We start from the raw sequence: 56,376 nt of genomic DNA, 5'->3' as shown, positions 1-56,376 counted from the left end.
GTACTGCGTGAAATCGATTCCTAAGCCCAAAGCCAGGTTCGTCGCTGAAGCCACCATCACGTCTGCCACCGTGTAGGTGTCGCCGGTGAGGTATTTGGTGTTCTTTAAACTGTTCTCCAGAACTGCAAAAAGATTCGGAAGCTTTTTCTCGCAACGCTCGATCAATGCGTGATCGCGCTTATCTGCGGGCATGAAAACCTTCTGAATCAGCATATCCACGAGGGGAGGCTGGGCCTCTGTCATCGTCCAGAAAGACCATTGCTGAACAATCGCTTTGTCCTTCACCGAAGTGCCCAGCATTTCAGGCTTATATTTCTGAGCCAAGTATTGAACAATGGCCGCCGACTCCCACAACACAAAGCCGTCGTCGATAATGCACGGGACTTTGCCGTTGGGGTTGAGCTTTAAAAAGCTCTCAGCCTTGTGTTCTTTGTTCCCCATATCCAGGGGCATGACTTGATAGCTTAAACCACATTCCTCTAACATCAAAAAGCAGCGACCAGCGCTGCTTTTTGGAGATCCGTAAATTTGAATCATTAAATCCTCACGCGATGCTTGTTACTGTGGAGCTCCTTGGTCCACCCAAGCACTGATCACATCACGCTGAGCCTGCTGGAGCAAGCCGCCCGTAGGCATAGGATTGTTCGGGTTATTAACGCGGGACTTGATGTTTTGTGCCGCATTCTTCGCATTCGCGTAGACCGATAGATCCAAGCTACCGCTCGCATTGGCGCCTCTATGACAGTTCAGGCAATATGTCGCGAACAGACCGCCATTGGCAACAAGCTGCGTATAAGTCACCGCACCCACAGGAGTCGGTGTTGGAGTCGGAGTCGGCGTCGCCGTACCACCGCCACCAGGGTTCGGAGCCCCTGTCGTAGAACCGAGTTTTTGCCACTCGATCGCAATCATATCGGTCGTTGCCGGAGTCATCACCGCCAAGGCATTGGCCGTACCCGCAGACAAGTTCACATCCGTTGTCGTCGAGATCACCTGATCGATATTTGCATAAGTCGTGACCTCTGATTGCAACGTGCCGTTGATGTAAACGGCGAGGGCGCGAGCCTGATAGTTGCCAGAAGTCGTATTTTTCAAACGCAGAGTCGGATTACGGAACTCATAACCTTGAGTCACACCCGCCAAAACCGCGCGGCGAATATCGATACCTGCAATCAAAGGAACTTTCCCGTTACTTTGAGTTTCAAGGTCCCACTCCATACGAGTGAAGGTCGTCGCAAGGTTTGCTGCGACTTGTTTATCTGTTGATTTCACCACGAAGCTGCCGGTGGCTCCGCCTGCTGCAGAAGTGCAAGACGCATAAGCCGTCTGAGCCGCTGCCCAGTAGGACTTCAGCTCGTTAATGCGAGCCGTGTTTTGTGAGCCTGTATAAGGCGGTTTGTGGGCGTCATTCACAGCTTGGCTGCTGATTTTATCAGCGCCGATAGAGGCGAAAGAATTGTAAGACGTGGCCACGTCGGGGCTTGCGAAAACACCGAGACCAGGACCGTTGATATGGCAGCTATTGCATGTCTGGCTGAGGAAAGGGTGATAAGTGCTGGCATAAACCTTCACTAACGCGTCTTCGCAACTTTCCCCTGGAGCTCTCGAGAACAGCACAGAGCCGCCCGAAATACTTCCGAGATTTGCCGCCACGAATCCTTCGCCGCAGTTATTGAAAGCCACGAGGAGCACAATGGCTCCTGCTGCCCAAAGCATATGGTTAAGCTTAAATATAGATTTCACTCTCATCCCCCAAAAACAAAAACGTACAAGAAAATGCGATGCTATCTATCAAAGACTACGCGATCTTAATAACTTGTGCCAGCTGGTTGGCGTCCAGAATACGGCCCGCCACTCTATCAAACAAGTCGTTACGCTTGTTCGCTTGGCACCAGTTCGCAAACACAGCCGCCGCTGCAAGCTCTGGGTTTGCACCCGTCACAAACGTAGGGTCCGCTGCTTGGTTGTTATTGAACTGACCGATTTGGAAGTCGCTCGTTGCTGGACGGCCACTTGGGCTATAATACAACAAATAAGCCACACCGTTAGAACCACGGTCACCAGCCCATGGAGCGTTTCTCGCTGTAGAGTCAGACGAAGAAACAGAACCATCGGAAACAATGTAGATCATAACAGGTTTTTGCATGACAGCCGCGCTTTGTAAGATACGGCCGACAACAACGCCGGCGTCTTGGTCTTTGGCATCGCCACTTGTGCGAGTGTTGTCATGGTAGTCGTAACCACCGAGCTCGAGATTTGAAACACCGGCTTGACCATTCAAAGTATTGTAGATCATCGCGCCGAAGATCAATTCGCGAGTACCAACGTTTGTATTGGCATTAACGCCCCAAACACCGGCAAAGGCGGTATTCTGACGTGGATCGACGATCGCAGAACCCTTTTGAACTACGTCGACGTTTTTAATGCCGGCGCAATCCAAAACTTTCTTCACACCATCGCCACCTTGAATCGCAGCCAATTTGCGAGTTTGGCTGTCACTCAAGTTACTCATCAATTTTGCTAATGAGTTTTTTTGATTTTGATTTAAAGCGGTTCCCAAGGAAGCGCTATAGCCAATCGAAGTCAGCAATGAGTTGTAATTGTTCACCACCAGAGGGGCAGGCGGAGCCATTACAGCGGCTGCTTGATTGATACCGGTGCGCGTATTCACGCGGCCCATGTTTGGCAAGTTGGATCCCACCAAGCCGGCTTTGGTAATCGCCCCGGAGATATCGAACTTATTCGTGTTCGTATCGTTCTGGGAGTCACAAGGAATCCCGATGAAAGTCGTATTTGCAATTGTCGTCGCCGCTGCTTGAGCGCGCACGCCGACAAGGAATTTACTCACTTGGTTTGCGGCAAAAGTCGCATTCCCGAATTCTCTCTCGAGAGGCACCTGATTGTCGCCGAGGCCTAGTTTACTATAGCTAGAAATAGGTTGTCGACCGGCATCCATCGGTACGAAGTTACTCGCCATCGCCGCACCACCTGAGAGGTTCACGGTCACAAATGGAATGAGTGTCGCAGGAGCAGGGCAGTCCGCAGCCGACGTTTGAGCGAAGGCATTGTTCCCCATCAAAAGGGACATCCAGTTTGGTACAAACATGTTCGCTGCAAACGGAATCAGACCGGCAGAGAGAAAGTCACGACGGGTGACCGGTTTCGCATGACCGGTTTTAGCCCACATAGGAATATCTTTTTTATTTTTACTCATCTTCTCCCCCCAGAGAAAATAACAACAATCTTAGAACCTTAAAAACTTAGTAAGAAATCGCATCCACCGCTGACAGCATTGCTGCACAAGTCGCCAGCATCAAGTTGCTTGAAGAAGCCGCTTGAGTGCGCGCATTGGCCGCCAAAGCATCGTTGAACTCAGTCTTATACTGTTTCAACATTGTCAGCTCATCCATGTTTTCGTTGCGGCCCCAGAACTGGCGAGCCATCCCGCGAACAGCTGCTTCGAAGTTCGCATCAGAAACGCTGGAGATACCGGCGCTAAAGTTGATGCTTCCGAAGAAGTTTCTTTGAGTCACATCCGTGATCGCCTTTTCTTGAGTGAGAACGCTGTTGCAAACCTCACCGGCAAGACTTGTAGAGCCCAACATCAATGGGCCATTCACCATGCTGAGGTCATTTCCCGCAGCAAGGGAGCCATAACGGCTGTTATATTCGTTGATAATCGCTGTGCTGGCCGTTGTGACGTTACCAAGCTTCAGCATCGACGAAAGAGTTTGCTCTGCAGAGAGCAGGGCATAAGGAAGACCCAGCTTCTCAGAGTTGACTTCTTCGTCGGCGGCTCCGCTGCTTCCCAAAGAAGCGCTGTCTGTAGAGCCTGAATCCTGAAGGGCGCCATAGCGTCCGCAGTTATTGAAACCGAAGAGTGCTACTGCCATTGAAGGAACTAGAATCAGCATGATTTTTAAATATTTGTTAGTCATGGTCCCCTCCTTAGTTTAAGCACTCAGTTTTTGAAGCCATGTTTTCAAAGAGCTTCTTCAGTTTGTAACCAGAAGCTTCGAATTCATCGCCCCATTGTTTTAGTTTGTCTTTGTTAGCAACAACATCGAGTTCTTTGCGGCAAACAGCTTTATATACGCGTTTTGCCATACACTGGCTGAAACGACGTGAGTTCGCCACCAAGTTACCGAAAGACTTCACGCCAGAGCCGCCGAGAGTTTCAGCTGACGTAGCGCCACGCCATTCGAAGAACGAGGCATTTGCCGGGCGAATCGCATTGTTCACCCACGTATTGTTCGTCATCACGTAACCAGACGGGAAGATCGTGTTGTTGCGGTTCATTTTAGTAACAACGTTGTTGTTATCTGCCGCAATCACGAAGTCTGCCGCGTTACCCTTTGTATTTACTGTGGCATTCTTCAAGCCCAAGCCGTCGAAGTCCCAGTTCGCAAAGGCACCGCGGAAGCCGTCCATCACTGTGTGGCAACCTTTACAAGAAGTTAAGAACTTCATGTGGTCACCGGCAGGGAAGCGGTCAATATCGCGGCCGATACGCAAGTCAGATGCCCCGGTATCCGCCCATTCGTTCAGTGGTACGCAGGCAAATTCACGGAAAGTATATTCCACCAAGCGGCGGTTCGTACCCATCAAGGCATGTGCGCCCATGAAAGCACGAGACGTCAAAACGCCGGCAGGATCTGGATTGGCGACGTTGGCAGTTGTGCTGGTCGCTATCTTTTGCCCTGAAACACGAACGAGGTTTGTCGCCAAGTTCTGACGAGTCGACTCTAAATCCGCGTAGTGATTATTAGACAGGAGGATGTCTGCATTCAAATCCGAGCGAACACCAGTTCCGCTACCTACATAGTAGAAGTCACCCGTCAAAAGCTCACGGGCATCTGTCTGGTCACGAGTGACCCCGATGATCCCAGCCACCATGTCATTGAGTGGAGTTTTGATCGTCTCATCGCGCGTAGACATTTCTAGCGCCATGAGCTTCACAGTAATGTTTAAGAAATTTGGATCTGCCGTAGCGATTTGAGCTGCTCCCGCAAGATCACCTTTATTCAGCAATGCCACCATTTGAGCGACGACAGGGCTGTCAGCTGGTAATTTCGTACCAGTAAGGCGTTCATAGATCTTACGAGCCTTTAGATCCATTGCAGTCGGATCTGCAGCTGTAATATCTGGCTTCACTTGCGCGTTTGCCATTTCTGTCAACGCACCAGCAATCCCCAAAGTAATGAGTGATAAGACGATGAACTTCATTCCCCCTCCATCCATCTAGACCTACAATCATTGTGCCCCTGTGTTACCCAGATGAGAATAGCCAATTTTTCCCATTCTCAACACGGGACTAGCGACAATGCGTGTGTCGAGCGAACACTGATCAGTCGTCAAATTTCTGATCAATGGACTCTTATTTTTCGGCATTTGGGAGCAAAGCGTGTAGAGCCAAATGAAAATAAATTGCTGTTGGTGTTGTTCACGGAACGTCTCATCGCACTTCAAAATGAGACGGATCTTCAATGTCCGGGAGCGGGTTAGAAGAAATCCGGAAGAAATTCTCACAATGAGGCGTACTTGTTCGCAGGAGGGAGCGCTTTTTTATGCAATAAGAGCGATTTGAGGACCAGCATCATTGGCGAAACACCTCGACAAAGGGAGGTCTGGTCGGTACAAGTGCGCCTCTATGAAAGAAGGAGTATCTATGAAATTGAATCTTTTTGTTGCTGCGGCGGCTGCTTTGTTGCTGGCGTCTTGCGCGCCAAAGAATCAAGCGAATGAAATCGCTTCTGGTGGTGCGGATACAGCTATTTTCGGTGGCGATGATGTGAACGTGAACGACGTTGTTGCAACAACGACGGTCGGTCTTTACAACACAAAAGCCGGCTATCTCTGCACGGGCTCATTGTATGGCAAAAACATGGTGATCACAGCGGCTCACTGCCTTGAAGGCGATGCAAAGAATCTTCAAGTTCGATTCGGCGTTGATATGCGTAAGCCAGCGTTGGTTCGCCAAGTGATCGCGGGTCAAAGAAACACTCGTTACACTGGTAAAATCCAAGCTAATATGGGCGACGTTTCCGTTTTGAAGTACGAAGGCACAATTCCACCGGGCTACACGACAGCTCCTATCCTGACGGACTACTCTGTTTTGTCTAAAGGTTCTAAGATCGTTGCTGCTGGATATGGCATCAGCGCTCCAAGCCGTGGCAAAGGTGAGGGCATTCTTCGCAAAATCACTTTGAAAGTAAAAGATCCAACTTACTCAGCAACTGAAATCGCTGTCGATCAAAGCATGATCAACGGTGTTTGCAGTGGCGATTCTGGTGGTCCTGCTTTTGTTAAAGGCAACGACGGCCGTCTTTACCTCTGGGGTGTGACAAGCAACGGTGCGGGTCTTCCGGTACTTCGTCCCTGCATGTTCTTCGCAGTATTTACTCGCGTCGATACATACTTGCCATGGATCAACGAGACTGCAGGCAAACTGTAGTTCTTGTTATTACAATCTAAAAATAAAAAAAGGCTCTGGGATCACCAGAGCCTTTTTTGTTTTTATCGAAAGCTTACGAACTATTTCGTGGCCGCTGGTGCCGCTGCCGGAGGCGCGACAGGTTCAGGCGCTTTAGCCGGCTCTCGCAAAACGATTCTTGCATAGAGCGGGAAGTGGTCAGAAACGCCTTCTTTTTTCTCAGGCTTAAAGCGTTTTGGATATTGACCCCAAACATGAATCGGATCTTTATTCACGACCGCGATCGTCTCAGGCTCTAACTTATAACTAGCGTTGCCCTGATCGCCCATATTTTTAGAGAACATCAAGACATCTAAGAACGACCATTCTCTGCGGTAGTTATGAGTGCCGTCGCATTTTTTGCAACCGACAAGGTGAGAAACCATCGCTACCTTCGAAAAATCATCATGGAAGAAGCGCGCATCGACTTCTTCGTTGTGTGTGATATTGAGGTCACCGCTCGCAATCACCATGCCTTTTGCTGATTTTTCAGCAATCAGCTTTGATAAGTACTCAACGGCCTGTTCGCGCCAGTAACGTGGATTGGCTTGAGAAGGGAAGTGCGCACCAAGAACGGTTAAAGTTTCGCCGTTAGGAAGTTTCAACTTCACTTCAAGGATACCGCGGGACCTTGCCATCCACTCTTTGTCATGATCGTTCTTAGGAACATAAGGAATTTTGTGAAGTTCCGGAGTGCCTACGGTCGGAAAGCGCGACAACAAAGCAATATCAATACCGCGCTCATCCGGCCCCTCGATCAACACTTGCGTCTGATAGCCGGCCTTTGTGAGATACTCTTTATTAAGCCGGCCCAAAATACGATCGTTTTCGACTTCTTCCATCACCAGGATGTCAGGGCCTTGGCCATCAACACCGAGAATAATTTGGGAAACGTTTTTCAGTTTTGTATTCACAACCTCATCACTCCAGTCGAGGTTCATGCACTCTTCACGGTAGTTGATTTGGTTCATCTTCGCACACAGAGCTTTGTGTTCTGGTGTCTGCTTTTTTGCGAGAGGAAGATAGGTTTGATCTTCACGGTTCTCGTCATGAATATTATCGAAGAGGTTCTCGACGTTGAAGTTCATCACGCTGATTTCATTTGCAGCCTTGGCTTTGCCGCCAAGATCCACCGCGGTGGGAGCCGTGGATTTCGGTGCAGAAGTCGTGCACGCCAGAATGAAAAGAGTGGCTGTTGATGCTATAAAAACGGGCATTTTTGAGAGTAAATTTTTCATAGGCGCCCAGCATGGTGGAGTTTTTAGAGGGGGGCAAGCAGTAGTTCCGTCAGGAATTGGTTATTATGGAAAGTGTTGCATTGTGTCGACTGCCAAAATATGGCATAAGGCCTGAAGATTTTGTACGACGACCGTACAACTCAAGCAGCGGGGGATTCATGGTTTTGTGGCGTTCTCTTCTAGTAACAGCGGCTTTAACTTTGGGTGCCTTTGCCGCCCAAGCCCAAGAGGGTACATCGGGTATCCGTATGGTGGAAGCCGGCCCAGCGCCCGTTTCTCCTTGGGGTGTCAGCTTCTTCAGTTTGGCAACAGCTCCACAAAATCAAATCGGCCAAGGTGCTTCTGTTTTTGCTTACAACTACCTCGCGTTGAACTACAAATTCACTAAAACACAACGCCTGTCGATCCGCCCCGTATTCCAGTACACGTCTCAAGGAACTGACAACCGCGGCAACCAAGTGACTAACGACGGCACGGTTTTGGGTGATGCACACATCGTTTACGCGGATTACGAAATCGCCACTCTCGGTCCTGCGAACGTGTCTACAAGCTTCAAATTCTATGCGCCTACAAGTGACTCTTCTCAGGCGACTGGCATGATCATGAAGTTCCGTCCAGAGACTTTCATTTCAATGAACATCGGCCGCTTCGATTCTTTGACTTACGCAATGAAGCCTGACTTTTACGTTCAATCCCGCTTCTCTAACTTCAATGCTCGCGGCCAAGAAAACACCACAAAGGTTTTCGAGATCGAGCACTACGTGGAATACGGTTTGAGCTTCAATAAGACGTTCACTTTGAAGCCGTCTGTTGGCTTCATCGATACATTCTACAATAAATCACAAAATCCACGCGTTAACTCTCGCGCAACAAATGCCAAGCTGGCTTTGGGCCTGGATATCTATGCAATGAAGGGTTTGAGCTTCACCGTCAGTGCTGAGAACAAGTTCTCAGTGGCGGACCGCCGCGATGACGTTGCTGTCGGCCGTCCAGAAGAGAACAACGTTCTCTTGATCACGAACGCCTCGTTGTAAAACTAAAATCTAAGAATTCAAGAATTTCGGCCTCGAGATCAATCTTCTCGAGGTCGTATTTTTTTGGGGCTCCGTACATCACGTCTCCACAGATCGGAGCGCCCAAAGCCGACAACTGCGCACGGATCTGATGCGTGCGTCCCGTGAGCAACTCAATTGTCACTTCTTGCTCATTCTCTTCTGCAAAGTCAGTCACCGTTAAAATCCGTAACTGGCATTCTTGCCAGGTGGGCTGCGCTTCAGTGCTCACAGTCTTTGGCGCGCGTGGGGAAGGCTCCATGTAGTGCGTGACAAGGCCAGCTTGAAGTTTGCGGCCGTGGACTCGGGCGCGATAGAATTTTTTAACTCCGCGGCTGGCGAGCAGGTGATTAAACAATGATAAGAACTCGCGGTTCCGCGCCAGCACAAGAAGACCGCTGGTGGGCACATCGAGGCGATGGGTGACGAAGACTTCTTGTTGCAAATGTGTTGATAAGTAGACTTGCAAGTTTTCAAGGCAGTTATCAACACTCGGATGCACGGGGAGAGCTGCCGGCTTATTGACGACGACAAAATTTTCGTCGCTAAAAATAATTCGTTCATCCCAGTTGTAGTCATTCGCAGGAAAACGTCGAGGTTTGGTGTGAACGCGAATATAAGCGCCCTCAAGGATTTCCTGATTTTCGCGCGTGCGTTCACCTTCAAGATAAATACTTCCTAATTTTAGAAGCTCTTCAATTTCAGAAAATGAAATTTCAAGGCTGCTTATTAAAATATCATTTAATAAGCCAGACCTTGGACTGAGGATGTGTTTAACACCATACTCAAATCCGTTATTATATTGATTCACAAGTTTGTTATCGCTCTGCATGACCTTTTGTTGTGATAGCACACCGTGACGATTATGTTCAAGTGGTGCAATAAAGGCCATAGTAGAAATCATAGGAGCCCGAAGTTTTGAGCATTTTCCAAGAGCCTATATTCCAGTGGTTATCTCAGTACGCGTATCAGCCAGAACTCGTTTACGCAGCTCTTATTGGCATGATGCTGATGTCGGCGATCGGTCTTCCGCTTCCGGAAGAAGTGACGCTTGTAAGTATTGGCGTACTTGCATTCATGGGTAGCAATCCTCAGCACTTCCCACCGCCCTATGAAGGCGCGCCGGTCGTGAACATGCATACAGCCGCCATTGTTGCGGTGATTGCGGTCTTTGGGGCGGACTTCCTCATCTACATGATAGGCAGGATCTGGGGGCGGAAGGTGCTGCAAAAGCCTTTCATGCAAAAGATTATTTCTCCAGAAATGATGGGCAAGGTTGAAACCTGGACAAAGAAATACGGTTCATGGGCCTGCGGGATTTTCCGTTTTACTCCGGGCATCCGTTTCCCGGGGCACTTAGCTTGCGGTATGATGCATTTCCCGATCTGGAAGTTTGCGCTGATTGACGGTATTGCGGTTCTGATCAGCGTCCCAACGCAAATTTATTTGCTCGCAATCTACGGCGAACCCATCATCAAGCGCCTGCACCAATTCAAGATGGTTCTCGCAGGCATCATCGGAATCCTGCTGATCGCCTTCCTCGCAAAGAAAATCAAAAACTACTTCATCAAAGAAGAACAACAAGAGAGCCACTAAAAGGTACCAGGTCGCTTTTCGGAATTGACTTTGGGAATGAAGACTTAGCTGCAAGTACTGAACAAGTAAGAATGTCTTCGTTACGGGAACCTGACGGCCTGGACGGCCGGCAGGAAGCGGAGCTCGAGGCGGACCCGAAGGGAGGCGAAGCCCACCCTCGATTCTCAGGATGTAGAAAGAAGTGCGGAGCCAGCAAAGCTCACTTAAGCAGCCGAAGTGCCACCGAAGATATCAGAATCATCCACTTCGCAGCAGATGCTCAAATTGCCAGCCTTGAAAGTCGGGCGCTTTTCAAGGTCGTGCCAGAAGATCTTCTCATAGCCATATTCCAAGCCAAAGAGTTCTTCGCGGATCTTAAAGAGGACACCAGCTTCTGAGCCGAGCAACCAGTCAGTTTGTACCATATACAGAGCATCTTCGAGCTCGGAGTGATTTAAAGACGTCAAGAAGCTCTTAGGCAGTTGCTCAACGAGGAAGTAAGCATTGTGAGTGTATTGCTCAAACGCTTTCTGCATTGGTGCAACCAAGAGCTTATCAATGCGGGTGTCGTTCTTCTGCGCCGCAAACGGCTGGCTTAAACGTTTAAAGTTCAAATACAACAAAGCATCGTGAACAACATAGTCAGGCTTGTGAAGATAATCTGAAATCGCATCCACTTTCACGGCTTCAAACGTCGCATCGTGAGTGTGAGCGTTGTAGTCCAAAGCAATCAGTGAGCGCAAATGGAACAAGCAAGAGAAAATCTGCAAAAGCTTTTCGTTCAAGCCTTTAGAGAAGTGCAGACCGAAGTTATAGATCAAATGCGTGCCGGATTTGTTTTCAAAATGAGCAATCGCATCGTTCATTGCAAAAAGCTCTTTCAAATCCAAGCCCCATGGCTTTTGCGCATTCGTGATAATTTCTGTCAAAGAATTTTCCAAAGCAGCCACGAGTTTCGGGTCGGCTTTCGGAGCTTGATCTTTCAGAGAATTCACACGAGCCGTCGTGCGCTGGAAAAGTTCATAATGAGGATCGAGAGCACGCCAAGCTTCGGCACAGAAGTTGTAATTCAACTCTGGGCACATGAGCGGGCTTTTTAGAAAGTCATTCATTTTAAAGAGAGAAAGTCCCACAAGCGCATCCGCCATGTATTTAAACGGTGCTGTCTGTGTCCACTTTTCGTGGCTTGTTGGATTCTTCCAGAACTCGAGTTTTGTCGGCTTCGCGATAGGGCCTTTTTCAACAACGATTTCGTAACCAAGCTGGATTTTGTCTTTTTTCATTTTCTCTCCGTGAAAACAAATACAAAGCTTTCTATTGGAATCTTATCGGTAGCATCAAAGATTGTATGAGTCGGGAATTGTGGTAATTTTTTGAACATGACTAACAACCAGTGGATCGATGCCCATTGCCATTTAGCGGACCCGCGCCTAGAAAACTCGCTGGACGAAGTGATTCGCGAAGCCGAAAGTCTAGGGATTAAATTCTTCATGCAAGGCGGAGTCGGCCCCGAGGACTGGCAACGCCAGCGTGACCTCGCTAAGAAATATCCGAATAAGCTCGGCCTGTGCTTTGGCCTTCACCCTTACTGGGTGGCCGCCCACGATGAAGAGCTTTGCGAGATCGCCCTGGATCAGCTCGCGCCGATCCTACCCGAGGCTCTGGGGATCGGAGAGCTCGGCCTGGATTTTCGCCCGCATATTATGAAGGACTCTAAAGTCCGCCAAATCAGCGTGTTTGAGCAGCAATTAGAACTCGCCGAGGCCACACAAAAACCGATGGTTTTGCACCTGGTGCAGGCCCACGAGGAGAGCCTTAAAATCATGGATGTGTGGGGCATTCCGGCGTCCAAAGGCCTCGTTCATTCGTTTAATGGCAGCTGGGGCAAGGCTCAGGATTTCCTGAAAAGGGGCTTGTGTTTATCTATTGGCGGGCCGGTGGTTTGGGCCCAGAATGAAAAACTTCACGAGGTGATCAAGCAGATGCCCCTGGAATTTTTACTGCTTGAGAGCGACTCTCCCGATCAGCCACCGCCACGGTTCAAACAAAGCTTGAACCAACCGGCCTCTTTGTGGGATGTTGCTGGCAAAATCGCTGAGATTCGTGAAATGCCCAGCACCGAAGTGCTGGAAATCGCTACACAAAACTTTAAGAGAGTGTTCCGCCTACCGGCGGACGAACGTGGAAACTGAATATGATGGAAACGAACACACAAACTGAGACCCTGAACCCTGTTCAACCGGAAGAAACCAAATACGTATTGCACCGTCGTTTCGACCGCATGGGGCGCCTTGTGGGCGACGATGCAATGCTGAAGCTCTTTAAGTCCCACGTGATGATCATCGGTATCGGCGGCGTGGGTTCATGGGCTGCGGAAGCGTTGGCTCGGTCTGGCGTGGGTAAAATCACGCTCGTAGATTTCGATGAAGTTTGCATCACGAACGCCAATCGTCAGTTGCATGCCATCCAAGGCATGGTCGGCAAAAAGAAAGCCGAAGTCATGGGCGAGCGTCTTCGCAAGATCAATCCGCAGATGACTGTGGACGTGATGCCGATGTTCTACAATGCGGAAAACTCTGAAGCGATTCTTTCACGTCAGCCGGACATCATCGTGGATGCGATTGATAACCTGACGGCGAAAGCTCATTTGCTCAATACTTGCCGTACACAGAATTTGAAAGTGATCACGAGTGCGGGAGCTGCGGCACGCCTTGATCCAATGCAGATCAAACGCGCGGACCTTGCAGACACTTACGGCGATCCCATGGCGCAACAGTTGCGTAAGATTCTCCGTCAAAAATACGACTGGCCTTCAAAAGGTGGCTTCGGCATTCCGTGCGTGTTCTCTGACGAAGAGCCCATCCAGCCCGTTGAGCTTAAGTACGACAATGGCGAAGGTTTCAAATGCGTTTGCCCGCAAAATCAAAACAACTTGCACAGCTGTGAACATCGCAATGTGATCTGGGGAACGGCGAGCTTCGTAACGGGAGCTTTCGGTCTTAATATCGCGTCGTGGATTGTTCAAGAAGTGGTGAAGGCATGAGTCTCATCATCTTCTTCGGCGGCGTCAGTATCGTGATCATGGTGGGAATTGGTGTTGTGATTCATGGCTATCGCCATCACTACCTTGAGGCCCAAAAGAAAAAGGCCGAACAAGTCGGCCCTTAATTCAAAAATCTAAAGTCTGTTTCCAGATTTAGTTTCCTTTACAGATATCGTCTGCTGAACGGCCGACGATATTGTTGTGCTGATTTTCGATCGTGATCGGCGCCGTCGGAGCGTCCGTCAAGCTTGCGACACTGGCAGCTTCAAAAGTCACAGTGCCTTTATCCATGTTCGCATCAAACTGAGCAGTTCCCAGTTTACGGATCATCACACTCCAAGTTGTTGTCACGTTCCAAGCGCCATCTGTTGTCGTTGGGTTGCTGGTGTCCCAGTGACCTGGTTGATCAGAAAGGGCCGCAAACCAAAGAGCTTTGTAAGAGTGATCGGCATTCAGATAAATATTCACCAAGTACGCAGGTTTTGCTTGGGTTGCAGGCACGACAACTGTGACCCCGTTAAATGCCAAGTTATTCGTTTCACAAGAGCCAACTTGTTTGTAGATAAGCTTGTTGTTCAGAGCCACTTCAGGACGACGATCCCAGGCGCCGCTGGCCTTTTCAGCCGCAACACGTTCTTTGACTTCGTCACTGGCTTTGCGGATGCCACAAGCTGAAGTTAAAACAACTAAAGATAACAATAGAAGGTTTTTCATAGTTCCACCCCACGGTTGGCTGTTACGGACCAATATAGCAAAGGCCCTTTCTGTTTCAAGCGCTAAATCTCTTCTTCCAAAATCGTATAATCATAGATGTCGACGGTCTTCGTTCTGGCATAGGTGTAGATTTTAAGTTGGCCAGATTTGATATGAGCCCGTGAATCGCCGGTTTTCAAAACGCCACTGCCGAATTTACCATAGTTTAATTTACAAGCGACACCATTGAAATCGCACATGGTTTTTAAAATTCGCAGAGATTCATTAATGCGGGCAACAGAGCTACGCTCACTCAAATAAGAGACATAGTTGTAGCAGCTGGTTCTGCGAACAGCGGCAGATTCTGTTTTGGATTCACATTTGGAGCGAGAAACTTCTGGATTCTCCGTTGGCTTTTTTACAAGCTCCTCGGGCGGTGTTTCGAGTGCGGTTTTCCAGCAGTTTTCACCGGTGCACTCAATCTTCCAGCAAGGGCCGGTGTTGTTATCGCAATACTGCGCGCGCACCTTCATGCCGTCGTCGCGAGCCTCGGCGAGCTCCGTATTCACGGCAAAGAAGGACTGCGTTTCCTCGGGACTCATTTTTACAGAATTAGTCGTGCAGGCCGCAAGCCCGAGCAAAGATAGTAGGACAAAAAAATTCATTTTCATTGGATTCTCCCCAAAGTGTGATTGTTCGGGGAGCCATTACAGCAAAGACATTGCCAGCCTCAAATCGCAGGAGTTGCATCTGAGCGCTGAAAGGCGCGGATTTTTCTTAAAATTAAGAGAATCTGTCTTAAAACGTGGACAAGTTCTTACTGAAAGCCGTTGGCGCGGAGGGAGCTGCCGGGCTGGTTATTTTTACTGCGAAGCTCGCTGGCGAAGCTTTCTTTGAGCTCATTGCGAAGGGCGGCTTTTTCGGTCACTCGTGGCGCAGAAGGAGTCGTTCTTTCATCCAAGAAGCCAACGGGAGCCTGAGTGCGAGAGTAGTTGCTGCCGGTGGCGGCTGTGCCTTCCGAAGTCATGCGTGCTTCCGCCATTTGAGCGCGGCGGTTGGCCGCTTCAGTTTCTTTCATTTTATCGATCATTTTTTTCGTTTCAATACGGGTGGCGAGATCGGCTTCGCTGGCTTCAATTTGCGAAGACAGGCGCGAGTTGGCTTCATAGAGTTCATCGCTTGAAAGCGATTTCACGGAGCGGCAGCCACTCGCGGTTTTCACGAAGCCTGCAACACATTCCGGAGCCGCCATCGGTCCCGTGCTCTGGCAGGCCACCAAAACGAAGAAAGAAATAAAGCTAAAGAGTGAAAGCTTTCGCATAAACATCAGCTTCTTGAAGTGCAGAGCCCGTGCCTGTATCTCTGCGGATTTAAATAGGAATGGGGAATGCTCAAGCGAGGATTGTCATCCGCGTGCTGGAATTTTAGACGTCTCAAACCGAGACGGGGCCTTTTGCCTAAAACTAGGGCTTGTCTTTAGCTTTGGTTCTGGTATGACTTAGGGCTTCAAAAAAAGAGGGCTAAGCTATGAATACCAATGGAGTTATTACCAAGTTTATTGATCACCACTATCGCCACTTCAACGCTGCGGCTTTGAAAGACGCTGCTGTTGGTTACAAAAAGCATATCGACAATAAAGGTCAGATGCTTGTGACTTTGGCGGGCGCGATGTCGACTGCTGAGTTGGGTTTAAGCCTTGCTGAAATGATCCGCCAAGGTAAAGTTCACGCGATCTCTTGCACAGGTGCAAACCTTGAAGAAGACGTATTCAACTTGGTGGCTCACGATCACTACGTTCGCATCCCGAACTACCGTGATTTGACTCCACAAGATGAGCAAAAACTTTTGGAAAAGCATTTGAACCGTGTAACGGACACTTGCATTCCTGAAGAAGAAGCTATCCGCCGTATCGAGAACGTTGTTTTGGAATACTGGCAAGAGGCTGATAAAAAAGGGGAGTCTTACTTCCCGCACGAGTTCATGTACAAAATTCTTCTCTCTGGCAAATTGAACCAGTACTACCAAATCGATCCAAAAAATTCTTGGTTGTTGGCGGCTGCTGAAAAAAATCTTCCAATGGTTGTTCCGGGCTGGGAAGACTCTACTTTGGGCAATATCTTTGCCGGTCACTGCATTAAAGGCGACATCAAAAAATCAACCACTGTTAAAGGTGGTATCGAGTACATGAAGACTTGGGCTGAGTGGTACATGGGCGCTTCTAAAAAGAACCCAGTGGGCTTCTTCCAAATCGGTGGTGGTATCGCGGGTGACTTCCCAATCTGCGTAGTGCCGATGCTTGAGCAAGATTTGGGTCATGAAGATGTTCCATTGTGGAGCTACTTCGCTCAGATCTCTGACTCGACAACTTCTTACGGCTCCTACTCAGGTGCGATTCCAAATGAGAAAATCACTTGGGGTAAACTCGCTCCAACAACTCCAAGCTACATCGTAGAATCAGATGCGACGATCGTTGCTCCTCTGATTTTCGGTTACGTTTTGGGCTGGTAGTGCCCTACAGGCAGGAGGTGGAGGCCCGGCGGGCCGACCCGAAGGGCAGCGAAGCTCAACTGGACTATGCCCAGCTCTCACTTCCAAAATAAAAAAACTAAAAAGGCTTCGTAAATTCTTACGAAGCCTTTTTTATTTCTTAGTTGCCGTCCCAAAGATGCATGTTTTTACATGTGATGCCACACTCACTGAACCAGTGACCGTCCCAACACATTTTTGTCGTAGGCTCATAACCCATAGGGCAGGTACGACCGTCACCGCACATACCGTTTGCAGGTACTGGGGCATTCCCCGGACATGGATCAACGTACTCTTGGCCTGCACCTACGCGCAGGGGTACCAATACATAAGCAGTCTCTGCTGCTAGAGCCGAAGTGGCGAACATTACCATCAATGCAGACGCTAAAAACTTTTTCATTCCAATCCTCCTTATGGATTTGTTGTCGTGAAATAAGTTTTAATGTTTGGCAGTGATTGAACTCACGTGACACTTCGGTAATGCGTGTTTTGACAAATCTTTTCTGTTGCCGAAGACAACGAACCACTTAAAGTGATCCGTCAGTGTCCACCGCTGCCGCGATAAATCGATTCACACACAGTTCCGCAGCGATAGAATTTTCCTTTCGTGCGGCTCCAGCAGTAGCTGGCTTGTCCATCCCAGCCCGGAGGACATTCCTTTGTATCACTCCAGCAAGTCTCTGGATGGCGCAGATACTTCGAATTGCAACTACGATACATGGGTTGCAGTTCTTGATCGTAGTATTCATTGGCCTCAGCGATATAGCCAAGGCCCAGCATCACCAACAGGGCGGTAATAAGCAGCTTCATAAATCCTCCTATGGAATGAGAAAATGCTAGGGGAAGGCTGTCGAGGGCCTGCGAGGGAGTGGTGTCGATTTAGTCAAACCCCGCTAATTTGTTGCCTATGTGAAGCGGAACGAAAAGGACTGGAATAAATTACAACGCGGTGACAAACAAGGTCCCTTTTGACGAAACTTGGGCTTAAATCCCACCGCTTTGTCATAGGGGAAATGCCAGTGAAATCGATCCAGCGGATTCTATTGTCGAGCTTGCTTGTTTGCGTGGCTTGTGCGCCAGAATCTTCTTTCAAAAATGAAGTAACATCCGTTCAGGAGTCCGCAATTCTTGATGGGACAATGATTTCAACGCGCACAACGCCGGCATCTCGCAGTGTTGTGTATCTTGAGTTCCTCAAAAAAAATGGCATGCGCCAGTCTTACTGCACAGCCACACTCATTGCTAAAAACATCGTACTCACAGCTGCTCACTGTTTTGATTCAGACCTTATTCCTGATGTAAAGAGCTTCAACGTCGTATTTAGCACCCAGGTCGTTGATTTCGGCACGCGCATTTCTCGTCCAGGAGTTGCGACAAAAAGCCATCCTGACTACAACACGCTTCAGAGAAAACCGCGTCTTTACGATCATGACATCGCGATTGCAATGTTCAGTGGAGACCTGCCGCAAGGTTTTGCACCGGTCAGTATCGATTCCGACGTCGCGGCTGATTATTCAAACGCGGATGTCTACGTCTATGGCTATGGCCGCTTGTACGACTACACCGGCACGCCAGGTGATTACGGCTCAGGCGGTGGAGGCTATCTTCGTCGTGGCGTGATGCGTGTGAATGCGACTTACAATCAAACTCCAGACAGATATTTTATTGCACCAACTTCTAAAAACTTTGTTTGCCAGGGCGATTCCGGTGGGCCTGAGTTTTACAACAAGGGAAGTGTGCTGAAGGTGATCGGCGTGAACTCGGCGGCGATCGGAGACCTTCTTCCGAATGGCAGACAGCTTTGCCGTGGAGTTTCTCAAGCAACGAAGGTCGCTCCGTTTGCTTCTTGGATTATCAATGAACAAAAGAAAATGTTGAATCGGTATCAGTAGGTAGGTTTATGAAGACGACATGGTGGATTTTCTTTGCACTTTTAGTAGTTTCTGTTGCGAATGCAGATGATGGTAGCGGCGTTTATGGTTATGGCTATTGGATGCCAAGGCTGATCAGCGATTATTTGAAAGTCGTTGATAACAACTCGCCAAAAGAAGGCGCGGCGAAATGTGAAAGCGTCTACGCAAATGCGATGAACAAGGGTGTGATCGACATTCGTTATGCTCTTGGCTATTTCGACGATTCAACGGGTGAAGAGAGAACCTGGAACGGGATCAACTATGGTCTTTCTCCAAGTCTCGATATCGAAACATTCAATGCTCTTCGTAAAGAGCTGACGACTCGTTGCTGGAACCGCAGCTTGCGAGCGTGCGGTTTTGATGAAAGCGGCGACCCAAAACAGGGTAAAGTGGTTTTGCAAAAGTACGTGGATCTTCACGGTAAGAAAACTCTGGTGCGTTTGACCCTGACTCAGGCGTCAGCAACGCCGTCATTTGTTGATAACAAAGGTTCTCAAGCAGCTCGTCAGAACTTCTTGACGTTGCAGTCTGAGGACAACTTCTTTAACGGTTTGAAAGTGGCGGACGTGGTATTGTACAACGGCCACTCTCGTAACGGGGGCGGTCCAGATTTTAATCCGCCGATCCTAATGGCTAACAAGCATGTGAATTACAAAGGTTACTACGAGGTAAAGCGCCCGGGCATTATCAGAACTATGGCGTCTTTGAAAGAGAACCCTAATAAAGGTATCATCGTCGGCCTCTTCTCTTGTTATTCAAAGAAACACTTCTACAACACGTTTATGCAGGCAAATCCTAGCCAGCGCGTGATCTTGAGTGCTGATACGATCGATTACTTCGATTCTCTGAAGGCTTCTGTGGGCTACCTCGAGGGCATCTTGCGCGGCAGTTGCAGTCAGGAACTCGCGGATCTCGCAAAGCAAGAGGATAAGCTAAAAACCGGCTTCCAAGGTTACAATATCAACTAAGGTTGAAGTAACAATAGCGCGAAAATAAAAAAGGCTCCTTACCGGAGCCTTTTTTATTTTGATGAGAATCATCAAAAAATCAGAGTCTTTTGACTAGTGCGAATCGAGGCTTTTGCCAATCCACGTATTGAAGTAGCGATTACTATTGCTTGGGAAGACGCCGTAACCGAACTCTGCATTCAGGAGTTCAACTTTGGTTGAAGTTGAAACCAAGTTTCTTTTTACAAGGGCCTTCAATGCCGGTTTTAAACCTGTGTCGTTGGCAATGAGTGGACTAAAGCGATAAGGCTTTTGGTCTTTAACGTGCAAGCCTGAATCTAAAATATCAAATAAGAAAGTCGTGCAGTTGCTAGACCACGTGTCGTAAGCAACGCCGTACTGAATGCGATGGCTCACCATCATGGCTTCACGCAAAATCGAGCCGGCTTGGTCCGGCGTTACATTGAGGTCCACCTCATAGACGTTGAATTTATTTTCAGTAAAGCGCTTTTTGACTTCATCTTGGGTAGAGAAGATTTGCAAAACAGAGGCGTAAAGATCTTCATTGAAGCCTTTTACCGGATCATAAGGAACGCCCTTGGGTGCCATGTAGTTCATTGAAACCATCACGTCAGTTTCAGTTTCAATCGGGGCGCCGCCATCGTGTTCGTCATTGGGATAAAGCTTGATCACAGAACCTGGCTTCAGTTTAAAGCGCATTTCCGTGTGCGAGATGTTGATCAGACTTAAGAAGTTCACGGGTTTTGCGTTGAGGTCGACAACTTCGTAGCTGAGGCTACCGATCTCATTTAAAGGAAGGATCGCTTTATAGAAAACACCAGCTTTGCGAAAGTTTAAAACCGTGATGCTGTCAGCGGACTGGCTGACGATCTTTACCGCGCGCTTTCCGGAAGTGTCGATGCATTGGCCTTTGTATTTTCCGGCCTTCATCAGTGGGCAAGGCTCGGTATCCATTGCCAAAGCGGTGAGGGAACAAAGGCTTAATGCCAAGCCGACAAAAGCTAAGGCGAATTTATTATTTAATTTCATCTGCATGGACTTCCTCACTTTTTAAGGGACTTCTTCCATCGTGATCACGTTTTTATTTTTACTGAGAACTTTAAAGCGCGTGCCGGACTTAAACAAGACTTCTTCCTCCATCGGAGCGGAGGAAAGCGGCGCAATGTAAACGCCGGTCTTTGAGTGAATCACGAATTGCAGGGGTGCTTTGCTGTAGGAACTGTTCCGAGTTGTGCTTGTGAACGCTTTTTCCTCCACCACGCAGCCTTTGCAGTATTGTTTCATCACAGCAGGCGGGAGCAGGGCGATTCCGCGACGAACAACGCCTTCATAGGGCTGAAGCTTTTCGAGGCCGGCGTTGATGGCGTCGATCAAAAATTGATACTTCGCGAGTTCTTCAGGAGGACCTTTGCGAAGAGTGTCGTTTAAAACTTTGTACTGAGATCCTGAGTAAATCGAAATCGCAAAGACATCGAGATCGCTGATGTTACAGCCGATTTTTTGCAAGTAGGGACGAAGGTAGCTAATGCGTAGTTGGATTTGATTTTCAGTATAAAGGCGGTGCTGGGTTTTAAGATCCAAAGCACTGAAGGCGGTGGTTTGTTCTTCAGCCGTTTGCAACTGGGTTTGCAAAGCTTCGACTTGGTCCGGAGATTTAGTTTGGGCCTCGGTGATTTTGCCTTTGAGGTAATTAACGCGATTCACGTTGCCGCCGGCCTCTGGAAAGCCAAACGCGTTCACGTATCCTTCATAAAAAGATTCACCGAGCGGAGCCGCAGCTTCCGCGGGAAGGGGTTTACAAGATAAGCCGTGGTCTTGAGCTGAAGCCCAAGACAGCGGTGCCAGGACTGCGAAAAAGAGCCAAAGAGCCGTTTTCACTGGGATAACCTCACTTCCATGGGAGGCCAGAAATGCAAGCCGGGGGCCATCGCCAAAATCAATAAATCCCATCTGGGAGCGCCTTTGCCCATTGGCTAGACGCTTTTTCGCCTACAGCGGCACTGGATCGCCTCGCTGGCAGGAGCAAGAGCCTGCAATATTGCTATGTTGCCTATTGTTGCGAAACTCTTTTTGATTCCACACTTTCTGTGGCTTCGCTTTTTATCGCCGGCAGGAGTACAAGAGACGGAAACCAAGGAGGATTTAGTGAAACTCTTTAAAACTTTCGCAGTGATCATGGCTCTTTCATCGGCAACCGCCCTCGCAGACACCCAAGCTCAATGTCCGGATATTCAGGGGACCTTTGTGAATCAAAACAAAACGGAAACCTATGAAGTCTCCCACGTCAAAAAAGATGCCGGACTCACTTACACATTGAAAATCACACAGTCGGTAAATGATGCTTTCACCGTGGACTATGTTGTCGACTCTAAAATTGATCAAAACGGTGGCGCTTTAGGCCCGGTGACGACGCAGATTTCATGCGAAAACCAGGCCCTCGTGGTGGCGCTGCAGACCCTGATGGGTACGGACACTCATAAGTTTACGTTGAATCAAGACGGCAACCTTGTGACCGAAGAAATTCTGAGCCTTCGTAATGGCGAGAGCCGCTCACAAGGCACGACGATTTATACTCGCCAGTAATTAGCTTTTCATTTTCTTTTTACTGAGTCTTTCAAAACGCAAAGTCAGGAAGATCGCAGTGAAAACCAGTCCGAAGAAAAGGCCCCACCAGACTCCGGGGCCTTTTAAATCAGCCACGAACGCCAAATAGTAACTCGCAGGCAAACCGATGATCCAGTAAGCGATAAATGCCAGGATCGAAGGCCATTTCGTATCTTGCAGTCCACGCAGAATTCCCACAGCCACGGCTTGGATACCATCGAAGAATTGGAAAGCCGCCGCCACCGCGAGGAAGCTTGAGGCATAGGCGATCACTTCAAGTTCATTTGTGTAAATCGCTGCCAGCAAGTCGCGCGCAAAGAACACAAACAACGCGCTGACAAGCATATAGCCCGCGCCCAAGATCAAGGCCACGCGGCCAGCAAAGCGAGCCGCCGTGAAGTTTTTAGAACCGGACTCAAAGCCGACACGGATCGTGCCCGCGGCACCAATGCCGACGGTGACAAGAAAACTGATTGATGCCAAATTCAACGAAATCTGATGAGCCGCGAGTTGAGCGGCACCCAGCCAGCCCATCATCACAGATGAGAATGTAAAGGCGCCGACTTCAAAAATATAAGTGAGCCCATTCGGGATTCCGAGGCGGAAAAGCTCTTTCATGCGCACATTGTGCAAAGCCCGGCGCCAACGTTGCGCGAAGTATTTTTTAAACTCCGGATGACGGTGAACATAGGCTACCATCATAAGTGCCATCAGCGTGCGGCAGAGTAAAGTCGCTAGGCCCGAGCCGTTGAGTCCCATGGCCGGAAAACCAAAGTGGCCGTTGATGAAGATGTAATTGCCGAAAATATTTAATACCACGCAAATGATCATTACATACATGCCGACCGTGGCCTTGCCGATGCCGTCAGTAAATTGCTTGTAAGCCTGATACACCAAGCTCGGGAACATTGAAAAAATCAGGTACGTGGCGAAGCTCTCAGACAGGCGCACGACTTCAGCCGTCTGACCCATATGCTCCATGAGTGGCTTCATGAACCACAACGCTGTCATCAGCACGGCAGAAATGAGAGCCGCTGTGGCAACACTGTGACGGAGCCATTCGCCACCGTCTTCGTTGTCGTTGCGACTGTGACTTTGTGCAAACAAGGCGGCGGTCGGCGCCAAAATGCCGATGCCGAAAATCAAAAAGACAAAGAAAAGCCCGCCGGTGAACCCTGCGGCACCGAGAGAGTCTGCACCCAATCTTCCCACCATGATGTTGTCGGTGAGAGTAATGAGAGTTTGGCCGACATTGCCAATAATAATGGGAACTGCCAGCCGCATGGTTTTGCGGCTTTCAGCCATGAATTTAGATTGCGACAACTTCTTTAATCTCTGGGAAAGCTTCCTTCATGCGGACTTCGATGCCCTCTTTGAGGGTCGCCGTCGAACTTGGGCAACCCGCACAAGCTCCACGCATATGGATGTACAAAATATTATCTTCGTATTTGTTGAACACGATATCGCCGCCATCTAAAGCCACCACCGGGCGGATCTCAGCGTTTAAGAGGCCTTTGATTTGCTTAACAATCGGGCTATCGTTCGCGGAATCATCAGCCGCCAGTGCTTCGAGTTTGAGCACAACAGGTTCACCTTTATCGAGGTGCTCTTGAATCAAGCCTGCCAAAGGCTCTGCCAGCATGCTCCAGTCAACCCAGTCTTGTTTCGTCACGGTGATAAAATCAGTACCGACGAAAACAGAGCTCGTCCAAGGAAAGCCAAAAAGCTTTGCCGCTAAAGGAGAGCGTTCGGCCTCTTGAGCTGTTGGGCAGTCGAAACCCGCATCTGTAACCTGGCGCTGGAGATGGAATTTGAAGGTGGCTGGGTTTGGAGTGCTCTCAAAAGTAACTTTTGTAGGATTAGACATAAGAAGCTCCTTTAGCGGCTGCCAATGTACAGCAAATTCCACTTTCTGCCAAGCGTGTTAATTTCCTCAAATTCTTGATTAAAAACAGCGGAATGAATACCTTCTTTGGGATCTTTTATTAATACCCCAGAGGCTACCGAAGGAGCTAAATAATGACACCAAGAGTAAGAGAGATTTTGAGCTGGTATGGCGCTGACAACCCAGGGACTTTGACGAACCTTGCGCGTATGATGAATCACGGGAAGTTGGCAGGCACAGGTAAGCTCGTCATTTTGCCGGTGGATCAGGGTTTTGAGCACGGTCCGGCGCGCACGTTTGCGATGAATCCAGATGCTTACGATCCAAGTTACCACTACCAACTCGCGATCGAGTCCGGTTGTAATGCTTACGCAGCTCCCCTCGGCGCTTTGGAAGCCGGTGCCCGTGAGTTCGCTGGTGAAATTCCTTTGATCTTAAAGATCAACAACTCCGACACTCTTTACACGAATAAAGCTCCGATCTCTGCATTGACGTCTCATATCGACGACGCTCTTCGTTTGGGTTGCGCGGGAATTGGTTTCACGATCTATCCGGGCAGCGCTGAAAGAAAGCATATGTACGAAGAAATCGCGGTGGCGGCTTCTGAGGCGAAAAAAGCGGGCTTGGCCGTCATCATCTGGTCTTATGCTCGTGGTGAGCAGATCTCTAAAGAGGGCGAAACGGCTATTGACGTGATCGCGTACTCAGCTCATATCGCAGCTCAATTGGGCGCCCACATCATCAAAGTAAAACCACCTTCTGCCCACATCGAGCAAGAAGCGGCGAAAAAAGTTTACCAAGCTCAAGGCATCAAGGTTGCGACAATGGCGGATCGTATCCGTCACGTGGTTCAATCATCTTTCAACGGTAAACGCATCGTGATCTTCTCTGGTGGCGAAGCGAAAACAACCGACGATCTCATGAAGGAAATCAAAGAAATCGCTCAGGGCGGTGGCTTCGGTTCGATCATGGGCCGTAATGCTTTCCAAAGACCAAAACAAGAATCCATCCAGTTGCTACACAGTGTGATGGAAACGTTCGCAGGCAAATCACTTTAGGAGCCAGTTCATGTCGACTCACGAGAATCCGCTGAGAGCGGAGAAACGCCGTAAACTCCATGCCCTTCGAGAAAAGGGCATCAATCCTTACCCTTACACTTACGATCGCACGGGGAAGGTGGCGGAGCTTGTTGCGAAATACGCAGCAGGTTTGCAGCCAGGTGAAAAGAAGCCTGAGTCTGTATATCGCATTGCCGGCCGTCTGATGACTTTGCGTTCAATGGGGAAGGCTTCCTTCTTCAACGTTCAAGATCAAACAGGCACTTTGCAAGTTTACGTAAAAGTTGAAGAGCTCTCTGAACAAGAGCGTGCGGCGTTTGAGCTTCTCGACCTCGGTGATATCGTGGGTGTGGAAGGTTATGTGTTTAAATCTCAGAAGGGCGAGTTCTCGCTTTACTGCAAACACATTCAGATCCTGACTAAGACTTTGGAGCCATTGCCAGAAAAATTCCACGGCGTTCAAGACGTGGAAATCAAGTACCGTCATCGTCACTTGGATTTGATGACGGATCCGGATTCTCGCAAAGTTTTCGAAACTCGTTCTAAGATCATTAAAGAAATCCGCAGATTCCTAGATGACCGCGGATTCATGGAAGTTGAGACTCCGACGTTGCAACCAATCTACGGAGGAGCTGCGGCGACACCGTTTACGACTCATCACAAAGCTTTGGACATGAAACTCTACATGAGAATTTCGCCTGAGCTCTACTTGAAGCGCCTGATTGTTGGCGGCTACGAGAAAGTGTATGAAATTAGTAAAAACTTCCGTAACGAAGGCATCGACCGTACTCACAATCCTGAGTTCTCGCTCCTTGAGTTCTATGAAGCTTATACAGATTACAACTATCAAATGAATCAATTCGAAGAGTTGATTTCAACCCTCGCGCAAAAAATCACCGGCAGCATGAAAGTGAATTACCAGGGCAAAGAAATCGATTTCACTCCGCCTTGGCGTCGTTTGACTGTTTATGATGGCGTGAAAGAGTACGCGAAGCTTGATCCTGAAAAGGCGAGCGACGATGAAATCTTCGAAGCTCTCAAAAAAGCAGGTACGCGCGAGAAAGAAAAGTACAACCGTGGCGAAATGATCATGGAACTTTTCGAACTCACAGCCGAAGAGCACTTGTGGCAGCCGACCTTTGTGATGGATCACCCCGTTGAAATTTCTCCACTGACAAAAATTCACCGCAAAGACAAGCGCTTGGTCGAGCGTTTTGAGCCGTTCGCCGCTTGCATGGAAATCGGTAATGCTTATTCTGAGTTGAACGATCCAGAAGATCAGTTGGCGCGTTTGAAAGAACAAGAAGCCAATCGTGGTAAAGATGAAGAAGCGCATCCAATGGATGAAGACTTCTTGATGGCGATTGATTCTGGCATGCCGCCAACAGGTGGCGTGGGCATCGGGATTGAACGTATCGTGATGATCCTAACCGATCGTCCAAGTATCCGTGACATCATCTTCTTCCCAACGATGAAATTCGGAGGCAAATAATGAGATACCTTCTTGCATTTCTTTTTCTAGTTTCCTGTGCGCCGAAGCCGACGAAAGTCACTTCGGAGACACCGGTGGTTTCTCGTAAAGAAGTGCAAAAGGCCAAGGTCACGGCAAATACCGTGATTTTGGATGTCCGTGCTCCGATGGACTTTAATCTTTCGCATATTCCGGGCTCCGTGAATGTGGCGTGGGAGGACTTTTCCCGACGTGCTCCGGACTATCGCGGTCTTATTGAAAAAGATCTCCATCCCATCGCGCGCCGTTTGGCTTTAATTGGTATAGACCCTCAGACGCCGGTTTTAATTGTCGGCAAAGGTCAGCTCGGTAAAGGCGAAGAGGGGCGTGTCGCTTGGACTTTGGAAAGTCTTGGCATCACAAATATCCAGCTTGCAAATGTTGAAGATTTCCGTGAGCGCCGGGAGGGCGGGGCTGAGATCAAAAACAAGAACTTCTGGACGCCCCAACTGAATCAAGACCTTGCGATCGGCTGGGATGAGCTGAAATCTAAAATCGAAGGCACGAGCTACTTTCCGACACGTGCTCGCACAAAAGCACTGAGCGGAGCTCCACTGCCAATCAAGGATCTTAACTTCGTTGTGATTGATGTGCGTTCGCCGGAGGAATACTCTATCGACAACCTTAATAAGCGCACGCCTCGCCAGTTTAGATTCTATAATATTGATTGGCGTGAGTTCTTTACGGAAAACATGGATCCAAATCCTGCTGTCATGAAAATGCTGAATGAAAAAGGCATTACAGAAATGACCGAGATTGATCTGATCAGTAATCACGGTGTTCGTTCGGGCTCTGTGACCTGGGCTTTACAAAGACTCGGTTACAAAAAAGCCCGCAACTTTTCGGGCGGTTATGAGGCGGTTCGCTTCAGCACTGATAAAAAAGCCGATAAAAAGAAAAAATAGACCTTACAGATCCTTCTTTACGATCTCATACATCGACTGCGGTAGTGTCGCGAGTTCCTGTGACAGGATGAGTCCCGTCATGCGACGAACTGCGCGTGAACTCATCAGGTCTTTTCTGCGCTCCAGAGCTTCGGAATAGACAATCTCATGAATAATCATTGCCGCCTGTTGTTCGGACGGAAGTCTTAGCCAGAGTTTGCGGTCAATCACATAGCGTGTGCCATTATAGATCGGATTTCTTTGAACGATCAGCTGACGAAGCTCACAGGTTGCCGGGATCTGAGTGATATCTTCATCCGGAGTGGGGGCGAGTTCACGATCCGTCAAAAAGAAGCTCTCTTGGCGGAAACGTTGTAAGAGCTCGCTATATTTTTCCCAAAGATCCGCATCGCGCTTTTTTAGACGAAGCAAGAATTTGTTCGCCGTCTTCAGGCTTAAGTCAAAATTGTCGTGGATACTCAATTTTGAAAAGTTATCCACTTGAGTGAGCGACTGCGGATGGGGATGCAAGTAATACACGACTTGAGCTTCGTAAACATCCAGCGCTTGCACAGTAGAATCACAAAGAAGGATCTTGCCACCGTTACCGACTTCTTTCCATTCAAGGCTAACGCCGGCAAAGCTGAGGCTTGCAAAAGCCAATGTCAGCACCAGCAAAGTATTACGGATTAAACTCATTGGGACGCTCCTTTTCTTGCGGACGTCTTTGTGACAGGGACGAGTTGAATATTTAGGCGATAGACTTCGGTTTTATCTCCGGCCTCCAGAAGGCCTGCAACCTTACGGCGGAAGTCCCGGATCAGCACCCGGATATCATTGATTTTGCGCGGGTCTGCGGGCATTTCAATGCTCGTGATATCACGGACGTCAATGCTGTCTTCATTCAAGGACTCCATCGCATGCTCGATACCCTGGCGGTGATACTTACGAATGGCATCTGAAGAAACGTTGTGGGAAGTCGTGATGTCTTTCTGAAGACTTTTATAAATGCCGTCTTCCAGTTGTACCAACTGAAGGCGCATCAGACGTTCTAGAATTTTCTCAACCGCCGGTTTTGTGGTGCGAAGGCGCTTTGCCATCCACGCCACATCCGACTGAAAGCCGTCGGTTTCCATCAAACACAATAAAGAAAAATTCTTGCGGTCGGCAATCAGCGAAAACTCATCGGCTGCGAGCTGGCGCGCGCCTTTGATTTCTTGATGCAGATTTTTTTGATCGCGAATAACGTCCATTACCCATTGAGAGTCTTGAAAATTCAGCTTCAATCCCTGGACGATTCTACGCGTGATTTCTGTGCCTGGAATATTTTGGCCTGACATGATTTCAGAAAGACGGCCCGGAGAAATTCCCAGATCACGGGCAAAAGCCCGCGAAGAGTAGGATCTGTTTTTGGATTTTCGCCCTTCAAATATCGTCTTCAAAATTTCGGCGATAGTTTTACGTTCGGCCATAAGCTTCCTGTTCATATTCAGAGCTTCTTAAAAGAGCAAGATTCCAGGCGAGAGTTGGAACGGTTAAAGGTCTGAGTCCTCTATTAAAAAGCGGCGACCTACCGTAAGCCTGAATGCATGAGAAGTATTTTATTTTTTAATTTTTTCTTTGTAGGCGTTTACTTTTTATATGCTCAGACGATTCCTGTCTGGTTTTGGAAAAATCCAAAACTTTGTCCTCCGGGATATGCTCAAGTGCCGGCACTTCCAGGCTATGCCAGCACGGATTTCTGTGTTGGTGCTTATGAAGCAAAGAATGTCGGAGGCGTCGCTGTTTCGCAGCCGACAGGAACGCCTTGGGGGTCTGTCACTCGCGCCGAAGCCATCGCCGGCTGTCAGGCCAATGGTAGCCGCTATGATTTAATTTCAAATGATCAGTGGCAGGCGATTGCGAGAAACATCGAAAACGTCGCTACCAACTGGTCGTCGGGAGTTGTCGGCTCCGGGGCAATCAATCGCGGCAACAGCGCTTCATCATCGAGTGTCACAGCCTGTGCCGGGACTGACGGACTCTATGGCAGCAACGGCGGCAGTGGCTGCACGTCGACGGTGAACTTTGCGCTGAAGCGTACGCACACACTTTCTAACGGTCAGGTGATCTGGGATTTTGCCGGGAACGTGAATGAGTGGGTCAAAGATGCCAACGTGAATTACAGCCTTACGCAATTTATTTCACAGGTAACAAACACAACCGCGAAGGCGATGTTTGGTCCCGGAGGAACATACACCTCGTTAAATTCCGGTGAGTACGGTGGCTTAGGAAAGCTCAACTCATTTTCTGCCGGCGGTGCGACGTTTCGTGGCGGCAATTGGGGGGAAGGAACCACGTCAGGAATTTTTCGCGCAGAGACGGCGTTTAACAACACGGACAGATTTGATGATATCGGATTTCGCTGTGTCTATCAGATTCCCTAGTTATCAAGCGACAGATCCAAAAAAATAAGTCTAAAATTTCTATGTTCGAGTTGAAAGCAGCTTCCATGAACCACAATCTGAGAAGAGATTTGCTATCTTCGTTGACATGAGGTCATGAGCCAATGGATACGGGCAGTGATGATGCTCATTCTTATTTATCACCTCCTGTTAGCTCCAGCCCACGCGGTTCCCAAAACGCTCACCTTTTGTGCGGAACAGTACCAGCCATATGCGATTAAAAATTCGCAGGGAATTATCGACAGTGGTGTGACCTACGACATCATGAAGAAAGCTTTGGAAGAGCTCGGTTATAAGCTTGCAGTGGAAGAGGTCAACTATGCTTATCGCTGCTTTGTTCTCAGTCGCAGTGGCGAAATCAGCGGCGCGTTCTTTACCACGGAAGCGGGTAAAAATAAAAAAATGTACTATTTAGATAAGCCGCTTGAGTACTGGACTCTCAATGTGATGGTGCCGCAGGATTCGCCTTTTAAAGAATACACGTCGCTGACGCAATTTGATGGTAAGCACATTGGCTTCACGAAAGATTATGGTTATCCGGAGAAGATCAAGCAGAACAAGAAGTGGCTCGTTGAAGAAGAAAATGAAGTTATTTTAAATCTGCGAAAACTGTCGGCGAAAAGAATTGATCTTTACATTGATGACCCATATCAGGCCGCGGCAATGATCAAACGTGAAAATCTTAAGGTGCGGATTTTGTATCCCTCGGTGGATTTAGTTCCGACGTTTGTAGAAATTAAAGATCGCTTGCTCCATAGAAAACTCAATAAAAAGATCAATGAGCTTTTTGTGCGAGGCTATGTCGATCAGGTCTATCAAAAATATACCGGTAAAACCTTTAAGGACTTCTTAAAGGGTCCTAATCCATAGGCTGCTTTAGTAGTCCTGCAGGCCGAGAATGTCTTTGCAAATCTCCATCTGCCGCTCAATCTCTGCAACGGCTTTGGTAAGCTGAAGCAGTTCGCGTTCATCGACCTCGGCCTCCATCGCGGCCTGGACGATCGGGTGCTTCTTAAGCCACGCTCCTTGGCGTGAGGCATAGGTCTCGGGCACCCCTGAGCGGAGTGCTGCCATACGGGCATTGCCGTCCTTAAGGAATTCTACGATGAATTTAAGCGTCTCCAAGGTGAGGAGCTTGCGATGAGCTTTGAGGCGTGAGGAAAAACCGACTTGACGAATTCTCATGCCCTCTAGGATGGCATGAAGGTATAAAAAAAGCCGCAACTTTTGTTACGGCCTTTAAAGCTGTCATTTTTGAATAGGGAAGGGCGATTAAACAGCCTTCTCCGCGCTGAGCATGCCAAGGCCTGCTTTCTTTTCAGCATCAAGAACCTTCTTTAATTTCTTGCGGAAATTGCGGATGGCCTTTTTCACTTCGAGAACGATCTCTTGATCCATGTCTGCAAAGTTTTGAGACTCCGGAGTGTTTTGGAAGTCCAAGTTGAGTTTCAATTTAGAATCCAAATTTTGAGCGATAGACATAAGTGCGATCTCTTCTTCGGAAAGAGAGCGAGAATTGCTGCCAGCAGCTTCGAGGAATTGACTTTGTTGCGATACAAGGTGGATGAGCTTTTGTGATTCGTCTTCGGTGAGTGCAAGTGCAATTGAAATTCTTCGTGCGAGCTTGTGAGAAAGTGGTCTCTTTCCTGAGAGAATTTCTGAAAGCTGTCCTGATGATACGCCGAGCGATCGTGCGAAAGCTCGTAGAGAATAACGTGGGTTCTTCTCTTTTCGTTCATTGAAAATAGTTATTAAGTAGTCCGCTGCAGTCTTCGCATCTTGGCCGGTTGATCCGGTAGTCTGTCCTTCTGTCATTTTCACCCTCATCATTTCCGAACATTGCGAGAGTGCAATGTTTCGGTTTGTCCGCAATTCTGATTGGAGCAAATAAATTAGTGATTGTCAAAAAATCTTAACATCATCTTAACATAAAATGCAAATTAAACGCTTGATTGTACTAAAAAGGTACGTGTTTACAGTAACATAAGACTCTTGTTACGTTTTTAACGAGTCGCTTAATTTTTGTTGGTTTGGGGTGTAAACACGATCGTGTAGAGGCGGAAACATTACTGTTCGGTAATGAAGCGAGTGTTCGATGAACTAAACAACTCGCATTTTTGTAGGAAAATTTGTGGCGATTTCTGGTTGTCTATTTCTTGATTTCGAGCGCTTGGAAGCCCGGTGCCGGCGCGTTGCTTGCGGGTGTGCGACCCGAATTAAACAAGCAGCTCTCCATATTGGAAAGCTCGCCACTATCAGCGCATTTCTTTATTTGGGCGCGAGAGTAGTCTTTGTTTTTAATCTTTTTAATGCAGCTAATACGGGACTCATCAGAGATGTCGGTCGACTTCGCACAGAGCTCTAGCGCCTCAGGGTTAAACGTCGCCCCCTTGATCTCATCAAGGCAGCTCATAAAGTTCTTGTCCTCTTGTTGAAGGGCACACGCAGACGAAGCGTACCAATCCAGAGGGTCTTTCGTGGTTTTCAGCATGCACTGAGCTTTGTCTTTATCGCCGAGGAAGCGATCGCAGAGTCCACTCGGGTTTGTTGGTTCAAGCGCCAAAGTCAAAAGGGGAATCAGTAAAAATGCGAGATGAGTTTTCAAGATGAGCTGAAACATAGGAACCCCGAACAAAAAGCAGTCTACATTTAGGCCGCTTTGCTAAGTTTAAACAACACGGAATACATTGCCTTTAAGAACTCAGGATCATAACGGCCGGCGAGCTTTTCTTTCATCATGGTGACGGCATCGAAAGGCTTTAGAGGCACGTTGTAGGAACGCTGAGTTGTCATGGCATCATAGGTATCCGTGATGGCGACAATGCGTGCGAAAGGGTGAATTTCTTGTCCAGAAATCCCTTGTGGATATCCATTTCCGGCGAAGCTTTCGTGATGCTCAAAGCAGGCCGCCTTAATGGCATCGCTGATGTTGGGGTTTTGATTGAGAATCATCAGGCCGTATTGAGGGTGACGCTTCATTTGCTCCCATTCTGCGTCGTCCAAACCGCCTTTTTTGCACAAAATATCGAGGCTGACATTGCGCTTGCCGATGTCATGAAACAACGAGCCCACGCCAAGTTCTTCGAGATCGGTTTTGTTGAAGGTCAGCGCTGTGCCGAGTCCCAGAGAGTAAATACTCACGTCCAAAGAGTGATTGTAAGTGTAGAAGTCATGGCCCGAAAGGCTGATCATGTAGCCCATCGCCTCGGGCGCGCTCTCCATGAAGTCGATGAAGTTTTTGATGATGGGACGAGATTCGTCCAAGGCTGTATTCACGTCAGGATTTTCAAACAGATCTTCCATCAGAGCCACCGACGACTCGCGCAGGATTTTTGACTTTTCAAACGGATTTAGATCGTCTGAATTCATTTCCTCTTTCACCCAGTCACGATAAGCTTCTTTTTGCGCAGTAGGAACGAAGAAAGAGTTGCCTGTGTCTTTGTTGTGCAGAGATTCAATTTTAAGTTCTGAGAGTTTATCTCCGGCCTTCAAATAGTGAACCATTTGGCCGTTGATATGAATGAAGATATCGAAAGACGTCGCTTTCGATGGACGGATCGTACTGAGACGTATTCTAAAATAAGCTTCCTGCTGCATGTCTCTATTATTCCATGGAATTATTGACTCGAAAATCAAAAGATGGAAATTTGATCAACATGGCCCTTCGTCTAGACACCTCATTACAGTACCTCAAGGGAGTCGGTCCCAAACTGGCTTCACTCTTTTCGAGACACGGTATCCGTACTGTGGGCGAACTTTTGGAATTTTATCCACGCGCGTATGAAGATCAGCGTGCGGCTCGTAATATTGCCAGCCTCAAAGTCGGGGACATTGTGAGCGTGAAGGCTCAAGTCGTTTCTGTTTCCAGTATCAACATGGGAAAGTCCCACAGAAAAATGTATGATGTGGTGGTTCGTGATTCTTCAGGGCAAATCAAGTGCAAGTTTTTCCGCGTTCCTTACAAAGGGTATTTTGAGCGCTTCACGCCCTTCAAAGAAGTCCGAGTCGTTGGCAAAGTTACTGATTACCGCGGCCGCGCAGAATTCCATCATCCGGACATTCGTGATGTAGATCCCGAAGAAGAAACCGGGGATGCGCTGATTCCGCTCTATACCGAGATCGAAGGCTTCGGGACTTCGAAAATTCATCGTTTTATTAAGGCCTCGCTTCAGCAAATTCCTGATGAAAACTGGCCGGCGGAATTGTTGCCGCCGTGGATTGTGCAAAAGTATGGACTGATCTCGCGCCGAAAAGCATTGAACCTCATCCACAATCCGGACCCGAGTTTAGGTACGGCTTATGCAGAACTCAAAACGCCGGCGCATCGGCGGATTATTTTCGAGGAGTTTTTCTGGTTGGAGCTATTCCTCGCATCGAAAAAAACCGGCTTTAAAAAAGAGCAAGGAGTGGCATTGCACAGTGATGGGGCAAAAATCACGGCGTTGCAAAAATCTCTGCCGTTTGAGCTGACAAATGCCCAGAAAAAAGCCTTTCAGGAAATCAAAGCCGATCTCGAAAAACCAACACCAATGCACCGAATGGTTCAAGGGGACGTGGGCTCGGGAAAAACTTTGGTGAGTTTCATGGCGGCGATTTTTGCTGCAGAAAGCGGCATGCAAAGCTGTTTGATGGCGCCCACGGAGATTCTCGCTGAACAGCATTTTAAAAATGCACAAAAACTGCTGACTCCACTGGGGTTGAAGCTGGGGATGCTCACCGGAAAAACTAAAACCTCTGAACGTAAAGAGTTGCTGCAAAACTTGGCAGATGGTGAGATTGACTTCCTTATCGGGACCCATGCTTTGATTGAAGACGAAGTGGTTTTCAAATCCCTGGCACTTGTGATCATCGATGAACAGCATCGCTTTGGTGTTGAACAAAGAGGCATTTTGAAAAACAAAGGCCGCTCACCGCATTTCTTGGTGATGACCGCGACCCCGATCCCGCGAACTTTGGCGATGACGGTTTATGGGGATTTGGATGTCTCTATTATAGATGAGATGCCGCCGGGTCGCAGTCCGATTCAAACCCGCGTGGTTTTTGATAATAAAAAATCAGCAGCCCTGCAGTTCATGGTCGAACAAATTGAAAAAGGTCGTCAGGCCTATATCGTTTATCCACTCGTGGCAGAGAGCGAGAAAATCGACCTCAAGGATGCCATCAGCGAATTTGAAAAGCTTCAACAGATGTTCCCGAAGCTTCGCTTAGGTCTTTTGCATGGTAAAATGAAGCCGCAGGAAAAAGACGACGTCATGGATCGTTTCCGCGCTGGCGAGTTGCAGGTTTTAGTTTCAACCACAGTGATCGAAGTCGGTGTCGATGTTCCAAATGCCAACATTATGATCATTGAACATGCCGAACGCTTTGGTCTGTCGCAGCTCCATCAGTTGCGCGGCCGTGTCGGGCGGGGGGCACACAAAAGTTATTGCATCCTTATTATGGGCTACGCAGTGTCTGAAGAAGCAAAGCAGCGCACCGAGTTCATGGAGCGCACGACGGATGGATTTAAAATTGCCGAATTCGATTTAGAAATGCGCGGACCTGGTGAATTTATGGGCACTCGTCAGTCGGGATTGCCTGGGTTTAAAATGGCGAACCTGGTTCGCGATATCTCGATCTTGCAAGAAGCCCGTGAAGCCGCATTTGAAGTGCTTCGTAAAGATGCGCAGTTAAAGTTTGCCGAGAACCAAGCTTTGCGTGAAGAACTGACAAAAACCCATGGCCCCGCTGCTCTTGCTGGCATCGCATAGCGTAACCTTCCATCTTTTTAATATACACTTGTTCGACTGCGTGATCTGATTTTCCCAAACATCCAAGGGGGAGGGGAAAGTGAACACACTTTCAAAGTACATCCTAGTAGCAGCGTCTTTGTCAGCAATGACAGCGCAAGCGGGCACGATGCTGCGCTTGAACGCAGGAACTTTCGAAACGAAACGCGCGGAGAGCCTTTTGAGTGCTCAAATGAACACTCCAGCGTCACAAGATTTGATCGTTCAGTTTAAAAACGCCATCACAGAAAAAGACAAAGCGGAGTTGAAAGCCATCGGTGCTGAAATCTTCGGTTATCTTCCTGATGATGCTTTGATGGTTCGTGCTTCCAGCGCGAAAATTCAACAATGGCGTAGCCACGCAAATGTTGAAGCTGTTTTGCCATTCAAACCTGAATACAAAATCAGCACTAACTTCGATCCAGCTTCGATCTTTAATAAAGAAGAACAAACAGCCGTTTTGGTAAAAACATTCAAAGCGACTGAAACAAAAGACATCGCTTTGGCGATCAGAAACTTGCCGCAATCAACAGTTCATGTTGCTGACGGTAAATCCATCGTCGCAGTTGTGCCGCGTGCGATGGTTCGTAATGTTGCAGCCATCACAGGTGTTGAACACGTTCAACCTTACGTCGACATGAAACCAATGCACATGACTTTTGACGATCAAAGTGGCGTGACAGCTCCTCAAGGTGCTGGCGACTACTCTGATATCAATGGTTATGAAACTGGCACGAAAGTGATGAACTTCGACGCTGCTTGGGCGATGGGTTACACAGGTCGCAATCAAATCGTTTCAATGGCTGATACAGGTCTTGATAACGGTGAAGGCAACTTATCTCCGGATTTCCAAGGTGCCGTTGTTAAAGGTTACATCTTCGGTCTTTTCTCTAAAGGTTGGGATGATCCAATGGGACACGGAACTCACGTAGCGGGTTCTATCCTTGGTCGCGGAACGGCTTCTGGTGGTAAAATTCATGGGGGCGCTTACGCAGCGACTTTCATTCCTGAGGGGATGTGGTCTCCGATGATGAAGAACCTCACGGTTCCATCTAAGATCCAAGACTTGTTCTCTAAAGCGTATGCAGACGGTGCGCGCGTTCACTCTAACTCTTGGGGTGCGGCTCGTAACTTCGGTGCTTACGACAACTACGCTTCCAGCGTCGACGATTTCATGTTCAACAATCCTGATATGTTGATCGTATTCGCAGCGGGTAACAGCGGTGTTGATAAAAACAAAGACGGCCGTATCGATTCGGGTTCGATCTCTTCTCCAGGCACAGCGAAGAACGCTTTGACTGTAGGTGCTTCTGAAAATCTGCTCAGCACGGGTGGTATCCAAGTTCCTATCAGCAAATTGCGCGCGGCTGCTGACGAGTGGAGCGCAGAGCCGATCTACAGCTCGTACATTTCTGACAATATCAACGGTGTGGCGATGTTCTCTTCTCGTGGTCCTACGTTGGATGGCCGTACGAAGCCTGAAATCGTGGCTCCAGGTACAAACATTTTGAGCAACCGTTCTCACGTTGCCGGTGCTAGTGATCTTTGGGGTGCTTACAATGCGGACTACGCATACTCTGGCGGTACTTCCATGGCGACGCCTTTGGTGGCTGGTGCTGCAGCAGTGACTCGCCAAGTGCTTCAAGAAAAATTCCAAATCGCAAGTCCATCAGCGGCGTTGTTGAAAGCAACTTTGCTTCACACAGCAGTTGATATGTACCCTGGCCAATACGGCGAAGTCGGTGCAGCTCGCGGTCAAGAATTGATCACACGTCGTCCAAATTCTGATGAAGGTTACGGCCGCACGGATGTTTCAAACGTTGCAAACCTCACGAACAAAACTCAGTTCGTTGATAATAGAACGGGCGTGGGTCAAGGGGAGCAAGTCAGTGTGACTGTAACGCTCTCGGCTCCGGGCTCTATCTTGGCAAACTTGGTTTATACAGATGCTCCCGCTTCTCCGGATGCAGCGGTGGCTTTGGTGAACGACCTTGATTTGACTTTGACTGGGAACGGTCAAAACGTGAACAAGAACGATCACGTGAACAACAATGAAGTCATCGAGCTTTCGAACCTGCCAGCAGGTACTTACACGTTGACAGTGTCTGGTGCGAAAGTGCCTCAAGGTAAAAACGGGAAACAGCCCTACGCTCTGGTTTATACAGCGCGTGAGATGTAAGCTGTAAGTTATTGAAATTACTTATGGAAGGCCTCGTCAAAAGCGAGGCCTTTTTGTATTTTTTCCAGCCGAACCGGCTTTCATTTGATAACTCGTGTCAAATTTGTTAAAAACTCCAAGGCTCTCAGTTCGTCTTGTGGTTGGCATTTCTATGGGTGGGGAATCTGTAGGATCGCTAGCAACTAATGTGGTTTTGAGCCCAAAGAGGGAGGTCTTCCGATGGTGACTTTTAAAGTTGGTGACAATGCGGTTTATCCAGGCCACGGCGTGGGTAGAGTCACGGCGATTGAAACAAAAGAGATCCTCGGTAACAAACAGACTTTTTATTCTATCCAGATTCTTGATACAGGCATGAAGATCATGATCCCGCGTGACAACGTGGAGTCTGTGGGTCTTCGCCCGATCATCTCTAAAGAAGAAGCTGGCCGTGTCGTTAGCATTCTACGCGAAACAGACGTTAAAATCGACAACCAAACTTGGAATCGTCGTTATCGCGAATACATGGAAAAGATTAAAACAGGTTCTGTTTTTGAGATCGCGGAAGTTTTGCGCGACTTGTTCTTGCTGAAAGTTGATAAAGAGTTGAGTTTCGGTGAGCGTAAGATGCTCGATACAGCGCGTACTTTGCTTCTGAAGGAGCTGACTTTGGCGACAAGCCAAGAAGAGCTTTTCAAAGAAGAAGAAGTGAAAGCGATCTTCGGCGTAGCTCCGTAGGCCGTAGGGCGTTGATTTTTCTAGTAAAATTAGACATTATTGAGAGCTCGGGATAAAACCCGGGCTCTTTTCGTTTCAGGGGTTCATCATGTCTAAAGTTCGTGTTCGCTTTGCTCCTTCTCCGACAGGTTATCTTCACGTTGGCGGTGCTCGTACAGCACTTTACAACTATCTCTTCGCCAAGAAAAATGGCGGTGATTTTATTTTGCGTATCGAAGATACCGACGAGGCCCGCTCCACGTCTGAATCTCTTCGCGGCGTGGTTGATGATATGGTTTGGTTGAACCTGCTTTGGAAAGAGGGCGTTGATCCTGTCACACTCAAAGACATGGGACCTCTCGGGCCTTACAAGCAAAGTGAACGTCAGCATATCTACAAAGAAATTGCCGATAAACTTTTGAAGGCCGGCAAAGCCTACTACTGCTTCATGACCGATGCAGAGATTGAAGAACAGCGTGAAGCCGCGATCAAAGCGGGACGTGCGCCGCAAATCAACTCTCCTTATCAGGATTGGACGCTTGAGCAAGCTCAGAAGAAAATCGCTGAAGGTGGTAAGGCCGTTGTTCGTTTTAAAACCCGTGACCTTAAGAAAGACTATATTTTTAACGACCTCGTTCGTGGCGAAGTGAAATTCCCATCCGATATGGTTGGGGATTTCGTGCTTCTTCGTTCGGGCGGGATGCCGGTTTATAACTTCTGCTGTGTGATCGATGATCATCTGATGGAGATGAGTCATGTCTTCCGTGCGGAAGAACATCTGCCAAATACTTTGCGACAGTTAATGATTTATGAAGCGATGGGGTGGATGCCGCCGCAGTTTGGTCACATTTCATTGATCCTCGATGACGACCGACAAAAACTTTCTAAACGTAAAGGTGCGGTGGCTTGCGGGCAATTGAAACAAGAGGGTTATTTGCCTTCGGCTGTTTTAAACTTCATTGCTCTTTTGGGTTGGTCGCATCCTGAAGGTAAAGAGATCTTCGATGTCGATGACATGATTCGTACTTTTGATATTTCTCGCCTGCAGGCGGCCGGTGCTGTGTTCAACCGTGTGAAGTTCAGATGGGTGAACGCGATGCACTTGCGCGCGCTTTCGGATGCGGCTCTCTGGAAAGAGATTCAACCGTTCCTGGCTCGCGAGCACATGGAGTTCCCGAATGATCCCGCTTGGCAGGAAAGGTCTGTAGCGGCGTTTAAGCCGAAAATGGAAACTCTTGTCGATGCGATCGAGCTTTATAGACCGCTCAGTGACAAATCCTTTGCGATATTGCCGGAAGCAGATGAAGCTTTGGCATGGGAGCCGACAAAAGCTGTTTTGACTGCATGGCGTGATTTGGTTCAGGCCTCAGGCAAAGACTATCTCACGGGGGACGAGTTCTTGAAACTCCAAGACGAAGTGAAGGTAAAAGCCAACGCGAAAGGTAAGAACTTGTTCCAGCCGATTCGTGTTGCTGTGATCGGTCAGCCGCATGGAACTGAATTGAAAGATCTCGTGCCGCTGATTAAGACCTCTTCGTTGGTGGATCGCGCAAATAAAGTCTTGGCAAAGATTGGGTAACTAGATGCTTCGTATACACAACACCGAGTCCAGAAAGTTAGAAAACTTTGAGCCGCTTGAACCGGGCAAAGTGAAAATCTACGTCTGCGGACCGACGGTTTATAACTTCCTGCATGTCGGAAATTTCCGTGGGGTTGTGTTCTTTAATCTGGTTCGCAACTGGCTCGAGGCCCTCGGTTATAAAGTCGAGTACGCTCTGAATTTTACGGACGTTGATGACAAGATTATCGAAGCGGCGAACGCTCAAGGTGTGGATCCTCAGGCGCTTGCTGAAAAATACATCGTTGAATACAAGAAGGACTTTGCCTCTTTAGGTTTGCGTCCGCATGATCACAACCCAAAAGTGACCGAGAGCATGGATGAAATCCGCTCGATCGTGACTAGATTGATTGAAAATAAGAAAGCCTACGTTGCTGATGGTGATGTGCTTTACTCGATCGAAGCGTTTCCGTCCTACGGAAAGCTCAGTGGTCGTAATGTTGAGGATTTGCAAGCCGGTGCACGTGTTGAGATCGATCCAAAGAAGAAAAGCCCGATGGATTTCGCTCTATGGAAGGGGGCAAAGCCAGGGGAGCCTTCTTGGTCGTCATCTTGGGGGCCGGGGCGTCCCGGCTGGCACATTGAGTGCTCGGCGATGGTTGAAAAAGTTTTTGGTGATCAGATCGATATTCATGGCGGCGGGACTGATTTGATCTTCCCGCATCACGAAAATGAAATCGCTCAAAGTGAAGGTTGCACAGGCAAACATTACGTGAAGTACTGGATGCACTGGCACATGTTGAATTTCGGCAATCAAAAAATGTCGAAGTCCCTCGGAAACTTCATCACTATGCGTGAGTTCTTAGAGCGTTATAACTCTGAGATCTATAAATGGATGATTTTGTCAGTACACTATCGTTCAACAAGCGATTTTAGTGACGATGCTGTCGATCGCGCGGTTTCAAACTTGGCGCGCATTTACTCTGCAATGGCGGTGGCGGAAAGTCTGCTTGCCGGGCAGAAGGCGACGCCGGATGCGGGCTTTGAAAAGATCACGCAAGAGGCTTGGACTAAAGTAACTGAAGCCTTGAATGATGACTTTGGCACTCCGAATGCGGTTGCGGCGTTGTTTGAAGTGGTTCGCCAGTTCAACAACCAAGTAAAGCGTGGGATTAAAGCAAACGCAGCGGTGTTGGGTAAGGCCCAGAGCTTTATTGATTTCGTTCACAAAGTCGGCAAGCTCATGGCGATGTTCCAGGAACCTGCGGATAGTTTCTTGTTGAAGCTGGACAATATGCTGCTGGAAAAAATGAGTATCCAGCGCGCGGATGTCGATGCCGTGGTGGCAGAACGATCTCAGGCTCGGGCGAATAAAGACTTCGCCAAATCCGATGAGCTTCGCAAGAAACTGACTGACATGGGAATTTCCGTTAGCGATACGCCTGAGGGAAGTTTCTGGGAAGTGACGAAGTAATGATTCCAGTCCGACGTGGTTCCCCCTTACTCGATGAACAAGTGGCCGCAGGTCTTCGCGGCGACTTCCAACGGGGATGGGAAATCGCCGAGGAGCTCGCGCGAACGACTCCAGACTGTCATCGCGCCGCTTTTAATCGCGCTTGGTATGAGATGATGCGCGGAAATCTGCTGCAAGGGCTGAAGCTTCTTGATTCGGGCCGCTGGGAACGTGCTTTCGGTGATCCGCCGCTACCGACGAATAAACCTATCTATCGCAATGAAAATCTTGAAGGCCGTCATGTACTTTTGTGCAGTGAAGGCGGTTATGGTGATGAAATCATCAACGTGCGTTTTGCGAAAGATTTTGCTGATCGGGGCGCAAAGGTCACGGTGACTTGCGACAATGCTTTAAAATCTGTTTTCTCACGGGTGCCGGGTGTGGCCGCGGTGGTTGGTCATAAGGCGGCTCCCGAGGTTTATCATGACTTCTGGGTTCCTGCGATGAGTGCTGCTCGCGTCCTTGAAAAAGAATATGCGACTCTTTCCGGGGCTCCGTATTTAAGTGTGGCTCCGGAATATCGCGCGAAGTGGAAAGAGCTCTTTGCGCGGAATTTTTCTGAATCACAACGTCCGCGGATTGGCCTGAGGTTTTATGGCAATCCTCAATTTGAACATGAACAGCATCGTAAGTTTCCGAAAGAGGGGCTTTTGCAGGCGATAGGGGCGCGTTCCTGGGTGAGTCTGCAAAAAGAAGAAACGCCACTGCCGCTGGAGACTTGGGAAGATACTTTGGCCGTCATCGATCAGTTGGATCTGGTGATTACCTCTTGCACGAGCGTCGCCCATGCGGCGGCTGGCCTTGGAAAAGAGACCTGGGTGATCGTGCCGATTCTGCCTTACTATGTCTGGGCATATCCTGGGACCAAGTCACCTTGGTATGACTCTGTTCGCTTATTCCGTCAGAAGAAATTCGGTGAGTGGGATGTGGTTTTTGCTGAGGTTGCCGAGGCATTGAAAGCGCGAGGACTTTAGTGGATCTTAATAAAACTCTGCGTAGCCAGTTTAATACTCAAATCGAAAACGCCTATATCATCAGAATTTCGGGGAATCGTGAGTCTGTCAGACTTTCAGAGCGGTGCGCGGCTTCGTGTGAAAAGTCCGGAATGCCGTATCAATTTTTTGAAGGTATCGATGGCACCAGCGGCCAGTTGGTTGTTCCACCGTCGTTGCAGTCTTGCACTGCACTTACGTGGTTGAAGGCTGTGGATCATGAGCTTTCGGTGACTGAGATCGCGTGTGTTCTTTCGCATTTTGCCTTGTGGGTAAAGTGTCTTGAGCTCGATCAGCCGATTGTGATTCTTGAGCATGATGCGATCATGGTAAAGGCTTTCCGCGATTTTCAGGCATTTAATCAGATCATTTATCTTGGCGGTTCTGAGCAGGTCACAAAAGGCTGGCCAGTTTTGCCGATCCCGCCCCATGCAACGCTCAATCATAATTATCATTTTATTTGCCGCGCTCATGCGTATGCGATTGATCCCGCCATGGCGAAAAATCTGGTTTCACATGTGGTTAAATTCGGCGTTCATGAAGCTTTGGATATCATGATGCGAGCGGATCTCTTTTCGATTGTTCAGATGGGGCTTTATGCCTATGACGAAGGCGGCGAAACCACCATTGTCGACCGTAAGAAAACTCCAGCCGGAATTGAGCGCTAAACCGCATGTATTCACTATTGTTACATTCTGCGAGTGCGTTCTATATGACGGGTGTGATCTGGTTTGCACAGGTCATTCAATATCCGTTGCTTCGGCTTGTCGATAAGGATCGATACAAAGAATATTACGACATTCATTTAAGTCGTATCGTTCGAATTGTATTACCGGTGATCGTTCTGCAACTGGCCACGGCAGCTTATCTTTTCTTTGATGCGCATTATCCGCTGTGGTTCAGTGGCGCTCTGTTGACGTATTCTATTTTTAATTTCTGCTATACAGCCTATATTTCAGTGTCCATTTACCGTGAAATGGCTTTTGCATACAGCGATGAACTCATTGAGCGTTTGCTGGGGCATAATTGGGTGCGCACCATCGTTTGGACTATGCATAGCCTGACGATTTTGATCGGTGGCTTTTACTTAAGGCATTATTTTTTATAAATTGTAATGATGAATTAAAGAATCTGTCGCTTGATCGACATCGATCACGGTCATGAAGTCATAACAATTCAGGTCAATATCGTAGCTGGGCTGGGCACAAACGAGGGCGCCTGCCATTAAGTAGGCTCTGAGAAGTCCCGGGAGCAGCCTTCGCCATGAAGCGCTGGAAGTGCTCAGGCCTGTATCGGCATCCAACGGAAGAATTTTTCTCACATGACTTCGGCGCGGAAGAACCGGGAATGGTAGCTCCTTGCCTTGAAGAGCATCTTGAATGCGTGCAATGTCTTCGGGTTCACCTTTAATGCTGGTGGTGCCGAAGATGTATTTTGCTGAGCGAATTTTTATGACCTCGGTGATTCCTCGCCAAAGCAGGCTCACGATCGTTCCGTTACGGTACTCTGGATGGATGCAGGCCCAGGCAAGCTCGAGCTTCGCTTCATTTTTTTCTAAGAAAGCGGGGATCTCGAAGTCTTCTTCGCATTCGAAATGGGTGCTAAAGTCGGAATGGGTCAGACGGTAAGTGCCACAGAGAATTTTCTTTTCAATGTCCTCGACAATCAAGTGGTCGGCGGCGAGGTCGAACTGCATTTTGTCGATGTCGGCGTTAAAGCATAGCTTGCGAAGCTCAAGGACCGCGTTTAATTCATCAGAGTTTTGGATCGTTCTCAGCCGATAAGGTGCAATGGTGAGTTCGAAGGGAATTTTACAGCTAAACTCCATAGTGAATGTGTGGGCCCTCCAAAATGAGCTGAACCTTAAGGATACCAAGAGATCTATTGAAAGCATCAAAAAACTTCGCTAGCCTTAGCTTATGGAGTGAGTCATGGATATTGAGCTTCGTGGCATTGAAGTCGCATCTTTGTTTAAATTCAGCCATCTTTCTATTCCGGCAAATGAGAAGGTCCTTATCTATGGCCCCAGTGGCAGCGGTAAAACGAGCCTATTGCATCTGATCGGCGGCCTCTGGAAACCGACTCGCGGAGAAGTTTTTTGTGATGGACAAAATCTCTGTACTCTGAGTGACCTTGAACTCAGTGAGTTTCGTAAAAACAAAATCGGCTTTGTTTTTCAGAAAATGAATCTGCTTGAACACATGACGTGTGCCGAGAATCTCGAGCTTGTGACGAATAAGCTAGGCGAAAATGCCGAGAGTGTTCTTAAAAAAGTGGGGCTCAGTGACAAGCTTCATGTCAGAGCGGGGAATCTGAGTCTCGGAGAACAACAGCGTTTAGCGGTGGTTCGCGTTCTTTTACAGAACCCGGCGGTGATTTTAGCCGATGAGCCAACTTCGAGTCTTGATGAAGCCAATGCAAAAAAAGTCATGGAGCTGTTGCTCGAGACTTCGCAGAAGAAAACACTCATTGTTGTGAGTCATGACAGCCGTTTGCAGAAGTATTTCGGTCGCAATCTGAATTTCGCGGAGTTAGTTCAATGAATCCGGCAAAGATTGCGTATTTGCACCTCATTCGAAAAAAGTTTTCTAGTTTGATCGTTCTATTGGGGATTGTGCTGGCGGTGGCGACCAGTGGGATTTTGCTGCGTTTATATTCTTTGAGCAACGAGCGCTTTGCGAGCCTTATTAACACAGGCGATGCGATCATTGGGGCTAAATCGGGCGCTTTGGACTTGCTTTTGGGAATGCTGAACTTTGAAGGTGACTATCCAGAGTCTATTCCGATGAATCTCTATACGACTCTCAAGAACCAAGAGAGCCTGCATTTTGAAGACAAGGCCACCGTCAATGCGAACTTCATCCGCGGAGTATTTCCTTTCGCGCTGGTGGCAAAGACGGATGAATTCCGCGTTTACACGACTACGAGTGATTTTTTTGCTTTTAAAGAAAAAGATTTGCCGGAGCTTGAAACCGGAAATGCCCCGTCGCTTGCGGGGCAAGTCGTGGTGGGTTCTCAGGTGGCCTCGCGCTTAAAATTAAAAGTCGGTGATTCTCTTCCGGCCCGCGTTTGGGTTGGAGGCGAGCCCGCTCCTGAAAATTCGCAAACGTTGCAGGTCGTAGGGATTTTTAAAGCAACGGATAAAGCCTGGGATCGCATTGTTCTTGGCAGTTGGGAAACTGCGGATAAGATTTTTAACGACAACTCATTGTTGTTCCGCACTCCTTGGGGCACGAAGGTGATGAATTTCATGCTTGTCTATCTTAAGGAGGGGGGATTTCCGCATTTAGAAAGTTTGATTAATCGCCGAACCGTTGCGCAGATGGTTTCTGTCGGCGAAGGTTATCGCAAACTCAACGAGCTGACGGGAACAGGCCGTGAGCTCGGGCTTTTGGTGGCGGCGATTATTATTCTTTTGGGATTTAGCTCGGTGGCTTCGATGATGATGGGGCGTTTTGAGAGCATGAATGTTCAGCTCGCGGTTTTGCGTGCCCTCGGATACTCGAAGAGTGATTTGTTTAAAGTTTTGCTTTATGAAGCGCTGTATTTGGCAGTTTTAGCTTGTTTATTGGGGGCCTTGATCGATGCTTCGGTCTTCCCGTGGTTGCGCTCATTGTTAGGTGCCAATCTACCGGGAGAGGACATTGTCTCTATGCCAATATGGACGAGCTGGCCGGTGTGGCTCGCAGTCATTGCAGGAAACATCATTTCGGTGCTCTATCCCATTTGGCGGATTTCGAAACAAAACATTCACACAAGCCTGAGAAGCATTTAAACTAGTCTATTATTTTGCCAGCTAAAATTAGGATAGACTTCATGGCGTATAAAAAGAGCTTCCAGTTGAAATCTGAATTCAAGCCTTCGGGGGACCAACCGAAGGCCATCGCTGATTTGGTTCAAAACTTTAAGTTGGGGTTGAACCATCAAACTCTCTTGGGGGTGACCGGTTCCGGTAAGACCTTCACGATGGCACACACGATTGCCCAGTTGAATGAACCGGCATTGGTGCTTGCCCCCAACAAGACTTTGGCGGCTCAGTTGTATGCCGAGTTTAAAGAGCTTTTTCCAAATAATGCGGTTGAGTACTTCGTCAGCTACTACGACTACTACCAGCCCGAGGCTTACATTCCTTCAACGGATACTTACATCGAGAAAGATTCGGCGATTAATGAGCAAATCGATCGTATGCGCCACTCGGCGACGCGTTCGCTTTTTGACCGTCGTGATGTGATCATCGTGAGTTCCGTGTCGTGCATTTATGGTTTGGGTTCGCCCGAGGCTTACGAAGGCATGATGGTTCAAGTGGTCGCAAATTCGGAATTGAAACGCGATCATTTCTTGCGGGAGCTGATTCGTATTCAATACACGCGTAACAATGTCGACTTCGCCCGTGGTAATATTCGTGTGCGTGGTGATATCGTCGAGGTCTTTCCGGCCTACGAAGAGCAGCGTGCATTGCGTATTGAGTTCTTCGGTGACTACGTCGAGAAAATTTCGTGGATCGATCCATTAACGGGCCAAGTTCTTGAAGAGCTTGATCAGATCGGGATCTATCCCGGAAGTCACCACGTTACTGGTGAAGAGAACATGAAACGCGCGATTAAGACAATTCAAGAGGAATTGCGCGAAAGGATTGTTGATCTCAATAAAAATTTGAAGATGCTCGAGGCTCAGCGACTTGAGCAAAGAACTTATTACGATATCGAGATGATCGAGCAAATGGGCTTCTGTCAGGGGATCGAGAACTATTCTCGTCATATGACAGGCCGTGGACCGGGGGAGCCGCCTCCGACACTGCTTGAATACTTTCCGAAAAACTTCGTCACCTTTATCGATGAGTCGCACGTGACTGTACCGCAAATCGGCGGGATGTACCGTGGGGACCGCGCCCGTAAAATGAATCTGGTGGAGCACGGCTTTCGGTTGCCGAGCGCACTTGATAATCGTCCACTCAATTTTCAAGAATTTGAGCGCATGATGGACAAAGTCGTCTATGTGTCGGCAACCCCGGCGAATTACGAATTCCAAAAATCTGAAGGCGTGATCGTTGAGCAGATCATTCGTCCGACGGGTTTAATTGATCCTGTGGTTGAAGTGCGTCCGGTCCGTCATCAAGTTGATGATTTGCTGTCGGAGAGCCGCACACGCATTGCAAAAGGCGAGCGTGTTTTGATTACAACGCTCACGAAACGAAGCGCTGAAGATTTGACCGAGTACTATGAATCTTTGGGCGTAAAAGTAAAATACCTGCATAGTGATATCGACACGGTTGAGCGGACTGAGATCCTGCGCGATTTGCGCTTAGGTGTGTTTGATGTGCTTGTGGGGATCAACTTGCTTCGTGAGGGCTTGGATATCCCTGAGGTGAGCCTTGTGGGGATCACCGATGCTGACAAAGAGGGCTTCCTTCGCTCGGAGCGTTCATTGATCCAAACGATCGGCCGTGCCGCTCGTAACTTGAACGGCAAAGTAATCCTTTACGGGGATCGCATTACCGATTCGATGAGAAAAGCCATGGATGAGACGGATCGTCGTCGGCGCATTCAGCAGGAGTACAATGAAAAACATGGCATCACTCCGCAGTCGGTGAAAAAGCGTATCAAAGAGGGCTTGGGCGATACTTTTGACGGCTCCGTGGGCGCACACCTTGTCGGCGGACCTGAGCAGAAGATCCTGGGCATTGCCCAGCGATTCGGGAATGAGCCTGATAAGATTGCTAAAGAAATCGAAAAACTTCGTAAGAAGATGAAAGAATACTCTGCTAATTTGGAGTTCGAAGAGGCCGCAAAAATCCGCGACGAGATCAAACGTTTGCAGATTGTGGATTTGAATGTGCGTAGCGGTGAAGTGGAAAAAGAATCCGCTGATGTGCAGGAAGGTAAAAAAGACTAAAACATGTCGCAGAAGTTCGACGAGCTCAAAGAGCTGGTAAAAGAATATCCTACCCAGAGCGGAGTTTATCTGATGAAAAACTCCGTGGATAAGATTATTTACGTCGGCAAGGCAAAGAATCTGCGCAATCGTGTTCGTAGTTATTTTACCGACAGCAAGGACCACACGCCGAAAACCCGCCTGCTGGTTCAGAACATCAATCACATTGAATACATTCTGACAAAGACTGAGGTCGAAGCCTTTTTGCTGGAAGCTTCGCTCATCAAAAAACATCGCCCGAAGTACAATATCCGTCTGCGTGATGACAAATCGTATCCTTATATCCGTATGACTTGGAATGAGGACTTTCCGCGTTTGTACCTGAGTCGCAAGGTCAAGAAGGACGGAAGTCTTTATTTCGGTCCCTACACGAGTGGTGGGGCCGTGTTTGGTACGATTCGTTTTTTGAATCGGACTTTTAAAATTCGTGATTGTACGGATGCGATGTTTAAGTCTCGTAAACGTCCGTGCATGACTCATCAGATTGGTCGTTGCACCGCGCCCTGTGTGCAGTACATTGCAAGCGAAGATTATCGCTCGGAAGTTGAAGGCGCGTTGTTGTTCCTGAAAGGGAAAAACAAGAGCGTCGTGAAAACGATGAAGGCCAAGATGATGCAGGCAGCGGAGGAAGAGAAGTTCGAAGTCGCGGCGAGGCTGCGTGACTCGATTGAGTCGATTAAATCTATTCTACAAAAACAAGCGGTCATTAACGATACTTCTGAGAAAGATCAGGATGCGATCGGATACTTTGGTGATGATCGCGGTTGCTTGATTGAAACTCTGCACGTGCGCCAAGGCCGGGTGCTCGGTACGCGTTCGCATTTTATTCCACTTTTGGACGTGGCTGATGTTTCGAGTGATCCGCGGGAATGGCTCGTGTCTTTCATGAATCAATATTACGAAGACAATATCATCCCTGATGAGGTTTTGCTGCCTACGGAAATCGGCTCGGATTTGACGAAGCTGATGGAAGCTGTTTTGCAGGAGCGTTCGGGCGCCAAACACAATGTCGTGCGTTTTGCGACGGACGAAAAGGGGCGTGCGCTCGTTGATATGGCAAATGAAAACGCCAAAGCACATTTTGAAAAATACGTTTCTAAATCAGAAGAAAAAATCCGCGGTCTTGATGAGATCAAGGAGAAGTTCAATCTTCCGGTGCGCCCAACCCGCATTGAGTGTTACGATATTTCGAACTTCCAAGGAGCTGAGACTGTGGCTTCGCAGGTGGTTTTCGAAGACGGTGTTCCGAGCAAAGAAAACTATCGTCGTTACAAAATTAAAACTGTGGAAGGTTCGAATGACTTTGCCTCGATGTACGAGGTCCTTAGCCGTCGCTTTAAACATACCGAGTACGATGATCCGCACTTGCTGGTGGTTGACGGTGGTAAGGGGCAGTTGTCTCAGGCCATGCGTATTCTTGAGGAGATTGGCCGTAAGGACATTCCGGTTGTGGGGCTTGCCAAGGCGCGGACCGAGTCCGATTTTCAGGCGGCAGAGGTTTCAAGCACGGAAGAGCGTTTCTTCCTCCCAGGGCGTTCGAATCCGGTGATCTTCCGTAATAACTCGGAGGCGTTGCATATTCTGGTGGGGATTCGTGACGAAGCTCATCGCTTTGCGATCACGTACCATCGTAAGCTCCGCGAGAACACAAGTCTTGAAAGCGAACTTGATTTCGTTGTGGGCCTTGGTGAAAAGCGCAAGAAGGCTCTTTTGACTCACTTTAAAGGGGTGCAAGAGCTTAAAGAGGCCGACCCAGAGGAAATTGCCCAATTGAAAGGCTTTAATAGAGTGCTTGCCGAGCGCGTTCTTTTGCAGTTGAATGAATCTGACGAAGAACACGAAGACAAGACCGAGGAATAATGAAAAAGCACGCCTTCTTGGTGGGACTGGGGATCTTTTTTAGCCGTATCGCAGGGCTCGTGCGCGAGCGCGTGTTTGCCCATTACTTCGGAAACTCGGATGCCGGCGATGCCTTCAAAGCCGCTCTAAAAATTCCTAACTTTTTGCAAAACCTCTTTGGTGAGGGCGTTCTTTCCGCAAGTTTCATTCCTGTCTACGCCCAACTCTTAGCGCGGAAACACGATGAAGACGCTGCAAAGGTGGCCTCTGTCATCGGCAGTCTTTTGTTTGTGATGACTTCGGTGCTGGTTCTGATTGGCGTGTTTGCAACACCATTTTTAATCGATGTCATCGCTCCGGGCTTTCACGGTGAAAAGCGTGAATTGACGATCAAGATTGTGCAAATTCTTTTCCCGGGCACGGGCTTCTTGGTGATGTCGGCGTGGTGCTTGGGGATTTTGAATTCACACAAGAAATTCTTTCTTTCATACGTTGCGCCGGTTATTTGGAATATAGCGATCATCGTTTCGATCATTGGCTGGAGCCAGCAAGATCAGTTCAACTTGGCGATCACGGCCTCTTACGGTTTGGTTGCAGGCAGCTTCTTGCAATTCTTTGTGCAGTTTCCGTTTGCACTGAAATTGGGGCGTAAGATCCGGCCAAGTCTGAGTTTGCAATTGCAGAGCGTGCGCACGGTTGTAAAGAACTTCATTCCTGTGGTTTTCTCGCGCGGGGTTGTACAGGTCAGTGCTTATATCGACAATATGTTAGCCAGTCTTTTACCGACGGGCGCGGTGTCGGCTCTTGCCTATGCGCAGACTCTTTATCTTTTGCCGGTCAGTCTTTTTGGCATGAGCATTTCAGTGGCGGAACTTCCGGCGATGTCGCAGGCCACGGGCACTGAGGAAGAAATTCGCAGTTACTTGCAAAAACGCCTGAACGGCGGCTTGAGCCAGATTGCTTTTTTCATAGTGCCTTCGGTTGTGGCATTTTTGGTGCTTGGCGATTTGATTGTCGGCGCGATTTTTCAAACCGGTGTATTTGATCGCGATAGCACGAACTATGTGTGGGCGGTGCTTGCGGGTTCAACGGTTGGTCTTCTTGCCAGCACTTTAGGCAGACTTTACTCCTCAACGTTTTATTCTTTGAAAGACACGCGAACGCCTCTGAAGTTTGCCTTCGTTCGGGTTTTCTTCACAACGATTCTTGGCGTGTTGTGCGCATTCTACTTGCCGGGCTGGCTCGGGGTTGATCCAAAGTGGGGGACAACGGGTTTGACAGCTTCCGCGGGTCTTGCTGGTTGGATTGAATTTTACATGCTTCGTCACACGCTCAATAAAAAAATCGGTGAAACTGGTCTTTCACTTTCGTTCCAGATGAAACTCTGGGGAGTGGCTTTGGCAAGCAGCGCGGTTGCCTTTGGCGTGAAATTCATGTTGAATGATTTTGGCCATGTGATTCTGCGTGCGGTGATCGTTTTAGGCATCTACGGAGTTTTGTATTTTGGCCTGGGCTATGTCTTTAAGATTGATCAAGCAGCGTCCTTAGTTGAAAAGATCAAACGACGACTCTAGAGGAGGATACATCCATGAAATTACTCAGCACTCTTTTCGCGGCCCTGATGTTGACGGCAACGGTGGCTCACGCAGAGAACTACGCTCTGGGCGTGATCTTAGGGGACCCTTCAGGTTTGTCGGGAAAAATGAAGTACGATAATAATCACTCTATCGATGGAGCGTTGGCATATTCCACGGGTAAGCACAGTGGGATGCAGTTTCACTCAGACTATCTTTGGGATCGCGCTCGCAGCTGGGGAACGACTCAAGGGCCCTTAGATATGTATTATGGCTTGGGCGGCCGTTTGATTTCTTATAACGACGATCATGACAATGCAAAAGTTTCCATTGGTCCGCGTGGATCGTTGGGGTTAAATTTCAACATCAATAATCCAAACATCGAGCTCTTTGGTGAGCTTGCTTTGATTTTGGAAGTCGCTCCTTCTATGACGGCGGATTTGGATGCCGGTGTTGGGGCAAGGATTCGTTTCTAGTTCATGAAAGATTCTCTCCAGCGCTTTTTTATAGCTCTTTTGGTTGTTGCAGGTGTTTTTATTATCTACAGCCGAAAGTGGACGAAGCCTCAGGCGCTGGACGAAATTGAACATACTCAAGGTGGTCCGCAGGAAGAAGTTCCCGCGGAAGAACCGCCGGTCTCTGAAGCCGCGGCAGCTCCTGTTGCGGCGATGACAAAATCAGCAAAACCTGTTGTTGCGGAAAAGTCTGTGAAGGCTATTCCGAAGGGATCGACTCGTCCTAAGGACGCTTTGCAATTTCGTATGGAAGATGGTGTTGCGGTTGTGCAGGGTGATTTGGTTGTGGGTGAGCTTGTCGAAGACGATGGAACTGTTGAGGGTGGTTATGTAAAAATGCCGACGCTCAACTTGTGGCCGAGCCATGTGATTCCGTATTTTGTGGACCCGGGGATGCGCGAGCCGGATCGTGTGTTAAAAGCACTCGATCTTTTTTCGGGCACGGTCATCCAATTTGTACCTTTCGATGGGACTCAAGAAGACGTGATGGTCTTTCAAGAGGGCACTGGTATCTGTAAGTCCTACGTGGGGCGAGTGGGCGGCAAGCAGCCTTTGTGGATTGCGCCGGGCTGTCGGCCGGATGATATAGCTCACGAGATTCTGCATGCGCTGGGCTTAGTGCATGAGCAGAACCGCAGCGATCGCGATCAATTCATTACGTTGAATCCTGAGAATATCGAAGAACAATATCAGGATAACTTTTTCCGGTTGCCACCGACATTGATGACGGTGAGTGGTTTGGCACCTTTTGATTTCGAATCCTTGATGATTTATCCAACGGACATGTTCTCAAAGAACCGACAACCAACAATGCAATCCAAAATCAAAGACCAAGAAATCCGCCCAGGAGCGACCCTGAGCCCTCGCGACATCGAACGAGTGAACAAGGCCTACGGCGGCCGCTAGCAGCTGGCTTCTTGCGCCTTCGGCGTGTGGACGTATGGGGGAGTGCTCTTGAAGCACACGAGAGCTCTCGTTAAGAGCTGCAATCACTTGAATATACATAGCCAAGTTTTACACCTTCTGATCTCGTTGAATGCAGATTATCTATCCGGAATACGAATCTTTGAATTTAGTATTGACGTGGTTTTTGTGTGCTTGGCTTCGCTTGTGGGGCGAGATTTTGCGTGGGTCTTTGGATTTTGATTTTAGTAAGAGATCTCTTCGGGGCGAAGGGATTACGCACTCTCGCGAGCGATATGATTCGCCTTAGGGCTGTGCTTGGAAATTCACTCTCAAAACCCGTGTTATAAGTTTCTCACCTTATGAGGTGAGAGATGAGACAAACGAGCTTTCAATTTATCAACAATTACAAGAAAGAATTTGGCGGAAGCCTTTTAACTGGCAAAAGAAAAACCGCTCGTCCTTTATCTTTTAAAAATCCAACTCACTTAATTTTAAAAAGCACAGGCAGTCATTGTTTTGTTCCTGATTCTCGAAAGATTGAAAGGATCATAAACTCTCAAGCAAACAAATACGGCATTAAGCTTTATAAGCTTTCTCTAAATTGGTCTCATATTCATATGGTGATGTTACTTCCATCAAAGAAAGCCTATTTAGCTTTTATTAGAACTCTTACTTCTCTTCTTGTAAGTTTACTTTCAAAGCTTAAAGGAAAATCTTTAAAAGGCCTTTTTAACCTTCGCCCCTTTACCAGGATTCTTTCCTGGGGAAGGGATTTTAGAAACGTCATTAATTACCATGAACTCAATGATATGGAAGCTCGTGGGTTTAAAAGAACAAAGAAGAAATCAAAGAACTCTACGGATAAACCTAAAACCCATGAGGAAGTAACGGAATAACTTACTACCAGCCAACCTTCTTCCTCTGATTATAGTGAACCTATAGGTTGACCATATTCAGAGGGGAGATTGTTTCCGTTCTCACACGCTAAGACTTAGCGTACACGCCCAGTCGAGGATTAAACGTCGGCCATCCATCCATGAGAACGGGGCTGTCCGACCATCGTGGTCGGCCAGGCTAAGCATAAGGGGACGGGTTTAAATATTTTAGGAGAGGGATGAGATAAGTCTCTTCATCTGCCGAAGTGTCGTACTTTGATTCTTATTGGGGCTTTGAAAGAAAACTTGTACTAAATGCCGGAAGGCCGGCCCGGATGGCCGGACTTTACTGGAGCTCGAGGATAGGTCCTCGATTCACATGGATGGAGGAAGAAGGGCGGAGCCAGTACTCTCGGCCGAGGACCTAGCACGAGCCAAAAGCAAAACCCACATCCGTGTGAAGAGATGTGGGTGAGTGCTGAATACAATTTATATAAATGATCAGTGCACGGAGTGCAGAAGATTCGAGGCTTTGCGGCCGCAGTCTTTGCAGTGGGCTACTTCTTCTACTTTGGCATCTTCTAAAGTATCGAAATAGTTGAACTCGAGTTTGCCATGACAAACATTGCAGTGATTGAGAGCATACTTCAGCTTCTCACGGCGTTGGATTTCTTGCTCTGGAATCACGTTAAAGCGAAAGATTTCCATAAAAGCCCTCCTGGCTAGAATTGGAATTTCGGCATCTGTTTCTGCTTCAGAACATCCTGTTCATCCACATCAACTTGCCACTCAGGAAACCTATCGGCTCCTCAGTGTCTTAACTTGAGACTCTCTTGGTCCAGTTTTAGGTTAACTGAGGCCGCAAGCTTGGGATAGCGCAATGCGCGAAGGTTGGGTTTTCATAGTCTTTGGTCCTGGAAAGGAATAAATTCTCCGGCATGGCAGCTGAAGAGAGTGTAACTAATTACTTTTCCTACGTGAAAAATGTGCTCGGGGTCAAAACCCTGCAGTCGGCACGTATTCGCCAAAGCCTGCTAGAGTCTGTCGAAACCGAGATCCCGACGACCACCGCGGACCTCCTCTTCTTGAACCTCAAACAAGCCAGCGATCAAAGCGTTTTTGCGTCTGAAACCTCAGAGCTTCTCGATAAGATGATCCAGGCGATGCGCCTCGGAAATCGTCAACATCTGATCTTGGAAGCAGATCTTATGGGCTCGACGGAAACCGTTAGTCAGATTCTGCAAAAGTACACAGCCAAAGTGACGACTCCTTTTGTGGTGGTCTTCTCATCAAAACCGGTCAAGCCCGGAATGCAAAACATGGGCACCGTGAAGTTCTTAGAAACTTACGGTCCGTCTTACTTGCTTCAAAATGCCAATGCGAAAAAACTCGTGTGGGCGGATCTGCAAAAAGTCATGAAGGAAATTGGTGTCGTATGAAACTCTTCGGGGTCTGCTTCGCAGTCCTGATGGGGGTGATGAGCGCTGCTCACAGTGTGAAGGCCGAGGAAAGTGCCGCGTGCACAGTGGGCGTCACAATCCGTGAAGCCATTGGGGCAGCAACACTCGATTATCTCACTCGGGCTGAAAATTTCGCCGCTGAAAAGAAATGTGGTTCGATCCTTGTTCGTATGAACACGCCGGGCGGGAGTCTGCAAAGCACGCGCCTCATCGTTGAAAGAATTCTGGCCTCAGCGGTTCCGTATCTTTGCCTTATTTCGCCCTCAGGCGGTCATGCAGGCAGTGCTGGTGCAATTATCCTGATGGCTTGCCATGTGAATGGCGGGCTCACAGCCACGAATGTGGGAGCCGCAACACCGATCCTCGGGAACGGCGGCGAGATGCCGAAAGACCTCCGCAATAAGATGGTGAATGACACTGTCAGCTGGCTTGAAGGGATTGTCACACTTCGCGGCCGCAATTTGAAGTTTGCTCAAGAGATCGTAACTGAAGCCAAAGCTGTCAGCGCGGAAGAAGCAAAGAAGTTGAAAGCTCTTGATTTCATCGCAAACAACGAGCAGGAATTCCTGCAGGCGGCGCAAGGTTATAAAACCATCCTCGGTGAAAAGAAGGAAAGCGCCGTTGAAGTCGGCACCGTCATCGAGTTCGCACCGGATCTTCGTTACCAAATTTTAAATTTCACCGCGGACCCTGAAATCGCTTATTTGC

The 56,376-nt window shown here is 48.4% G+C and carries 57 protein-coding genes (2 of these 57 running past the window's edge); 32 read left to right on the top strand and 25 right to left on the bottom strand.

Annotated elements, in window-relative coordinates; translation table 11 throughout:
* The 5 genes in view from JSU04_04780 to JSU04_04760 are tightly spaced (at most 55 nt apart) and all read right to left on the bottom strand, a layout consistent with a single transcriptional unit that may run on beyond the window.
* Positions 1 to 537: the 5' portion of a glutathione S-transferase family protein gene (locus tag JSU04_04780; protein MBS1969594.1), read on the bottom strand. 75 nt of this gene lie to the left of the window's left edge; only the first 537 of its 612 coding nucleotides appear in the window; its start codon is at positions 535 to 537; its stop codon lies beyond the left edge, outside the window.
* A gap of 21 nt (positions 538 to 558) precedes the next feature.
* On the bottom strand, positions 559 to 1,743 hold the full coding sequence (locus JSU04_04775; GenBank protein ID MBS1969593.1) for a hypothetical protein: 1,185 nt from the start codon (positions 1,741 to 1,743) through the stop codon (positions 559 to 561).
* Positions 1,744 to 1,798: 55 nt separating this feature from the next.
* On the bottom strand, positions 1,799 to 3,214 hold the full coding sequence (locus JSU04_04770; protein MBS1969592.1) for a hypothetical protein: 1,416 nt from the start codon (positions 3,212 to 3,214) through the stop codon (positions 1,799 to 1,801).
* Between the two features lie 46 nt (positions 3,215 to 3,260).
* Entirely contained in the window at positions 3,261 to 3,938 is a 678-nt protein-coding gene (locus tag JSU04_04765) for a hypothetical protein (GenBank protein ID MBS1969591.1), read from the bottom strand.
* A gap of 10 nt (positions 3,939 to 3,948) precedes the next feature.
* On the bottom strand, positions 3,949 to 5,226 hold the full coding sequence (locus JSU04_04760) for a hypothetical protein (GenBank protein MBS1969590.1): 1,278 nt from the start codon (positions 5,224 to 5,226) through the stop codon (positions 3,949 to 3,951).
* A gap of 442 nt (positions 5,227 to 5,668) precedes the next feature.
* On the opposite strand from JSU04_04760, the gene JSU04_04755 reads away from it, so the two are divergent.
* Positions 5,669 to 6,454: a trypsin-like serine protease gene (locus JSU04_04755; protein ID MBS1969589.1), complete on the top strand. Its 786-nt coding sequence runs from the start codon at positions 5,669 to 5,671 to the stop codon at positions 6,452 to 6,454.
* A gap of 80 nt (positions 6,455 to 6,534) precedes the next feature.
* Here JSU04_04755 and JSU04_04750 read toward each other — a convergent pair whose 3' ends face one another.
* Complete coding sequence (locus JSU04_04750; GenBank protein MBS1969588.1) at positions 6,535 to 7,710, bottom strand: endonuclease/exonuclease/phosphatase family protein; 1,176 nt, start codon at positions 7,708 to 7,710, stop codon at positions 6,535 to 6,537.
* Between the two features lie 158 nt (positions 7,711 to 7,868).
* On the opposite strand from JSU04_04750, the gene JSU04_04745 reads away from it, so the two are divergent.
* Complete coding sequence (locus JSU04_04745; protein ID MBS1969587.1) at positions 7,869 to 8,744, top strand: hypothetical protein; 876 nt, start codon at positions 7,869 to 7,871, stop codon at positions 8,742 to 8,744.
* Here JSU04_04745 and JSU04_04740 read toward each other — a convergent pair.
* Entirely contained in the window at positions 8,725 to 9,594 is an 870-nt protein-coding gene (locus JSU04_04740) for an RluA family pseudouridine synthase (GenBank protein ID MBS1969586.1), read from the bottom strand. The two genes, JSU04_04745 and JSU04_04740, sit on opposite strands and share 20 nt — an antisense overlap.
* A 170-nt stretch (positions 9,595 to 9,764) precedes the next feature.
* On the opposite strand from JSU04_04740, the gene JSU04_04735 reads away from it, so the two are divergent.
* Positions 9,765 to 10,358, top strand: coding sequence for a DedA family protein (locus JSU04_04735; GenBank protein ID MBS1969585.1), 594 nt, complete (start codon positions 9,765 to 9,767; stop codon positions 10,356 to 10,358).
* A gap of 203 nt (positions 10,359 to 10,561) precedes the next feature.
* Here JSU04_04735 and JSU04_04730 read toward each other — a convergent pair whose 3' ends face one another.
* Positions 10,562 to 11,620: a hypothetical protein gene (locus tag JSU04_04730; protein MBS1969584.1), complete on the bottom strand. Its 1,059-nt coding sequence runs from the start codon at positions 11,618 to 11,620 to the stop codon at positions 10,562 to 10,564.
* 96 nt (positions 11,621 to 11,716) lie between these two features.
* Between JSU04_04730 and JSU04_04725 the strand changes: the two genes are divergently transcribed.
* Both JSU04_04725 and JSU04_04720 read left to right on the top strand, forming a co-directional pair.
* Positions 11,717 to 12,529 (top strand): TatD family hydrolase, encoded by an 813-nt coding sequence (locus JSU04_04725; protein MBS1969583.1) that lies wholly within the window; start codon positions 11,717 to 11,719, stop codon positions 12,527 to 12,529.
* Between the two features lie 5 nt (positions 12,530 to 12,534).
* The gene (locus tag JSU04_04720; GenBank protein ID MBS1969582.1) at positions 12,535 to 13,380 is read left to right on the top strand and encodes a tRNA threonylcarbamoyladenosine dehydratase; all 846 of its coding nucleotides are present in this window, start codon (positions 12,535 to 12,537) and stop codon (positions 13,378 to 13,380) included.
* A 153-nt stretch (positions 13,381 to 13,533) separates the two neighbouring features.
* Here JSU04_04720 and JSU04_04715 read toward each other — a convergent pair whose 3' ends face one another.
* From JSU04_04715 to JSU04_04705, 3 genes are all read right to left on the bottom strand, one after another.
* On the bottom strand, positions 13,534 to 14,094 hold the full coding sequence (locus JSU04_04715; GenBank protein MBS1969581.1) for a hypothetical protein: 561 nt from the start codon (positions 14,092 to 14,094) through the stop codon (positions 13,534 to 13,536).
* 62 nt (positions 14,095 to 14,156) lie between these two features.
* A complete protein-coding gene (locus JSU04_04710; protein MBS1969580.1) occupies positions 14,157 to 14,744 on the bottom strand; it encodes a hypothetical protein in 588 nt (195 codons plus the stop codon).
* Between the two features lie 146 nt (positions 14,745 to 14,890).
* A complete protein-coding gene (locus JSU04_04705) occupies positions 14,891 to 15,394 on the bottom strand; it encodes a hypothetical protein (GenBank protein MBS1969579.1) in 504 nt (167 codons plus the stop codon).
* Between the two features lie 206 nt (positions 15,395 to 15,600).
* On the opposite strand from JSU04_04705, the gene JSU04_04700 reads away from it, so the two are divergent.
* On the top strand, positions 15,601 to 16,581 hold the full coding sequence (locus JSU04_04700) for a deoxyhypusine synthase family protein (protein ID MBS1969578.1): 981 nt from the start codon (positions 15,601 to 15,603) through the stop codon (positions 16,579 to 16,581).
* Positions 16,582 to 16,720: 139 nt separating this feature from the next.
* On the opposite strand, the gene JSU04_04695 is transcribed toward JSU04_04700, so the two are convergent.
* Together JSU04_04695 and JSU04_04690 are read right to left on the bottom strand one after the other, a co-directional pair.
* A complete protein-coding gene (locus JSU04_04695) occupies positions 16,721 to 16,999 on the bottom strand; it encodes a hypothetical protein (GenBank protein MBS1969577.1) in 279 nt (92 codons plus the stop codon).
* 140 nt (positions 17,000 to 17,139) lie between these two features.
* Complete coding sequence (locus JSU04_04690; GenBank protein ID MBS1969576.1) at positions 17,140 to 17,409, bottom strand: hypothetical protein; 270 nt, start codon at positions 17,407 to 17,409, stop codon at positions 17,140 to 17,142.
* Between the two features lie 203 nt (positions 17,410 to 17,612).
* On the opposite strand from JSU04_04690, the gene JSU04_04685 reads away from it, so the two are divergent.
* Together JSU04_04685 and JSU04_04680 are read left to right on the top strand one after the other, a co-directional pair.
* The gene (locus JSU04_04685; protein ID MBS1969575.1) at positions 17,613 to 18,491 is read left to right on the top strand and encodes a trypsin-like serine protease; all 879 of its coding nucleotides are present in this window, start codon (positions 17,613 to 17,615) and stop codon (positions 18,489 to 18,491) included.
* 8 nt (positions 18,492 to 18,499) lie between these two features.
* Entirely contained in the window at positions 18,500 to 19,480 is a 981-nt protein-coding gene (locus JSU04_04680) for a hypothetical protein (GenBank protein MBS1969574.1), read from the top strand.
* A gap of 93 nt (positions 19,481 to 19,573) precedes the next feature.
* Here the strand turns inward: JSU04_04680 and JSU04_04675 are convergent, their stop codons facing one another.
* Entirely contained in the window at positions 19,574 to 20,515 is a 942-nt protein-coding gene (locus tag JSU04_04675) for a DUF4105 domain-containing protein (protein ID MBS1969573.1), read from the bottom strand.
* Between the two features lie 15 nt (positions 20,516 to 20,530).
* Positions 20,531 to 21,358, bottom strand: coding sequence for a hypothetical protein (locus JSU04_04670; protein MBS1969572.1), 828 nt, complete (start codon positions 21,356 to 21,358; stop codon positions 20,531 to 20,533).
* A 267-nt stretch (positions 21,359 to 21,625) separates the two neighbouring features.
* Here JSU04_04670 and JSU04_04665 point away from each other — a divergent pair, with 267 nt between their 5' ends.
* Entirely contained in the window at positions 21,626 to 22,063 is a 438-nt protein-coding gene (locus tag JSU04_04665) for a hypothetical protein (protein MBS1969571.1), read from the top strand.
* On the opposite strand, the gene JSU04_04660 is transcribed toward JSU04_04665, so the two are convergent.
* Complete coding sequence (locus tag JSU04_04660; GenBank protein ID MBS1969570.1) at positions 22,064 to 23,368, bottom strand: MATE family efflux transporter; 1,305 nt, start codon at positions 23,366 to 23,368, stop codon at positions 22,064 to 22,066.
* A gap of 25 nt (positions 23,369 to 23,393) precedes the next feature.
* A complete protein-coding gene (locus JSU04_04655) occupies positions 23,394 to 23,951 on the bottom strand; it encodes a NifU family protein (protein ID MBS1969569.1) in 558 nt (185 codons plus the stop codon).
* Positions 23,952 to 24,103: 152 nt separating this feature from the next.
* Between JSU04_04655 and JSU04_04650 the strand changes: the two genes are divergently transcribed.
* From JSU04_04650 to JSU04_04640, 3 genes are read left to right on the top strand one after another with little or no spacing between them, the layout of a single operon-like run.
* The gene (locus JSU04_04650) at positions 24,104 to 25,027 is read left to right on the top strand and encodes a class I fructose-bisphosphate aldolase (protein MBS1969568.1); all 924 of its coding nucleotides are present in this window, start codon (positions 24,104 to 24,106) and stop codon (positions 25,025 to 25,027) included.
* Positions 25,028 to 25,037: 10 nt separating this feature from the next.
* Positions 25,038 to 26,519 (top strand): lysine--tRNA ligase, encoded by a 1,482-nt coding sequence (lysS, locus tag JSU04_04645; protein MBS1969567.1) that lies wholly within the window; start codon positions 25,038 to 25,040, stop codon positions 26,517 to 26,519.
* A complete protein-coding gene (locus tag JSU04_04640) occupies positions 26,519 to 27,442 on the top strand; it encodes an ABC transporter ATP-binding protein (protein ID MBS1969566.1) in 924 nt (307 codons plus the stop codon). Before lysS ends, JSU04_04640 begins: the two co-directional genes overlap by 1 nt.
* A 3-nt stretch (positions 27,443 to 27,445) precedes the next feature.
* On the opposite strand, the gene JSU04_04635 is transcribed toward JSU04_04640, so the two are convergent.
* Positions 27,446 to 28,120: a hypothetical protein gene (locus JSU04_04635; GenBank protein ID MBS1969565.1), complete on the bottom strand. Its 675-nt coding sequence runs from the start codon at positions 28,118 to 28,120 to the stop codon at positions 27,446 to 27,448.
* Positions 28,117 to 28,908 carry a TIGR02147 family protein gene (locus tag JSU04_04630; GenBank protein MBS1969564.1) on the bottom strand — a complete coding sequence of 264 codons (792 nt, stop codon included), beginning with the start codon at positions 28,906 to 28,908 and terminating at the stop codon, positions 28,117 to 28,119. Before JSU04_04630 ends, JSU04_04635 begins: the two co-directional genes overlap by 4 nt.
* Positions 28,909 to 29,010: 102 nt before the next feature.
* Here JSU04_04630 and JSU04_04625 point away from each other — a divergent pair, with 102 nt between their 5' ends.
* Both JSU04_04625 and JSU04_04620 read left to right on the top strand, forming a co-directional pair.
* A complete protein-coding gene (locus tag JSU04_04625) occupies positions 29,011 to 29,847 on the top strand; it encodes a hypothetical protein (GenBank protein MBS1969563.1) in 837 nt (278 codons plus the stop codon).
* A gap of 114 nt (positions 29,848 to 29,961) precedes the next feature.
* Positions 29,962 to 30,735 carry a transporter substrate-binding domain-containing protein gene (locus JSU04_04620; GenBank protein ID MBS1969562.1) on the top strand — a complete coding sequence of 258 codons (774 nt, stop codon included), beginning with the start codon at positions 29,962 to 29,964 and terminating at the stop codon, positions 30,733 to 30,735.
* A 6-nt stretch (positions 30,736 to 30,741) separates the two neighbouring features.
* Here JSU04_04620 and JSU04_04615 read toward each other — a convergent pair whose 3' ends face one another.
* The 4 genes from JSU04_04615 to JSU04_04600 all read right to left on the bottom strand — a co-directional run bounded on the left by JSU04_04615 (position 30,742) and on the right by JSU04_04600 (position 33,462).
* Positions 30,742 to 31,050, bottom strand: a complete 309-nt coding sequence (locus JSU04_04615; protein MBS1969561.1) for a terminase small subunit — start codon at positions 31,048 to 31,050, stop codon at positions 30,742 to 30,744.
* An 87-nt stretch (positions 31,051 to 31,137) separates the two neighbouring features.
* Positions 31,138 to 31,680 carry a hypothetical protein gene (locus JSU04_04610; protein MBS1969560.1) on the bottom strand — a complete coding sequence of 181 codons (543 nt, stop codon included), beginning with the start codon at positions 31,678 to 31,680 and terminating at the stop codon, positions 31,138 to 31,140.
* A gap of 334 nt (positions 31,681 to 32,014) precedes the next feature.
* Entirely contained in the window at positions 32,015 to 32,485 is a 471-nt protein-coding gene (locus tag JSU04_04605; protein MBS1969559.1) for a hypothetical protein, read from the bottom strand.
* 29 nt (positions 32,486 to 32,514) lie between these two features.
* The gene (locus JSU04_04600; protein MBS1969558.1) at positions 32,515 to 33,462 is read right to left on the bottom strand and encodes an HD domain-containing protein; all 948 of its coding nucleotides are present in this window, start codon (positions 33,460 to 33,462) and stop codon (positions 32,515 to 32,517) included.
* A gap of 59 nt (positions 33,463 to 33,521) precedes the next feature.
* Between JSU04_04600 and recG the strand changes: the two genes are divergently transcribed.
* The 8 genes from recG to JSU04_04560 all read left to right on the top strand — a co-directional run bounded on the left by recG (position 33,522) and on the right by JSU04_04560 (position 43,676).
* Positions 33,522 to 35,615 (top strand): ATP-dependent DNA helicase RecG, encoded by a 2,094-nt coding sequence (gene recG / locus JSU04_04595; GenBank protein MBS1969557.1) that lies wholly within the window; start codon positions 33,522 to 33,524, stop codon positions 35,613 to 35,615.
* Between the two features lie 127 nt (positions 35,616 to 35,742).
* Positions 35,743 to 37,812, top strand: a complete 2,070-nt coding sequence (locus JSU04_04590) for a S8 family serine peptidase (protein MBS1969556.1) — start codon at positions 35,743 to 35,745, stop codon at positions 37,810 to 37,812.
* A 219-nt stretch (positions 37,813 to 38,031) separates the two neighbouring features.
* Positions 38,032 to 38,526: a CarD family transcriptional regulator gene (locus JSU04_04585; GenBank protein MBS1969555.1), complete on the top strand. Its 495-nt coding sequence runs from the start codon at positions 38,032 to 38,034 to the stop codon at positions 38,524 to 38,526.
* Positions 38,527 to 38,614: 88 nt separating this feature from the next.
* Complete coding sequence (locus JSU04_04580; GenBank protein ID MBS1969554.1) at positions 38,615 to 40,084, top strand: glutamate--tRNA ligase; 1,470 nt, start codon at positions 38,615 to 38,617, stop codon at positions 40,082 to 40,084.
* A gap of 4 nt (positions 40,085 to 40,088) precedes the next feature.
* Positions 40,089 to 41,537 carry a cysteine--tRNA ligase gene (locus tag JSU04_04575; GenBank protein MBS1969553.1) on the top strand — a complete coding sequence of 483 codons (1,449 nt, stop codon included), beginning with the start codon at positions 40,089 to 40,091 and terminating at the stop codon, positions 41,535 to 41,537.
* Positions 41,537 to 42,550 (top strand): hypothetical protein, encoded by a 1,014-nt coding sequence (locus JSU04_04570; protein MBS1969552.1) that lies wholly within the window; start codon positions 41,537 to 41,539, stop codon positions 42,548 to 42,550. The genes JSU04_04575 and JSU04_04570 overlap by 1 nt, the downstream gene beginning before the upstream one ends.
* Complete coding sequence (locus JSU04_04565; GenBank protein MBS1969551.1) at positions 42,550 to 43,236, top strand: glycosyltransferase family 25 protein; 687 nt, start codon at positions 42,550 to 42,552, stop codon at positions 43,234 to 43,236. The genes JSU04_04570 and JSU04_04565 overlap by 1 nt, the downstream gene beginning before the upstream one ends.
* A gap of 5 nt (positions 43,237 to 43,241) precedes the next feature.
* On the top strand, positions 43,242 to 43,676 hold the full coding sequence (locus JSU04_04560) for a hypothetical protein (GenBank protein ID MBS1969550.1): 435 nt from the start codon (positions 43,242 to 43,244) through the stop codon (positions 43,674 to 43,676).
* Here JSU04_04560 and JSU04_04555 read toward each other — a convergent pair.
* On the bottom strand, positions 43,671 to 44,396 hold the full coding sequence (locus JSU04_04555) for a GNAT family N-acetyltransferase (protein ID MBS1969549.1): 726 nt from the start codon (positions 44,394 to 44,396) through the stop codon (positions 43,671 to 43,673). The genes JSU04_04560 and JSU04_04555 overlap by 6 nt on opposite strands.
* A gap of 103 nt (positions 44,397 to 44,499) precedes the next feature.
* On the opposite strand from JSU04_04555, the gene JSU04_04550 reads away from it, so the two are divergent.
* From JSU04_04550 to JSU04_04515, 8 genes are all read left to right on the top strand, one after another.
* Positions 44,500 to 45,111: an ATP-binding cassette domain-containing protein gene (locus JSU04_04550; GenBank protein ID MBS1969548.1), complete on the top strand. Its 612-nt coding sequence runs from the start codon at positions 44,500 to 44,502 to the stop codon at positions 45,109 to 45,111.
* A complete protein-coding gene (locus JSU04_04545) occupies positions 45,108 to 46,343 on the top strand; it encodes an FtsX-like permease family protein (protein MBS1969547.1) in 1,236 nt (411 codons plus the stop codon). The genes JSU04_04550 and JSU04_04545 overlap by 4 nt, the downstream gene beginning before the upstream one ends.
* A 41-nt stretch (positions 46,344 to 46,384) precedes the next feature.
* Positions 46,385 to 48,460, top strand: a complete 2,076-nt coding sequence (gene uvrB, locus JSU04_04540) for an excinuclease ABC subunit UvrB (protein ID MBS1969546.1) — start codon at positions 46,385 to 46,387, stop codon at positions 48,458 to 48,460.
* 3 nt (positions 48,461 to 48,463) lie between these two features.
* Complete coding sequence (uvrC, locus tag JSU04_04535; GenBank protein ID MBS1969545.1) at positions 48,464 to 50,359, top strand: excinuclease ABC subunit UvrC; 1,896 nt, start codon at positions 48,464 to 48,466, stop codon at positions 50,357 to 50,359.
* Positions 50,359 to 51,912, top strand: coding sequence for a murein biosynthesis integral membrane protein MurJ (gene murJ / locus JSU04_04530; protein ID MBS1969544.1), 1,554 nt, complete (start codon positions 50,359 to 50,361; stop codon positions 51,910 to 51,912). The genes uvrC and murJ overlap by 1 nt, the downstream gene beginning before the upstream one ends.
* 47 nt (positions 51,913 to 51,959) lie before the next feature.
* Positions 51,960 to 52,388 carry a hypothetical protein gene (locus tag JSU04_04525; protein ID MBS1969543.1) on the top strand — a complete coding sequence of 143 codons (429 nt, stop codon included), beginning with the start codon at positions 51,960 to 51,962 and terminating at the stop codon, positions 52,386 to 52,388.
* A gap of 3 nt (positions 52,389 to 52,391) precedes the next feature.
* A complete protein-coding gene (locus JSU04_04520; GenBank protein ID MBS1969542.1) occupies positions 52,392 to 53,333 on the top strand; it encodes a M12 family metallopeptidase in 942 nt (313 codons plus the stop codon).
* Between the two features lie 371 nt (positions 53,334 to 53,704).
* On the top strand, positions 53,705 to 54,229 hold the full coding sequence (locus tag JSU04_04515; protein ID MBS1969541.1) for a hypothetical protein: 525 nt from the start codon (positions 53,705 to 53,707) through the stop codon (positions 54,227 to 54,229).
* Between the two features lie 480 nt (positions 54,230 to 54,709).
* Here the strand turns inward: JSU04_04515 and JSU04_04510 are convergent, their stop codons facing one another.
* On the bottom strand, positions 54,710 to 54,916 hold the full coding sequence (locus JSU04_04510) for a hypothetical protein (GenBank protein MBS1969540.1): 207 nt from the start codon (positions 54,914 to 54,916) through the stop codon (positions 54,710 to 54,712).
* 230 nt (positions 54,917 to 55,146) lie between these two features.
* On the opposite strand from JSU04_04510, the gene JSU04_04505 reads away from it, so the two are divergent.
* Both JSU04_04505 and JSU04_04500 read left to right on the top strand, forming a co-directional pair.
* A complete protein-coding gene (locus tag JSU04_04505; protein ID MBS1969539.1) occupies positions 55,147 to 55,647 on the top strand; it encodes a hypothetical protein in 501 nt (166 codons plus the stop codon).
* Positions 55,644 to 56,376: the 5' portion of a nodulation protein NfeD gene (locus tag JSU04_04500; protein ID MBS1969538.1), read on the top strand. It continues 563 nt past the right edge of the window; only the first 733 of its 1,296 coding nucleotides appear in the window; the start codon lies at positions 55,644 to 55,646; the stop codon falls past the right edge of the window. The genes JSU04_04505 and JSU04_04500 overlap by 4 nt, the downstream gene beginning before the upstream one ends.

The organism is Bdellovibrionales bacterium (assembly GCA_018266295.1).
Lineage (GTDB): Bacteria > Bdellovibrionota > Bdellovibrionia > Bdellovibrionales > Bdellovibrionaceae > JACMRP01.
This window is presented reverse-complemented; position numbering and strand designations above follow the sequence as displayed.

Excerpts from the sequence above, each read along its gene's own strand:
- lysS (MBS1969567.1), top strand. The coding sequence starts at position 25,038 with ATGTCGACTCACGAGAATCCGCTGAGAGCGGAGAAACGCCGTAAACTC.
- JSU04_04700 (MBS1969578.1), top strand. The coding sequence starts at position 15,601 with ATGAATACCAATGGAGTTATTACCAAGTTTATTGATCACCACTATCGC.
- JSU04_04515 (MBS1969541.1), top strand. The coding sequence starts at position 53,705 with ATGAGACAAACGAGCTTTCAATTTATCAACAATTACAAGAAAGAATTT.
- JSU04_04640 (MBS1969566.1), top strand. The coding sequence starts at position 26,519 with ATGAGATACCTTCTTGCATTTCTTTTTCTAGTTTCCTGTGCGCCGAAG.
- JSU04_04765 (MBS1969591.1), bottom strand. The coding sequence starts at position 3,938 with ATGACTAACAAATATTTAAAAATCATGCTGATTCTAGTTCCTTCAATG.
- JSU04_04690 (MBS1969576.1), bottom strand. The coding sequence starts at position 17,409 with ATGAAGCTGCTTATTACCGCCCTGTTGGTGATGCTGGGCCTTGGCTAT.
- JSU04_04745 (MBS1969587.1), top strand. The coding sequence starts at position 7,869 with ATGGTTTTGTGGCGTTCTCTTCTAGTAACAGCGGCTTTAACTTTGGGT.
- JSU04_04725 (MBS1969583.1), top strand. The coding sequence starts at position 11,717 with ATGACTAACAACCAGTGGATCGATGCCCATTGCCATTTAGCGGACCCG.
- JSU04_04615 (MBS1969561.1), bottom strand. The coding sequence starts at position 31,050 with ATGAGAATTCGTCAAGTCGGTTTTTCCTCACGCCTCAAAGCTCATCGC.
- JSU04_04770 (MBS1969592.1), bottom strand. The coding sequence starts at position 3,214 with ATGAGTAAAAATAAAAAAGATATTCCTATGTGGGCTAAAACCGGTCAT.
- JSU04_04585 (MBS1969555.1), top strand. The coding sequence starts at position 38,032 with ATGGTGACTTTTAAAGTTGGTGACAATGCGGTTTATCCAGGCCACGGC.
- JSU04_04545 (MBS1969547.1), top strand. The coding sequence starts at position 45,108 with ATGAATCCGGCAAAGATTGCGTATTTGCACCTCATTCGAAAAAAGTTT.
- JSU04_04590 (MBS1969556.1), top strand. The coding sequence starts at position 35,743 with ATGACAGCGCAAGCGGGCACGATGCTGCGCTTGAACGCAGGAACTTTC.
- JSU04_04575 (MBS1969553.1), top strand. The coding sequence starts at position 40,089 with ATGCTTCGTATACACAACACCGAGTCCAGAAAGTTAGAAAACTTTGAG.
- JSU04_04740 (MBS1969586.1), bottom strand. The coding sequence starts at position 9,594 with ATGCAGAGCGATAACAAACTTGTGAATCAATATAATAACGGATTTGAG.
- JSU04_04580 (MBS1969554.1), top strand. The coding sequence starts at position 38,615 with ATGTCTAAAGTTCGTGTTCGCTTTGCTCCTTCTCCGACAGGTTATCTT.
- JSU04_04570 (MBS1969552.1), top strand. The coding sequence starts at position 41,537 with ATGATTCCAGTCCGACGTGGTTCCCCCTTACTCGATGAACAAGTGGCC.
- JSU04_04555 (MBS1969549.1), bottom strand. The coding sequence starts at position 44,396 with ATGGAGTTTAGCTGTAAAATTCCCTTCGAACTCACCATTGCACCTTAT.
- JSU04_04755 (MBS1969589.1), top strand. The coding sequence starts at position 5,669 with ATGAAATTGAATCTTTTTGTTGCTGCGGCGGCTGCTTTGTTGCTGGCG.
- murJ (MBS1969544.1), top strand. The coding sequence starts at position 50,359 with ATGAAAAAGCACGCCTTCTTGGTGGGACTGGGGATCTTTTTTAGCCGT.
- JSU04_04650 (MBS1969568.1), top strand. The coding sequence starts at position 24,104 with ATGACACCAAGAGTAAGAGAGATTTTGAGCTGGTATGGCGCTGACAAC.
- JSU04_04620 (MBS1969562.1), top strand. The coding sequence starts at position 29,962 with ATGAGCCAATGGATACGGGCAGTGATGATGCTCATTCTTATTTATCAC.
- JSU04_04715 (MBS1969581.1), bottom strand. The coding sequence starts at position 14,094 with ATGAAAAACCTTCTATTGTTATCTTTAGTTGTTTTAACTTCAGCTTGT.
- JSU04_04685 (MBS1969575.1), top strand. The coding sequence starts at position 17,613 with ATGCCAGTGAAATCGATCCAGCGGATTCTATTGTCGAGCTTGCTTGTT.
- JSU04_04510 (MBS1969540.1), bottom strand. The coding sequence starts at position 54,916 with ATGGAAATCTTTCGCTTTAACGTGATTCCAGAGCAAGAAATCCAACGC.
- JSU04_04710 (MBS1969580.1), bottom strand. The coding sequence starts at position 14,744 with ATGAAAATGAATTTTTTTGTCCTACTATCTTTGCTCGGGCTTGCGGCC.
- JSU04_04675 (MBS1969573.1), bottom strand. The coding sequence starts at position 20,515 with ATGCAGATGAAATTAAATAATAAATTCGCCTTAGCTTTTGTCGGCTTG.
- JSU04_04760 (MBS1969590.1), bottom strand. The coding sequence starts at position 5,226 with ATGAAGTTCATCGTCTTATCACTCATTACTTTGGGGATTGCTGGTGCG.
- JSU04_04600 (MBS1969558.1), bottom strand. The coding sequence starts at position 33,462 with ATGCAGCAGGAAGCTTATTTTAGAATACGTCTCAGTACGATCCGTCCA.
- JSU04_04730 (MBS1969584.1), bottom strand. The coding sequence starts at position 11,620 with ATGAAAAAAGACAAAATCCAGCTTGGTTACGAAATCGTTGTTGAAAAA.
- JSU04_04520 (MBS1969542.1), top strand. The coding sequence starts at position 52,392 with ATGAAAGATTCTCTCCAGCGCTTTTTTATAGCTCTTTTGGTTGTTGCA.
- JSU04_04635 (MBS1969565.1), bottom strand. The coding sequence starts at position 28,120 with ATGAGTTTAATCCGTAATACTTTGCTGGTGCTGACATTGGCTTTTGCA.
- JSU04_04610 (MBS1969560.1), bottom strand. The coding sequence starts at position 31,680 with ATGACAGAAGGACAGACTACCGGATCAACCGGCCAAGATGCGAAGACT.
- JSU04_04550 (MBS1969548.1), top strand. The coding sequence starts at position 44,500 with ATGGATATTGAGCTTCGTGGCATTGAAGTCGCATCTTTGTTTAAATTC.
- JSU04_04630 (MBS1969564.1), bottom strand. The coding sequence starts at position 28,908 with ATGAACAGGAAGCTTATGGCCGAACGTAAAACTATCGCCGAAATTTTG.
- recG (MBS1969557.1), top strand. The coding sequence starts at position 33,522 with ATGGCCCTTCGTCTAGACACCTCATTACAGTACCTCAAGGGAGTCGGT.
- JSU04_04735 (MBS1969585.1), top strand. The coding sequence starts at position 9,765 with ATGATGCTGATGTCGGCGATCGGTCTTCCGCTTCCGGAAGAAGTGACG.
- JSU04_04625 (MBS1969563.1), top strand. The coding sequence starts at position 29,011 with ATGAGAAGTATTTTATTTTTTAATTTTTTCTTTGTAGGCGTTTACTTT.
- JSU04_04680 (MBS1969574.1), top strand. The coding sequence starts at position 18,500 with ATGAAGACGACATGGTGGATTTTCTTTGCACTTTTAGTAGTTTCTGTT.
- JSU04_04750 (MBS1969588.1), bottom strand. The coding sequence starts at position 7,710 with ATGAAAAATTTACTCTCAAAAATGCCCGTTTTTATAGCATCAACAGCC.
- JSU04_04605 (MBS1969559.1), bottom strand. The coding sequence starts at position 32,485 with ATGTTTCAGCTCATCTTGAAAACTCATCTCGCATTTTTACTGATTCCC.
- JSU04_04705 (MBS1969579.1), bottom strand. The coding sequence starts at position 15,394 with ATGCGAAAGCTTTCACTCTTTAGCTTTATTTCTTTCTTCGTTTTGGTG.
- uvrB (MBS1969546.1), top strand. The coding sequence starts at position 46,385 with ATGGCGTATAAAAAGAGCTTCCAGTTGAAATCTGAATTCAAGCCTTCG.
- JSU04_04695 (MBS1969577.1), bottom strand. The coding sequence starts at position 16,999 with ATGAAAAAGTTTTTAGCGTCTGCATTGATGGTAATGTTCGCCACTTCG.
- JSU04_04660 (MBS1969570.1), bottom strand. The coding sequence starts at position 23,368 with ATGCGGCTGGCAGTTCCCATTATTATTGGCAATGTCGGCCAAACTCTC.
- JSU04_04655 (MBS1969569.1), bottom strand. The coding sequence starts at position 23,951 with ATGTCTAATCCTACAAAAGTTACTTTTGAGAGCACTCCAAACCCAGCC.
- JSU04_04525 (MBS1969543.1), top strand. The coding sequence starts at position 51,960 with ATGTTGACGGCAACGGTGGCTCACGCAGAGAACTACGCTCTGGGCGTG.
- JSU04_04720 (MBS1969582.1), top strand. The coding sequence starts at position 12,535 with ATGGAAACGAACACACAAACTGAGACCCTGAACCCTGTTCAACCGGAA.
- JSU04_04560 (MBS1969550.1), top strand. The coding sequence starts at position 43,242 with ATGTATTCACTATTGTTACATTCTGCGAGTGCGTTCTATATGACGGGT.
- JSU04_04505 (MBS1969539.1), top strand. The coding sequence starts at position 55,147 with ATGGCAGCTGAAGAGAGTGTAACTAATTACTTTTCCTACGTGAAAAAT.
- uvrC (MBS1969545.1), top strand. The coding sequence starts at position 48,464 with ATGTCGCAGAAGTTCGACGAGCTCAAAGAGCTGGTAAAAGAATATCCT.